The organism is Dickeya dadantii NCPPB 898, from assembly GCF_000406145.1.
GTDB classification, from domain to species: domain Bacteria; phylum Pseudomonadota; class Gammaproteobacteria; order Enterobacterales; family Enterobacteriaceae; genus Dickeya; species Dickeya dadantii.
This window is the reverse complement of sequence record NZ_CM001976.1, coordinates 503618-561288: the sequence shown is the minus strand read 5'-3', so window position 1 is coordinate 561288 and position 57671 is coordinate 503618. Positions and strand designations below refer to the sequence as shown.

At 56.5% G+C, this 57671-nt stretch carries 53 protein-coding genes, 1 other RNA gene and 2 pseudogenes (2 of these 56 running past the window's edge); 24 read left to right on the top strand and 32 right to left on the bottom strand.

Features of this window, described 5'->3' with window-relative positions; all coding sequences use genetic code 11:
- The 10 genes from DDA898_RS03040 to DDA898_RS02995 form a co-directional block, all read right to left on the bottom strand.
- Positions 1-908: the 5' portion of a glycosyltransferase family 4 protein gene (locus DDA898_RS03040; RefSeq protein ID WP_038900220.1), read on the bottom strand. It extends 208 nt beyond the left edge of the window; only the first 908 of its 1116 coding nucleotides appear in the window; its start codon is at positions 906-908; its stop codon lies off the left edge, out of view.
- A gap of 1 nt (position 909) precedes the next feature.
- On the bottom strand, positions 910-2121 hold the full coding sequence (locus DDA898_RS03035) for a glycosyltransferase family 4 protein (RefSeq protein WP_038912410.1): 1212 nt from the start codon (positions 2119-2121) through the stop codon (positions 910-912).
- A gap of 9 nt (positions 2122-2130) precedes the next feature.
- Positions 2131-3120, bottom strand: coding sequence for a glycosyltransferase family 2 protein (locus tag DDA898_RS03030; RefSeq protein WP_038900219.1), 990 nt, complete (start codon positions 3118-3120; stop codon positions 2131-2133).
- Positions 3113-4495, bottom strand: coding sequence for a hypothetical protein (locus tag DDA898_RS03025; protein WP_038910175.1), 1383 nt, complete (start codon positions 4493-4495; stop codon positions 3113-3115). Before DDA898_RS03025 ends, DDA898_RS03030 begins: the two co-directional genes overlap by 8 nt.
- Complete coding sequence (locus DDA898_RS03020) at positions 4492-5703, bottom strand: lipopolysaccharide biosynthesis protein (RefSeq protein ID WP_038910174.1); 1212 nt, start codon at positions 5701-5703, stop codon at positions 4492-4494. The genes DDA898_RS03025 and DDA898_RS03020 overlap by 4 nt, the downstream gene beginning before the upstream one ends.
- Positions 5704-5716: 13 nt before the next feature.
- Positions 5717-7849, bottom strand: a complete 2133-nt coding sequence (locus tag DDA898_RS03015; protein ID WP_038910173.1) for a GumC family protein — start codon at positions 7847-7849, stop codon at positions 5717-5719.
- 2 nt (positions 7850-7851) lie between these two features.
- Positions 7852-8409 carry a polysaccharide biosynthesis/export family protein gene (locus tag DDA898_RS03010; protein WP_013316227.1) on the bottom strand — a complete coding sequence of 186 codons (558 nt, stop codon included), beginning with the start codon at positions 8407-8409 and terminating at the stop codon, positions 7852-7854.
- A 1-nt stretch (position 8410) separates the two neighbouring features.
- Positions 8411-9697 carry an outer membrane beta-barrel protein gene (locus DDA898_RS03005; protein WP_038910171.1) on the bottom strand — a complete coding sequence of 429 codons (1287 nt, stop codon included), beginning with the start codon at positions 9695-9697 and terminating at the stop codon, positions 8411-8413.
- Positions 9687-11093 (bottom strand): undecaprenyl-phosphate glucose phosphotransferase, encoded by a 1407-nt coding sequence (locus DDA898_RS03000; protein WP_081639208.1) that lies wholly within the window; start codon positions 11091-11093, stop codon positions 9687-9689. The genes DDA898_RS03005 and DDA898_RS03000 overlap by 11 nt, the downstream gene beginning before the upstream one ends.
- A 401-nt stretch (positions 11094-11494) precedes the next feature.
- Complete coding sequence (locus DDA898_RS02995; RefSeq protein ID WP_038900212.1) at positions 11495-12694, bottom strand: L-talarate/galactarate dehydratase; 1200 nt, start codon at positions 12692-12694, stop codon at positions 11495-11497.
- A gap of 280 nt (positions 12695-12974) precedes the next feature.
- On the opposite strand from DDA898_RS02995, the gene DDA898_RS02990 reads away from it, so the two are divergent.
- Complete coding sequence (locus tag DDA898_RS02990) at positions 12975-13997, top strand: LacI family DNA-binding transcriptional regulator (protein WP_038910169.1); 1023 nt, start codon at positions 12975-12977, stop codon at positions 13995-13997.
- A gap of 16 nt (positions 13998-14013) precedes the next feature.
- Here DDA898_RS02990 and cadR read toward each other — a convergent pair whose 3' ends face one another.
- Positions 14014-14445 carry a Cd(II)/Pb(II)-responsive transcriptional regulator gene (gene cadR, locus DDA898_RS02985; protein WP_038910168.1) on the bottom strand — a complete coding sequence of 144 codons (432 nt, stop codon included), beginning with the start codon at positions 14443-14445 and terminating at the stop codon, positions 14014-14016.
- A gap of 69 nt (positions 14446-14514) precedes the next feature.
- Here cadR and DDA898_RS02980 point away from each other — a divergent pair, with 69 nt between their 5' ends.
- The 3 genes from DDA898_RS02980 (at position 14515) to uraH (ending at position 18243) form a co-directional block, all read left to right on the top strand.
- The gene (locus tag DDA898_RS02980) at positions 14515-16884 is read left to right on the top strand and encodes a heavy metal translocating P-type ATPase (protein WP_236616701.1); all 2370 of its coding nucleotides are present in this window, start codon (positions 14515-14517) and stop codon (positions 16882-16884) included.
- 529 nt (positions 16885-17413) lie between these two features.
- The gene (gene uraD, locus DDA898_RS02975) at positions 17414-17914 is read left to right on the top strand and encodes a 2-oxo-4-hydroxy-4-carboxy-5-ureidoimidazoline decarboxylase (protein ID WP_038900208.1); all 501 of its coding nucleotides are present in this window, start codon (positions 17414-17416) and stop codon (positions 17912-17914) included.
- Positions 17911-18243 carry a hydroxyisourate hydrolase gene (gene uraH, locus DDA898_RS02970; RefSeq protein WP_038900207.1) on the top strand — a complete coding sequence of 111 codons (333 nt, stop codon included), beginning with the start codon at positions 17911-17913 and terminating at the stop codon, positions 18241-18243. The genes uraD and uraH overlap by 4 nt, the downstream gene beginning before the upstream one ends.
- Here uraH and DDA898_RS02965 read toward each other — a convergent pair.
- On the bottom strand, positions 18228-18908 hold the full coding sequence (locus DDA898_RS02965) for a DapH/DapD/GlmU-related protein (protein WP_013316217.1): 681 nt from the start codon (positions 18906-18908) through the stop codon (positions 18228-18230). The two genes, uraH and DDA898_RS02965, sit on opposite strands and share 16 nt — an antisense overlap.
- A 234-nt stretch (positions 18909-19142) precedes the next feature.
- Here DDA898_RS02965 and DDA898_RS02960 point away from each other — a divergent pair, with 234 nt between their 5' ends.
- On the top strand, positions 19143-19973 hold the full coding sequence (locus DDA898_RS02960) for a DUF1868 domain-containing protein (protein ID WP_038910165.1): 831 nt from the start codon (positions 19143-19145) through the stop codon (positions 19971-19973).
- A 139-nt stretch (positions 19974-20112) separates the two neighbouring features.
- Here DDA898_RS02960 and ahpF read toward each other — a convergent pair whose 3' ends face one another.
- The 5 genes from ahpF to DDA898_RS02935 form a co-directional block, all read right to left on the bottom strand.
- On the bottom strand, positions 20113-21675 hold the full coding sequence (ahpF, locus tag DDA898_RS02955) for an alkyl hydroperoxide reductase subunit F (protein ID WP_013316215.1): 1563 nt from the start codon (positions 21673-21675) through the stop codon (positions 20113-20115).
- A gap of 73 nt (positions 21676-21748) precedes the next feature.
- Complete coding sequence (gene ahpC, locus DDA898_RS02950) at positions 21749-22312, bottom strand: alkyl hydroperoxide reductase subunit C (RefSeq protein ID WP_013316214.1); 564 nt, start codon at positions 22310-22312, stop codon at positions 21749-21751.
- A gap of 104 nt (positions 22313-22416) precedes the next feature.
- Positions 22417-23415, bottom strand: a complete 999-nt coding sequence (locus DDA898_RS02945; protein ID WP_038910164.1) for a FecCD family ABC transporter permease — start codon at positions 23413-23415, stop codon at positions 22417-22419.
- The gene (locus tag DDA898_RS02940) at positions 23412-24353 is read right to left on the bottom strand and encodes an ABC transporter substrate-binding protein (protein WP_038912408.1); all 942 of its coding nucleotides are present in this window, start codon (positions 24351-24353) and stop codon (positions 23412-23414) included. Before DDA898_RS02940 ends, DDA898_RS02945 begins: the two co-directional genes overlap by 4 nt.
- Before the next feature lie 47 nt (positions 24354-24400).
- Positions 24401-25216 carry an ABC transporter ATP-binding protein gene (locus DDA898_RS02935; protein ID WP_038910163.1) on the bottom strand — a complete coding sequence of 272 codons (816 nt, stop codon included), beginning with the start codon at positions 25214-25216 and terminating at the stop codon, positions 24401-24403.
- A 233-nt stretch (positions 25217-25449) separates the two neighbouring features.
- On the opposite strand from DDA898_RS02935, the gene DDA898_RS02930 reads away from it, so the two are divergent.
- The gene (locus DDA898_RS02930) at positions 25450-25692 is read left to right on the top strand and encodes a hypothetical protein (protein ID WP_038910162.1); all 243 of its coding nucleotides are present in this window, start codon (positions 25450-25452) and stop codon (positions 25690-25692) included.
- Between the two features lie 27 nt (positions 25693-25719).
- Here DDA898_RS02930 and DDA898_RS02925 read toward each other — a convergent pair whose 3' ends face one another.
- Both DDA898_RS02925 and DDA898_RS02920 read right to left on the bottom strand, forming a co-directional pair.
- Entirely contained in the window at positions 25720-26889 is a 1170-nt protein-coding gene (locus DDA898_RS02925) for a M20 aminoacylase family protein (protein WP_038910161.1), read from the bottom strand.
- A 468-nt stretch (positions 26890-27357) separates the two neighbouring features.
- Positions 27358-27981, bottom strand: a complete 624-nt coding sequence (locus DDA898_RS02920) for an HD domain-containing protein (RefSeq protein WP_038900202.1) — start codon at positions 27979-27981, stop codon at positions 27358-27360.
- Positions 27982-28698: 717 nt separating this feature from the next.
- On the opposite strand from DDA898_RS02920, the gene DDA898_RS02915 reads away from it, so the two are divergent.
- Positions 28699-29121: a flagellar protein FlhE gene (locus tag DDA898_RS02915; RefSeq protein WP_050570170.1), complete on the top strand. Its 423-nt coding sequence runs from the start codon at positions 28699-28701 to the stop codon at positions 29119-29121.
- Between the two features lie 367 nt (positions 29122-29488).
- Positions 29489-29593 (top strand): annotated as a pseudogene (locus tag DDA898_RS21965) (cupin); the annotation flags it as partial.
- A gap of 105 nt (positions 29594-29698) precedes the next feature.
- Here DDA898_RS21965 and DDA898_RS02910 read toward each other — a convergent pair.
- From DDA898_RS02910 to prfC, 8 genes are all read right to left on the bottom strand, one after another.
- The gene (locus DDA898_RS02910) at positions 29699-31417 is read right to left on the bottom strand and encodes a methyl-accepting chemotaxis protein (protein ID WP_050570168.1); all 1719 of its coding nucleotides are present in this window, start codon (positions 31415-31417) and stop codon (positions 29699-29701) included.
- 358 nt (positions 31418-31775) lie between these two features.
- A complete protein-coding gene (locus DDA898_RS02905; RefSeq protein ID WP_013316202.1) occupies positions 31776-32540 on the bottom strand; it encodes an SDR family oxidoreductase in 765 nt (254 codons plus the stop codon).
- A gap of 41 nt (positions 32541-32581) precedes the next feature.
- On the bottom strand, positions 32582-33301 hold the full coding sequence (locus tag DDA898_RS02900) for a 4'-phosphopantetheinyl transferase family protein (protein WP_038910160.1): 720 nt from the start codon (positions 33299-33301) through the stop codon (positions 32582-32584).
- Between the two features lie 284 nt (positions 33302-33585).
- Entirely contained in the window at positions 33586-34428 is an 843-nt protein-coding gene (locus DDA898_RS02890; RefSeq protein WP_042318723.1) for a TatD family hydrolase, read from the bottom strand.
- A 70-nt stretch (positions 34429-34498) separates the two neighbouring features.
- Positions 34499-34687: a CsbD family protein gene (locus DDA898_RS02885; RefSeq protein WP_038902526.1), complete on the bottom strand. Its 189-nt coding sequence runs from the start codon at positions 34685-34687 to the stop codon at positions 34499-34501.
- A gap of 98 nt (positions 34688-34785) precedes the next feature.
- Positions 34786-34947 carry a DUF1328 domain-containing protein gene (locus tag DDA898_RS21960; RefSeq protein WP_013316198.1) on the bottom strand — a complete coding sequence of 54 codons (162 nt, stop codon included), beginning with the start codon at positions 34945-34947 and terminating at the stop codon, positions 34786-34788.
- Between the two features lie 160 nt (positions 34948-35107).
- Complete coding sequence (gene osmY / locus DDA898_RS02880) at positions 35108-35764, bottom strand: molecular chaperone OsmY (protein ID WP_050570167.1); 657 nt, start codon at positions 35762-35764, stop codon at positions 35108-35110.
- 339 nt (positions 35765-36103) lie between these two features.
- Positions 36104-37693 (bottom strand): peptide chain release factor 3, encoded by a 1590-nt coding sequence (prfC, locus tag DDA898_RS02875; protein WP_013316196.1) that lies wholly within the window; start codon positions 37691-37693, stop codon positions 36104-36106.
- Between the two features lie 451 nt (positions 37694-38144).
- On the opposite strand from prfC, the gene DDA898_RS02870 reads away from it, so the two are divergent.
- The 4 genes from DDA898_RS02870 to tam all read left to right on the top strand — a co-directional run bounded on the left by DDA898_RS02870 (position 38145) and on the right by tam (position 41053).
- Entirely contained in the window at positions 38145-39017 is an 873-nt protein-coding gene (locus tag DDA898_RS02870; protein WP_038910157.1) for a hypothetical protein, read from the top strand.
- 118 nt (positions 39018-39135) lie between these two features.
- Positions 39136-39744, top strand: coding sequence for a hypothetical protein (locus tag DDA898_RS22720; RefSeq protein ID WP_050570166.1), 609 nt, complete (start codon positions 39136-39138; stop codon positions 39742-39744).
- Positions 39745-39789: 45 nt separating this feature from the next.
- The gene (locus tag DDA898_RS22715; protein WP_050570165.1) at positions 39790-40086 is read left to right on the top strand and encodes a hypothetical protein; all 297 of its coding nucleotides are present in this window, start codon (positions 39790-39792) and stop codon (positions 40084-40086) included.
- 190 nt (positions 40087-40276) lie between these two features.
- Positions 40277-41053 (top strand): trans-aconitate 2-methyltransferase, encoded by a 777-nt coding sequence (gene tam, locus DDA898_RS02860; protein ID WP_038910156.1) that lies wholly within the window; start codon positions 40277-40279, stop codon positions 41051-41053.
- A 14-nt stretch (positions 41054-41067) separates the two neighbouring features.
- On the opposite strand, the gene DDA898_RS02855 is transcribed toward tam, so the two are convergent.
- Entirely contained in the window at positions 41068-41748 is a 681-nt protein-coding gene (locus DDA898_RS02855) for a YtjB family periplasmic protein (protein WP_038910155.1), read from the bottom strand.
- Positions 41749-41877: 129 nt separating this feature from the next.
- On the opposite strand from DDA898_RS02855, the gene serB reads away from it, so the two are divergent.
- From serB to nadR, 3 genes are all read left to right on the top strand, one after another.
- A complete protein-coding gene (serB, locus tag DDA898_RS02850) occupies positions 41878-42855 on the top strand; it encodes a phosphoserine phosphatase (protein WP_038910154.1) in 978 nt (325 codons plus the stop codon).
- A 97-nt stretch (positions 42856-42952) separates the two neighbouring features.
- On the top strand, positions 42953-44338 hold the full coding sequence (gene radA, locus DDA898_RS02845; protein WP_013316191.1) for a DNA repair protein RadA: 1386 nt from the start codon (positions 42953-42955) through the stop codon (positions 44336-44338).
- 69 nt (positions 44339-44407) lie between these two features.
- Positions 44408-45664 (top strand): multifunctional transcriptional regulator/nicotinamide-nucleotide adenylyltransferase/ribosylnicotinamide kinase NadR, encoded by a 1257-nt coding sequence (nadR, locus tag DDA898_RS02840; RefSeq protein WP_038910153.1) that lies wholly within the window; start codon positions 44408-44410, stop codon positions 45662-45664.
- A 13-nt stretch (positions 45665-45677) separates the two neighbouring features.
- Here nadR and DDA898_RS02835 read toward each other — a convergent pair whose 3' ends face one another.
- The 3 genes from DDA898_RS02835 to zapA all read right to left on the bottom strand — a co-directional run bounded on the left by DDA898_RS02835 (position 45678) and on the right by zapA (position 46941).
- Positions 45678-46292 carry a 5-formyltetrahydrofolate cyclo-ligase gene (locus DDA898_RS02835; RefSeq protein WP_038910151.1) on the bottom strand — a complete coding sequence of 205 codons (615 nt, stop codon included), beginning with the start codon at positions 46290-46292 and terminating at the stop codon, positions 45678-45680.
- A gap of 54 nt (positions 46293-46346) precedes the next feature.
- A non-coding RNA gene (gene ssrS, locus DDA898_RS21950) (6S RNA) lies at positions 46347-46529 on the bottom strand.
- A gap of 82 nt (positions 46530-46611) precedes the next feature.
- Positions 46612-46941: a cell division protein ZapA gene (zapA, locus tag DDA898_RS02830; protein ID WP_012883229.1), complete on the bottom strand. Its 330-nt coding sequence runs from the start codon at positions 46939-46941 to the stop codon at positions 46612-46614.
- A 332-nt stretch (positions 46942-47273) separates the two neighbouring features.
- Between zapA and DDA898_RS02825 the strand changes: the two genes are divergently transcribed.
- The 4 genes from DDA898_RS02825 to ubiI are packed head-to-tail and all read left to right on the top strand — an operon-like array spanning position 47274 to position 51634.
- The gene (locus DDA898_RS02825) at positions 47274-47858 is read left to right on the top strand and encodes a YecA/YgfB family protein (RefSeq protein WP_013316188.1); all 585 of its coding nucleotides are present in this window, start codon (positions 47274-47276) and stop codon (positions 47856-47858) included.
- Between the two features lie 38 nt (positions 47859-47896).
- Positions 47897-49225, top strand: a complete 1329-nt coding sequence (pepP, locus tag DDA898_RS02820) for a Xaa-Pro aminopeptidase (RefSeq protein ID WP_038910150.1) — start codon at positions 47897-47899, stop codon at positions 49223-49225.
- A complete protein-coding gene (gene ubiH / locus DDA898_RS02815; protein ID WP_038910148.1) occupies positions 49222-50400 on the top strand; it encodes a 2-octaprenyl-6-methoxyphenyl hydroxylase in 1179 nt (392 codons plus the stop codon). The genes pepP and ubiH overlap by 4 nt, the downstream gene beginning before the upstream one ends.
- Before the next feature lie 22 nt (positions 50401-50422).
- Positions 50423-51634, top strand: a complete 1212-nt coding sequence (gene ubiI, locus DDA898_RS02810) for an FAD-dependent 2-octaprenylphenol hydroxylase (protein WP_038910146.1) — start codon at positions 50423-50425, stop codon at positions 51632-51634.
- A 52-nt stretch (positions 51635-51686) separates the two neighbouring features.
- On the opposite strand, the gene DDA898_RS02805 is transcribed toward ubiI, so the two are convergent.
- Positions 51687-52721: a hypothetical protein gene (locus DDA898_RS02805; protein WP_152490663.1), complete on the bottom strand. Its 1035-nt coding sequence runs from the start codon at positions 52719-52721 to the stop codon at positions 51687-51689.
- A gap of 404 nt (positions 52722-53125) precedes the next feature.
- Between DDA898_RS02805 and DDA898_RS02800 the strand changes: the two genes are divergently transcribed.
- The 5 genes and pseudogenes from DDA898_RS02800 to DDA898_RS02780 form a co-directional block, all read left to right on the top strand.
- Positions 53126-53668 (top strand): YagU family protein, encoded by a 543-nt coding sequence (locus tag DDA898_RS02800; protein ID WP_038910143.1) that lies wholly within the window; start codon positions 53126-53128, stop codon positions 53666-53668.
- A gap of 190 nt (positions 53669-53858) precedes the next feature.
- A complete protein-coding gene (locus DDA898_RS02795; RefSeq protein WP_038910142.1) occupies positions 53859-55487 on the top strand; it encodes an ABC transporter substrate-binding protein in 1629 nt (542 codons plus the stop codon).
- Positions 55465-56430, top strand: a complete 966-nt coding sequence (locus DDA898_RS02790; RefSeq protein WP_038900179.1) for an ABC transporter permease — start codon at positions 55465-55467, stop codon at positions 56428-56430. Before DDA898_RS02795 ends, DDA898_RS02790 begins: the two co-directional genes overlap by 23 nt.
- Positions 56431-56509: 79 nt before the next feature.
- Positions 56510-57355, top strand: a complete 846-nt coding sequence (locus DDA898_RS02785; RefSeq protein WP_038910141.1) for an ABC transporter permease — start codon at positions 56510-56512, stop codon at positions 57353-57355.
- Positions 57352-57671 (top strand): annotated as a pseudogene (locus tag DDA898_RS02780) (dipeptide ABC transporter ATP-binding protein); it runs 1376 nt beyond the window's last position. The gene DDA898_RS02785 and the pseudogene DDA898_RS02780 overlap by 4 nt, the downstream one beginning before the upstream one ends.

Below are 57671 nucleotides of genomic sequence, written 5' to 3'. Positions count from 1 at the left end.
CTGACCACGACAGGCAATGAGAATGACATGGCCTCCAGCAACGCAATGGGTAACCCTTCATGATACGAAGACATCACAAAGAGTTTAGCCTGTGAGAAAACAGTTTGTAGTTCCTGGCCGGTTAAAAATCCGGTCAGTATCACATTCGGGGTTTCATGGGCTAACTGTTTTAATCGCATGCTATACGCGGTGGGGTGATCGGCATCGCCAACCAAAACCAGTGGCATCGTGACGCCCGATTGCCGATAGGCCGCGATAAGATCGTGCAGGCCTTTTTCTTCCACGAAGCGGCCAACCGCAACCAAATAGTTTTGTGGCTGAAGAGAAAAACGCGCCAATGTTTGATTGATAACGTCCGCGGTTAGTTGCTGGGATAGATTCACACCGTTATAGATAAGATGGGCATCATCGCGGCCATATTTCTGCTTGATCATATTATTAATAACTTCGGAGATCACAATCACTTCATTGGCATATTTCACTGCGACTTTTTCACCCAGCAATAAAACTCTCTTTGCCAAAAATCCCCATTTCTGGCGGTCATAGTCCGGGCCATGATGGGTAAAAACCACTTTTTTACCCAGCAAACGCAGCAGCGGCACCACCAGACCCGGACCAATAGCGTGAACATGCACCACCGTGGACTGATCAAAGCAGGTGGTGAATGCCGCCAGCACCGAATGAACTATCGCCTCTAATGAACGTTTTTTCGGCGCCAGTAAAGCGCGAGTCATCACGCCTCGATATTGTGATTCTTTATAATTAACATAAGGTGAACGTGCGATAACGCAAATATCCACGTCGAATTGCTGTTTAATAGTCGGATATAAATTTTGGCAATGTGTTTCCACACCGCCCAACACGTTTGGAATACCACGTGTTCCCAAAACGGTAATTTTCGTAGTCATATTATTTTTCGGTTAATATTTCCTGATAAAGCGCCAATAGCGATTCTGTGTGTTTACGTAATGAATATTTTTCTCGAAGACGTTGACGCGCATTTAATCCCATTTCTCTGGCTTTTTGCGGATTCAACGCCAGATCGTCCAACACATCGGCTAATGCCTGCACATTACCGGGTTCGAATAAAATGCCGTCTACCTTATCGCGAATTTGTTCAGGTATGCCGCCAATACGCCCGCCCACCACCGGTTTAGCGAATGCCATCGACTCCAGTACCGACATTGAACAGTTTTCATAGTATTCGGAGGGAACCACCACCGCGCGCGCGTATTTAATCAGCCGATTAAGTTCTTCGCCCTGCTGCTTATAACCCAGGAATTCCGCATGCGGAAATTGCGCGACCAAATCGTTATACAGCGGCCCGCTGCCCGCAATTTTTAACGGAATTTTATTCCGCATTTGCTGATGCGCCCTGGCCAGCGTAGCAACGCCTTTCTCCCGACTCAGGCGACCAATAAACAGCAAATAACCGTCGTCTTTAACCTCCTCCACCGGCAGGCTGTCATTAATGCCGTTCACAATCACATCAATACGAACATTCGGCAACTTGCGCATTAATTGGTTACGCAGAAATTCGCTGGGCGAAACGATCACATCCAGCGCCTGATAGTTTTTGGCAATATTCTGCCAGGCGCCTTCTAACGAAAGCAGCAGGCTTTTCGATGCAGAACCTTGCTGGCACCGATATTTAAAAGCGTTAAATACCGAACCGGTTAAACAGGCGTCACAGACTTTACCATCGCGCAGCATGGTGTACGAAGGGCAGATAATCTTGTAGTCATGGGCCGTTAACACGGTTTTGCACCCAAACTGACGGGCAATTTTAATCAACGACGGCGTGAGCTGGTGGTAGATATTGTGAAAATGAACAATATCCGGCTTTTCTTTACGTAATAACGCCAGCAATTTCTTACATGCCTCAGCATTATGAATAAAGTTAACCGCGGTTTTAATTGCCCCCATCGCGCTGCTGTTTTGATGATAATCCACATTACCGACAAAATAGGGTGCGTAGTCTGACGGGAAGTTATTTTCATGCTGCATAGAGAAAGCGATAACGTCAACGCCAGCCTTTTTCAGCATATCAATCTCTTGAAAATAAACCGTTTCTGCGCCGCCCTTGATATAGAAAAATTTATTGACCAATAAGACTTTCATCATACCTGCCTATTCATGAATAACCTTGCTATCTGGTGGTGTCATCGGGTCGCGCACGGGTCTGGTTAACCCTTTTATCAATCCCGCAGAAAATACGGCCAGGTTCATCACACTCTGTAACCCGTTCAGCAATGAACGGTTCTTAATGGTTTTTAATGCCACAAAAGCGAGTAACGGCAGCAACGCGGCGCCAATAACGACGGCATTAAACGTCAATAAACTCATCACCAGCGCCAGCAGATAAACCGCAAACACCGCCTCGTTTTTAACAATGTGCAATGCCTCGCGGAAATAAGGCATCCCCCATGCACTGCGTAAAAGTTCGCCCGGCGCCCAGAGAAAACCGTTCCGCCAACGATATTGCAGCATTTTATATGTTGGCATGGTGTATGACGTGTGGCGGAAATAAGGCACGTTAAGGCGATGTAATTTATATTGGGCATGACGCAGGCGAATGCCTAATTCAGCCTCTTCATAACCATGCAAGCTGCGGTTGGTGAGATAACCTATTTTTTCAATTGCCGAGCGGCGGTATAAGCCCCCACCGCCTAAATGACCACAGTCGCCCAACGGATAGATTTTATGAAGGCGCTGTTTACGCGATGTAAACTCATAGTTCGCCGCGCCATCCATCTCTACCGTTCCAGCCACGCCGGCGTAATCAGGGTGTGCGGTTAAAAATGCGATGCCCTGCTCAATAAAGCCATCTTCCAGCTCCATATCGCCGTCCATCAGCAGCAGATAATCCCCCTGGCTGTACAGATAGCCAAGCTGATGCCCCACGCCGCAGCAGCGTTCGGACGGTTCAGTCAGCGACACCACGGTAACGCCTTTGGCGCTGGCGAGCTGCTGAGTGTTGTCGGTTGATAAGCTATCGGCAACAATGATTTTATGGGGGTAATCGGCAATATGGCGACGAATACTGTCGATGGTTTTCTCGATGCACTCCGCCTCATTGAATGTCTTAATACTCACTGAAATAAAAGGTTTATCACTCATACGGTTTTCCGATATAACGGCGGACAGAATGGCGAATCACCAGACTTGAGCCCAGAGATAAATAAAACAGGAATTGCAGCATGGGAATAATCATCAGGATCTGGCTATAAGGCAGACTCAACAGGCACCCAACCGCAAAAACGTTAAAAGCCGGAGAAAAACTCAGCAGCTGCAGGTCCTGTTGGTCTATTTTATTACGCTCCAGCACCGGCTTTGGCTGCGTAATGATTAAGATATAAATAATTAATCCGATAAAAAATAGCGATCCAACCACACCGACTTCCCATAGCAGCACACTTAATGAGGTTGAATCGATGATCAGGTTATAGATGATATTCAAAAAGCCGGGAGAGACAGCGCTACCGCTATTTGTCGCATTTAATCCATAGCCAAACAACGTGCCGGACATCCCCCACATATCGTGATTTTTCAGCCAGAAAAATATCGTAGTAAGGCGCCCAAGCTCACCGGAATCCATAATATAGTTGGTATCGAAAATATAGTTTAATGAATCCAGAAATACGCTCATCGCACTTTTCGTCGGGTCGCTGCCAAACGCCGAGGAGTAACCCGAGGCCAAAATAGTAATCGCCACGGTAATCAGCAACGCCATGCCGATGAAAATCAGCAAAATTGCTTTCAGGTTTACGTTATTCATACCTTTGATGTAGCTCGGCATTAACCAAACCCAGGCCAGTAATAACGGTGAAACCAGGATAACAAATTTCACTTCACCCAGGATACACAGGCCAAACCCCAAAACGATATGCAACGCCGTGGATTTAAACGACGTCAAACCATGTTTAAATTCCGAGACTTTCAGCAGCATAATCAGCAGGCAGAACAACCCCATCGCCGCGGTATTTCCCCCACCCATCGGGTCGCCGCCGAACGTGCCGACCACCGAGTCCCATTTTTCGTCTTCTCCCCGCAATGCCACCCGCCGCGGCAAAACGAACAACACCTGATAAATCACCACCGGGAACTGCGCGTAGAACACCCAATACAAACTGCGGGTCACGCGGTAAATTTGTGATTCGCGACAAAAACCCAGCAACAGGCACAGCATCATCAACGACAAGGCAATTTCGTTTTTAAACCCAACGATAGTGACGGTTATTCCGCCCTGTAACAGCGTAGATACTCCCGCCATCGCCAGAAAAGAGAGATAAAGCGTGAGAACCATCAACTCCTGCGTATCCAAATGCAACGTATCGTAGCGAGTCTGCATAATCAGCAACCCCACCATGATCAGCGCTAAAATAAATGGCAACCACAGCACCGCCAGCAAGCCGGTGAAATATTGCGTCAGTCCGCAGAATACCAGCGTGATAACAACATAAACCTGCAGGTAAAATCCGGTATTCAAGATCATGATTCTGTCATCATGTTTTTTAGCCCGTTAGCACGCTTGTTTACTTTGAGATAAATAAACGCGTAGCGTACGAACGTCAGTACAGAAAAAAGAATCATCGATGTGGCATAGTGATTATAAAAATAAGGCACGATCACAAATGCAATTAATACCACGCTCAACTGCTCTAACTGAATACGCAGAAAATAACGATGGGAGCCAAATATTAGCTCAATCACCGTCAGCGGACACACCGCCAGCGCCGGGAATAAATAAGGCAGCATATAGCGAGAAGTTGGAATGGAGTTAATCCACTCTTCACTAAAAAACAGATGCATCACTAACGGATAGAAAATAAATACCCCTAGCGTGCAGACCACCCCCGCCATCAACAATACCAGGCGAACTTTTTTAAATTCTTCGTAGTTGAAGCGTTTATTTCTGAAATCGGCGGACCAGGTTGAAAAAATAGAGTTACGCACTGCATTACCGATGATCACCACCGGAGACAAACAAAAGCGGCTCACCACCGAGAAATACCCCGCCGTCAATGCGGAAAACCAAAAATTAATCAGCATAACCGGCAAATTACTATTAACCATCGCCAGCACTTCGGCGCTGCCAACACGGGTGAGATGATGAGCATGCTGATGAAAGAAAGCCATATTACGTTGCAGACTAAAATGTCCAAACGTCATGGTGCGAATATTGAACGAGTGCAGAATACAGCCGCTAATCAGCACCATCATGGCGCAGGCCCAGGACCAATAAAACGCGGTGGTCTGTGAAGTGAACACCAGCGAAAGCACGACCACCACCGAGACGGCGAGCCGCTGAAAGGCCAAAAAACGGTAGTTACCCTCGCGCAGCGACAAATTCTCCGAGATCAACACCAGCGCATAGGACAGCGTGAGCAGATAGAGAAAGAACACATTTCGCTGGAACAGCCATGCGGTCAACATCGCATAGGGCACCGCGGTAAGCAGACTTTGCAGTGTGCTGAACACCACACTCTGCGCCAGTTCACTGTCTTGCTGTTTCGGAATCAGCAGTTGCGATGCAAAGGTACAGACCTGCGCCCCCACCAACACGATGCTGTAACTCAGCGCGTAGATCCCCACCTCGGCCATGTTGTATTTGTGCGAAATCAGCCAGATAGACAGTGCGCCAATCAGTTGTGAAACCACCGATGAACCCGCAATGGTAGAAACGCTTTTTAGTAAACTCATCTTTTCAATAAACTCACAGGTGACCGGTACTGTTGATTAGCGCATTCATGCGATGGTTCAGGGAACGTATCCCCTCTTTGGTTTCGAGGTTTTTATCCACAACCTGATTCATTACCGCGCCAATCAGCACCGCGCGGTGGTGTTTTACTTTCTCAATGGCATTAAGCACATCGCCCGCACGCCACTCGCCGGCTTTCAGCACAAAAACCACCCCGTCTATTACCCGGCTAATGAGTTGACTATCCTGCGTTTGATTCACCGCGGCCACGTCAACGATAATTCGCTGATAGCGTGTTCTCAGCTCGGCCATCAACGTCACGACATGTTCGGATGACAACATCAGTAAAGAAGACATCAAGGCATTGCCACGCGGCAGGAAGCTTAAATTGTCACTGATAGTCACCAGTGCGGCATCCAGCGATGATTGCCCTTGCAGCAGTTCCGCCACACCAATAGCGGAAGGGTACGCCAGGTCTTGCGTCAGCCCGTCGTCGTTAAAGAAATCCAGGTCGATAAGCAGCGTTTTTTGGTCAGCGCTGAAGGATGTCGCCAGCAAATGCGCCAGCAACGATCGCCCTTCGCCATGCTCTGCCGAGCTGATGGCAATGGCCTGGCAGGATGGATGCGATAACAAAATGTGGGTTCGCATGCTGTGGACAATGTCGACATCCAGCGGCGTTTTGGTTATCAAACGCACAACCTGCGAGCGCTTCGCGCCGCTGGCGAAGGTGCGAATTTCTCCTACCGGCGCCACATTCAGGCGCTTTTTCATCTGGCTAAGACTGTTGATTGAATTATCCAGCGCGGCTTTCACGATGAAGTAAACCACGGAGAAAATCAGGGTTAGCATGACAACCATCACCAGCAGCATCGCTTTATTGGGTTTCGACGGGTGGTCAGCCGGCACGGCGGGGTCGTAAAGTATCGCGTCCGGCTCTAAATAGTTACCCGCCAGCGTCTGCTCTTTGGTGCGCTGATAGAGCGCCTTATACAGCTCTTTTGTTTTATCCAGCGCGGTGGTCAGGTTGTTGTATTCATCACGTTTAGACGCCAGCGTTTGGAAATCCGCTTTCTGCTGTTCCAGCAGTTGCTGATAATATTTTTCATCCCTCAACGCCGCCTGATACTGCTTATTCAGCCCCGCTTCCAGTTCGAGTAGCACGGTGTGGGTCTGCTCCTCAATTGCCTGAACCTGGGCTTCGGCCTCTAAAATTTTGGTATGTTTCAGCCCGTAGCGTTTCCGTAAATCGTATAAAGAACGCCGGGCCTGAATCAGCGCGATGCGCAAATCCTGAATTTGGGCATGATTAGAAATATCAGGCAGAGAAATGATGTTTTCCAGCGACGTACCCGCGTTCAAACGCACGCTGTTGTAGTTCGTTTCCGCCCTGATGCGACGCTGGGTAGCATCCGCTAACTTGGTGGTGACGATCCCCAACTGTTCCGTTTCAAAGCCACCCACGCCGCGGAAAGTCAGCAGCCCTTCTTTCTTCAGAAACTGGTCGATGGCGGCCTGTTGCTCGACGACTTGCTGCCACACCTCTTCCATCTGTTTTTGGTTCAACGCTTTGGCTTTCAGCGTCTTGAGGTGCTTTTGCCTGGCCGTATAGTCAATAAACGCCTGCGCCGCGCCGTTAGCGATGTCGGCCGCCAGCTCAGGCGACGCCGATTCGTATGAGATAGTGGCGAGGTGCGTGGTGCGAACGCCGGTGATAGTGAGGTTTTTCACTATCGTATCCAGCGCGCGATCGACCCGCTGTTGCTCATCGCCACGGTTATCCGCGTTTTTATCCGTATCGCCGTTAAACGCCGGGTTTTGGTCCAGTTTGATGTCCCGCACGGCTTGTTCCAGCACAATACGCGACTGCATCAACGCATACTGAGTTTCGTAATAGCCGCTGCGGGTGGAATCATAACCATCGACCTGCGGCAAAGGCGAAACGTTATCCTGTTGCGCTTTAAGCAGTACCGTTGCGGTCGACACATATTTGGGCGTGATCATGCTAATCAGCGGGTAAGCCACCACCGCCACAATCAGGCCGGCCAGCATGATCTTCCAGCCGTTCTGTTTGATCTCTTGGGCAAATCTGGAGAAATCGATGGTGCTTTCCAGTTTTCTGCCATTTTCCACAATAGATAGACTCATGGTCAGAAAAAGCTCATACCGACAATCACGGTGTCGCCAGGATGAACGACGCGTCTTACATCAACATTTTCAATCAGTTGATTGCTATTCGACAGACGAATACCCACATCCTTGCGGTCTGCGCGATCGGTAAATCCGCCGGCCAGCGCCAGCGCTTTTTCAACGGTTAAGCCCGGCTCGTAGGCATACCCGTTCGGTTTCTCGACTTCACCAGTAATATAGAATTTCCGGAACTCGGCGATGCTGACCGTCACCATCGGATTTTGCAGATAGTCGCCGCGCAGGCGATTAGCCAACTCCTCGCCCACCTGCCCTGGCGTTTTTCCTTTCAGCACCAGTTGACCAATATAGGGGAAGGTAATCGCGCCGCTTTTATCCAGCATGAACTTCATCGTCATCTCCGGCTCGCCGTATACCAGAATATTTACGGCATCGCCTTCATCTAACTGATAACCGGTGGTTTCGCTTTCAGGTTTGTCCATTTGCCGCGGGCTCGACAGGGTGCATCCCGCCAGCCAGACGCTGAGGCACAGAAAAATGCACAGTTTTATTATTTTCACGTTAGATCTGTACCTTAGCCGTAAACATAATCAGAGAGTTATCACGGCCCAGCATTCTGACGACCTGGCGATCGACGTTAGGGCCAATAAAGAAAGAATCGCTATCTTGATTGGAACGTAGCGTGTTCAGTTGATACTTTAATTCAACGTTAATAGAAGGCCTGAAGTTATAACTCATGGCAAAGGTGAACGCCCTGTTTCTGTCTTTACGATCTCGCGGGTAATTCTTGTAAACGTCCGTCAGGTATGAATAGTCAAACGTGGTGGAGAAACGATCGACGAGCCAAAAATGCTGATAAGAAATACCGTATTTAGAAACCAGGATATAGCCGCCGATTTCTGACGGGTCTTTGATATTCTGCGACGTGTGCACGGTAAAAACGGATTGTGTAAGCGGTTTCCACTCAGCCTGAATATCCCAGTTTACCCCGCTAAAATTCCTGGAGTTCGGGTTATTATCGAATGTCTTGTATAGCCAGGACACATTGGCATCAATACCGGTTTTTCCCGTAAGCTGCGATTTAATGCCGTATTCCAGATAATATTCATCATTATCTTTTTGCGAATCGATTTCATAACGTCGCTGATTACCAATAAACCGGTAGCGAAAGCGCGTTGCCGGCGAGTATTGGTCAGATAATTCGGTGATCAAACCGTTCTCGTGCCATTCCTGCCCAAGAACATAGTTATAAAAATCAATATCGGTATTTTTAATATCCTCCGTGCGGCCTAACCGCAGTTTTCTAAACAGCAGCGCGACGTCGGCTTTACCGCGCCCTTTCAGCGCGCCATAGCTATAACGTAATTCACTGTTGAAAAGCGCGGTACTCAGCGGCGAATGAATACCGAAATCGCTGAACTGTTGTGGTCGAAAGCCTTCGGTAATACCGCGCCCGCGCACTTCGTGCCCAAGCGTCTCCTCAAGACTGAGCGTTAACCCATGCCTCAGCCCGTAGCGCCATGCGCCATTAAAGCGAAAGAAATGGTCGGTGTAATTATCCGCCGAATCGCTGTCGTAACGACGATAATCACCGGAATACATCAACAGATATTGGTCCTGGTAACGCGCGCCAATAGCCTTAATCATTGGCCTGACGCTCTGAAAATCAGAACTCACCGCGTCCTTATCATCAGCCTGATAGGTCACGTTATTCTCATGCCCATAGTCCAGACCAACCTGGCTTTGAAAATCAATACCGGCGATGCCGATATGCGATTTCGGCATCAGGTCGGCCCAGGAGGGATGGGGTATTATCATTCCAGCTGCGATGATTAATTTAGTACGCATTTTCACCGATGAAGCCTTTGAAAATGGTCCTAAAGATAATCTTGATATCCAACCACAGCGACCAGCCCTGAATATAGGCAATATCGTAGTGAACCCGCTTTTCCATTTTATCGAGGGTATCCACTTCGCCGCGATAACCATTAACCTGCGCCAGGCCTGAAATTCCGGGCTTCACTTTATGGCGAATCATGTAGTTTTCGACTAGCTGGCGATACTGCTCGTTATGCACGACGGCATGGGGACGCGGGCCAATAATCGACATCGTCCCTTGCAATACATTGAAAAATTGCGGCAGTTCATCCAGCGAAGTGCGGCGTAAAAATGCGCCAAAACGCGTAACGCGCGGATCGTTTTTAGTCGCCTGCGTCACGACGCCGGCGTTTTCCATCACGTGCATCGAGCGGAATTTCCACACTTTGATTTTGTTGCCGCTCAGGCCGTAGCGATCCTGCTTGAATAACACCGGCCCCCGTGACGTCAGTTTGATACCAATAGCAATCACCAGCAGCAACGGCGAAATCATCAGCGTAATCACACCGCCAATCACTAAATCTTCCACGCGCTTAATCACCGAACCAATCCCATCAAACGGCGATCTGAAAATACTGATGGTCTGAATGTTATTGATGGAACGGAACTGCGATACGTATGAACTGTAGGAATAAAGATCGGGAATGATGTAAGTATCCACCGTCGTATCGGACATCATCGACAGAAAATAACGAATGCGTTTTAGCGCAACCATCGGCAGCGCAATATAAATCTCATCCACTCTGCCCGCTTTGGCTTCCTCGATCAGCTCGCTCACCTTACCTTTAAATTGGCTCTTAAACAGATAGCCACAACGGGATGGACTACGATCGTCGTAGAAAGCCAATTCTAACTGCATGTTGGCATGCTCTTTAAGCAATGCTTTTTCCGCCGCTAACCCACCGGGCGTTAATCCCACAATAGCAATTCGCATCCGCTTTTTAGTCGTAAACTTAAACGTAATTAAACGCGTGATATAGAGGCTGCATAGCGAAAGAATATACCAGTACAGCGTTGCGGAAAAATAGATATTATCGAGTTGATGCAATAGACCCAGCGAGTACAGCGTACCGGCATAATTCCTGACCACCTCCACAAAGATGACCGACAATAATGCGGAACCCCACAGTCTTCTCTTCCCACCAGGTTGCATATTTTTAAGACTGTGGTGATATAAGCCGGTATATTCTCCAATAAGTAGAAAAGAGGTTGAGAATAGCAGGCTAATCATAATGACATCATCGAAAGCGCCCATCAGAAATAGCCTGGCGCTGACTATTAATGTTAAATTGATTGATAAAAAGTCCATCAATTTAATAACAAAAAAATCATTCCCATAGGAAATCTTTATCTGATTAGTAGACACTTTTTAATCATAATCCATTAAGTTTTTATTATTGACGCTTCTCCGTGCCGGATAATATATCACATAAACAAAATTTAAAATAACAATCGGAGAAATCTTAAAATTTTTTTTAGCAAAGCGCACAAACTGCTCGTGTCCACAACCATAATCATTAACTTATAAAATATAAATTTTCACGTCAGTAATTTGTTCGTTAATATTTATTTTATTATTATTTAATTTTAAATATTTATATATAGAAATTATTTCAACGTAGTGGATAAAGAATAAAATTTCGCCATTCAGGCAAGTCTGCCGCCCCGGTTGCTATGTGCCATGACCGGCGGCGGCGGCATATCAAACGTCACGGATAACACAAACGTCACTGACTGCGGCAAACGTCATGACAACAGCGTCAGACGCTACCCGGCGTATTTGCCAAACTCACAGCTCAGTTGCGTCCACTTACGGGCCTGCTCGCTCAGGGTAAAACCCAGGCCATGACGATCCGACACCCACATGCGCCCGTCGCGCAGTTCGAGCTGCTCGTTAAACAGCGGGTTGAGCCATTCAAAATGCTCCAGCCACGGCTCCAGCGGGTAGGCGGCGGCCAGATGCAAATGCACCTCCATGGCAAAATGCGGGGCCAGTTTGCGGCCGTGTTTGGCGGCCAAATCCATAATTTTCAGGAACGGGGAAATCCCACCCACGCGCGGCGCATCCGGCTGAACAAAATCACTGGCGTTGCCCAGAATCAACTGTTCATGCTCCCGGAAACTGGTGAGCATTTCACCGGTGGCAATCGGCGTGTCGAGGGCGGCGGCTAATTGCGCATGACCTTCCACGTCGTAGGCATCCAGCGGCTCTTCGATCCAGATCAGATTGAAGGCCTCCATTTTGCGCCCCATGCGGATCGCGGTTTCCCGATCCCACTGCTGGTTGGCGTCCACCATTAACGGGAAATCTTCGCCCAGCGCCTCGCGGACCGCGGTCAAGCGGCGAATATCCTCCGCGGTGTTGGGCTGCCCAACTTTCAGTTTGATGCCGCCAATGCCGCTTTCCCGCGAGAGAGCGACGTTCTTCAGCACCTGATCCAGCGGGGTATGCAGAAAGCCGCCGGAGGTGTTGTAGCATTGAACCGAATCCCGGTGCGCGCCCAGTAATTTCGCCAGCGGCAATCCTGCGCGCCTGGCTTTCATATCCCAGAGCGCGATGTCGATAGGAGAGATGGCCTGCACGGCCATGCCGCTGCGCCCCACCGAGGCACCGGCCCACAGCAGCTTGCTGTAGATTTTATCGATATCGTTCGGGTCTTCCCCCAGCAGATTATCGGCGATCTCTTTCGCATGTGCATAAATCCCCTGGCCGCCGGCACGCTTGGAATAGCTGAACCCTACCCCTTCAAACCCGTCACGGGAGCGAATCTCCGCAATAATAATCGCCACTTCGGTCAGCGGTTTCTGGCGCCCGGTCAGCACCTTGGCGTCGCTCACCGGCGTTGCCAGCGGCAGAAACGCCAGCGACAATTTAACCCACTCAATACGGTCACCGGTTTCCGCCGCAGTTTTGACGCCGGTAACGCTGGCATAGGAAACGGCATCTGAATTTGCACTTAACGACATGGCATGGCCCTCATCTGATAAAATGTTTGCGCTAACATAAATAACCAAGATGCAGATGAAGCACCACTGCGTTGAATCTATTTTGTACAAATGATCACAATCCGGATGTTTCTGGCGAATTGCACAATGAAATGATAGCGCCAACATGATCCCTTCCCGCGTAATATCAGGCACGGGGTTCACTATGCGCGGGCCGCAGCGCCGCGCTGGCAAAAAGACCCGGCTTCACCAATAATCCACGAAACGGACGCCACCAGATGACACAAGGGCCAGTCTCACTGTGAGTACCAAAAAAACAACGCGACATGCCGCCGCAGTACGCGCGCCAACGCTGGATGACGTCGCCCGGGCGGCGGGCCTCTCTTCCATGACGGTCAGCCGCGCGCTTAACACCCCCGCGCTGGTGCGCGCCAAAACCATTGAAAAGGTGCAGGAAGCGGTGCGCGCCACCGGGTATATTCCGAACGCGCTGGCGGGCGGGCTGGCCTCCCGACGCAGCAAGCTGATTGCCGTTGTGGTGCCGCAAATCAATAACAACATGTTTGTCGATACCATTCAGGCCCTCAGCGATGAACTGGCGCGACGCGGGTATCACATGCTGCTTTGTGTGGCGGGATACACGCAGCAGGCCGAGGAGGAACTGGTGGCGACGCTGCTGTCGCGCCGCCCAGACGGCGTGGTGCTCACCGGCATCCATCACTCGCCCGCGCTTAAAAAAATCATTCTCAACGCCGCGGTTCCCGTGGTGGAAATCTGGGATCTCACGCCAACGCCGCTGGATATGCTGGTGGGGTTCTCGCATGAAAAGGTCGGGATGACGATCGCAGAGTATATCCGCCGTAAAGGATATCAGCGCCCGGGCCTGATCTGGACGGCGGACCCGCGCGCCGCGAGGCGCAAAACCGGTTTGTGCAACGCGCTGTCCGGCCACGGCGTTCCCCTGCCGGCCTGCATCGACGCGCCTCTGCCGGCCACGCTGGCATTTGGCCGTCACGGGCTAAGTCAGTTGCTTGAGCAGAACCAACCCGATGTTGTCGTCTGCAGTTCGGACACACTGGCGCAGGGCGCGATCATGGAAGCGGAAAGTCGTGGCCTGCGTGTTCCGCAGGATCTGGCGGTGATGGGGTTCGGCGATCTGGATTTTGCCGCCAGCAACCGGCCCGCCCTCACCACGGTCGGTATCGACAGGCAGGAGATGGGGCGCCGGGCGGCCACTTTACTGGCAGACAGCATCGCCGGCGATACGCACAGCGACGCCATTGTCGACATCGGCTTTCAGCTTATCGAGCGGGAATCGGCATAATCAGGCGAGTACGCGCTCACCCCAAATGCGTATGACCGGTGCCGCTTTCTTCGGGTTCCAGCGCAGACAAACCGTGCAGGATGCCGCAACCGTCCACCGTCTGCGTCACCTGACAGCGCTGGCTGATGTGCATCAGTTGCGCTTTCAGTTGCTGCAGCTCGGCGATGCGCGCTTCCACGTGCCCCAGATGTTCATTCAGCAACACGTTCACCCCCTCGCAGCTGGCGGCCGGCTGCTCGCTCAGCGTAATCAGAGCGCGGATTTCATCATGGTTCATGTCCAGCGAACGGCAGTTACGGATAAACCGCAGCCGATCAACATGAAACTGATAATAGTGACGGTAGTTCCCTTCGGTGCGTTCCGGTTCGGGCAATAGCCCTTTCTTCTCATAAAAACGAATGGTTTCCGGTGTGGTGTTGGTCGCTTTCGCCAGATCGCCGATTTTCATGTGATTCCCCTTGACCCTGTAGTTGCTACAGGGTTTTTACTACAGCAAAATCCCGAACAGGAATCAACCATGTCAGAGAAACATTCACCCACTTCTCGCCGTCAGTTCCAGCCCGTTGCGCTGGAAAAACCGGGCAAGGCCCTGTTCCGGCCGCACCAGCAGGCACATGTCGGGGTGGTCCAGGCGGCACCCAGCTCCGCTCACGCTCAGCACAGCGAGCAATCGTGCGCCAGTCATTGCTGCGACCATTCGGCGCCGCCCCAGCCGACCTCAGAGCTGACGAGTGCGGAACGCACCGGCGACCAGCAGCGCACGCCGATCCGCATCATGCAGATGGACTGCCCGACCGAAGAGGTGATGCTGCGCAAAAAACTCGACGCCCTGCCGGAAGTGAGCGAACTGGAGTTTAACCTGATGCAACGGGTGATGACCGTCACCCACCGCTACGACGCGCTGGACAAGGTGCTGACCGCGATCCGTTCGTTAGGTTTTGAACCCGAAGTCCGCACCGAAAACGACCGTACGCCTCTGCCGCCGGAGCAGAAAAAAGCCTGGTGGCCGCTGGGGCTGGCGGTAGTGGCCGCCGCCGCCGCGGAAGCGGTTGAGTGGACCGGTCTGCCCGAGTGGTGGGCCGCGGTGCTGGCGATTCTCGCCGTGGCGGCCAGCGGGCTGACCACCTACCGCAAAGGCTGGATTGCCCTTCGTACCGGCAACCTGAACATCAACGCGCTGATGAGCATCGCGGTAACCGGCGCGCTTTTCCTGCAACAGTGGCCGGAAGCGGCAATGGTGATGGTGCTGTTTACCCTCGCCGAGCACATTGAGGCGCGTTCGCTGGACAGAGCCCGCAACGCCATCGCCGGGCTGATGAATCTGGCGCCGGACACCGCCACCGTACAACAGCCGGATGGCGACTGGCGCGAAGTAGAAGCCAAAACCGTCACGCCGGGCAGCATCGTGCGGGTGCGCCCCGGCGAACGTATCGCGCTGGATGGTGAAATCACCAGCGGCCACTCCGCCGTCAATCAGGCGCCGATTACCGGGGAAAGCCTGCCGGTGGATAAACGTGTCGGCGACAGCGTGTTTGCCGGCACCATCAATGAAAGCGGCTCGTTTGAATATCGGGTGACGGCGGCGGCGGCCAACACTACGCTGGCGCGCATTATTCACGCGGTGGAACAGGCGCAGGGAACCAAAGCGCCGACGCAGCGGTTTGTCGACCAGTTTGCCCGCGTCTACACCCCACTGGTATTTCTGGGGGCGCTGCTGGTGGCAGTGCTGCCGCCGCTGTTTGCCGATGGCGACTGGCTGGACTGGACCTACAAAGCGTTGGTGCTGTTGGTGATCGCCTGTCCGTGCGCGCTGGTGATTTCCACCCCGGTGACCATCGTCAGCGGGCTGGCGGCGGCGGCGCGGCGCGGCATTCTGATCAAAGGCGGGGTCTTTCTGGAAAAAGGCCATGCCCTCGCCTGGCTGGCGCTGGACAAAACCGGCACCCTGACCCACGGCAAACCGGTACAGACCGGCTTTGAGTCAGTCGCCGGCGTTGACGACGCCCGCTGCCGACAACTGGCCGCCAGCCTGGCCAGCCGTTCCGACCACCCGGTATCGCAGGCGGTGGCGAGAGCGGCGCAACAAGCCGGCACGCCGTTGATCGACGTCGACGATTTCAGCGCCGTCGCCGGACAGGGCGTCATCGGCACCTTACAGGGACAGCGCTATTTCCTCGGCAACCAGCGGCTGGCCAGACTGTGGCTGGGCGACGCGGCCGACGGCATTACCGAGCGGCTGAGCGCACTGGAGCAGGCGGGCAACACTGCGATCATTCTGGGCGACGGGCGACAGATTCTGGCGCTGATGGCGGTGGCAGACACGGTGAAACCCTCCAGTCAGGAAGCGATCAACGAGCTGCATCAGGCCGGCATTAAAACCCTGATGCTCACCGGCGACAATCAGCACGTGGCGCAGGCCATCGCCCGTGATGTGGGGATTGATGAAGCGCGCGGCAACCTGTTGCCGGAAGACAAGCTGTCGCAGATTGAACGGCTGTCGGCGCAGGGCGTGACCGGCATGGTGGGCGACGGCATCAACGATACCCCGGCGCTGGCGCGCGCGGATATCGGTTTCGCCATGGGAACGATGGGCACCGACAGCGCGATTGAAACCGCCGATGTGGCGCTGATGAACGACGACTTGCGCAAAATCCCGGAATTTGTGCTCATTTCCAAAGCCACCCGCGCCATCCTGATCCAGAACATCGTGCTGGCGCTCGGCATCAAGGCGCTGTTCCTGACGCTCACGCTGCTGGGTATGGGCACCATGTGGATGGCGGTGTTCGCCGATGTCGGCGCCAGCCTGCTGGTGGTGGGCAACGGCCTGCGGCTGCTGCGTCAGGCGCCGGTTAGCACACGCCAACATCAGCAGCCTCAACCGGCGTAACCACGCAGTGGGCAGGCAGGAGACACATCGCCGGGGCCTCTGTTAGCGGGCTATTTGCCAGCGCAGTGTCTGCAACAGGCTATTTACCACAAAGTAAATAAGCACTCACCAACTTTCAGTGTCTCATTCCATCAGGCGGGCTGCTGATAGCCCGCCGCTCAGTCAGCAGTGCCGCTAGCTATAAAGCGCCCCATCAAATTAGTGATTACTCACTTCAAAAACAGAGCAACAACCGGCGGCCGACAACGCCGACAGAAGCCTTCAGCCCCCACAACCGAGTCATACGGTAACGAATGACACCAGACACACTGCACCATGATTGCACCATGCCCCCGACCGCACCACTACAGTGCAGTGCGTTGCGCTACCGTGAGCCGATTGTATGCAGCGGGCTACAACGGTTTCCAACCTGCCGGTCAGGTTATAGCTGGCACGCTAGTTGCAATGACAAAATCCTATCCTACGAAACCGGCGTGACAACAGGGAATTCACGTCGTATTGCGTCAAGACAACCGAACAAGGAGCGACGATGATCACGTTAGAACAGTTTAATCTGCTCAATGTCAGCGAAGCGGTGGCGCTGCTAACACCGTGCGTGGCCCTGCCCGGCTGGGCCAAACAGGTCACCGCCGGCCGGCCCTACGGCAACCGTGCGGCGTTGCTGGCGGCCGGATTACAGGCGACTAAAGGCTGGCAGGAAGAAGAACTGGCTCAGGCGTTGCGCACGCACCCGCGCATCGGCGAGCCGGCGCACAGTGCGACGCCGGAAGCCGGTTTGTCCCGTCAGGAACAGGCGGTGGTGCGCACCAACGATAACACGCTGACCAACGCATTACGGACGGGCAACGCCCGTTACGAATCTCAGTTTGGCCGGGTGTTTCTGATTCGCGCCAAAGGCCGCAGCGGCGAAGAAATCCTGCAAATTCTGCATCGCCGGCTGCAAAACACGCCTCAGCAGGAAACGGCGGAAGCGCTGGAACAGTTGCGCCAGATTACCCTGCTCAGACTGGAAGGAACGATCGGCGAATGAGTACGCTTAGCACCCACATTCTGGATACGGCGCTGGGCCAGCCGGCGGCGGGCGTCCTTGTGCTGCTGGAGCGGCGAGTGCACGACAGCTGGCAACCGGTGGCGCGGCATCATACCGACGATGACGGCCGCATCGCCAGCTTCACGCCCGACCCGCTGCCCGCCGGTCACTACCGCCTGACGGCAGATATCGGCCGCTGGTTTGCCGCCGGCAACCGGGAAGCGTTGTACGTGAGCGCGCAGATTGACGTGCGCCTCGGCGACGCCGGGCATTACCACCTGCCGTTTCTGATTTCGCCCTGGTCGTGGTCTACCTACCGCGGCAGTTGATCAGATTGAATCGGGAGCGACGGGTCGCGATAGAAATAGTCGACAAACGCGGTCACATCCTGCTGGAACAGGTGGAGATGATCGCGGATCTTCTCGTCCGGCCAGTCCCACCAGCTCAGTTGCTCCAGCTTTTCCGCTACCGCCGGGTCTTCAAAGCGCGGACGCAGCACCCGCGCCGGGTTGCCGACCACCACCGTCCAGGCCGGTACCGATTTGGTCACGATGCTGCCCGCTCCGACAATGGCGCCGTTGCCGATGGTCACGCCCGGCAGCACGATCGCGCCATGACCGATCCAGACATCATGGCCGATCACCACGTTATCCTGCTGGCGCCAGGTGAAAATTTCCTCGTCCACCGTCGCCGGGTTATCGCTCAGGCGGTATTTACCGGGGCGATAGGTGAAATGATGCAGCGTCGGCCGCCACCACGGGTGGTTGCTGGGATTGATGCGCACATGCGAGGCGATCGAGGTAAATTTGCCGATGCGGGTAAACATCAGGTCGCAATCGTTCATGATGTAGCTGTAATCACCCAGCGAAACATGGTTGAGTACGGTACGTTCAGCCACTTCGGTCCAACGTCCCAATTCGATATGGTGAGCTTTTACATCACTGGCAAGGCGGGGTTCCGGGCTGAGCACCGGCGATGGCGGTTGAGGGCACATAATCGGTTTTCCTGGTGCGGTGAAGTCAATGGAAAAACTGGCGTCAACAAGCGTGACGAAGCCAAAATGTCACTCTGTCACTGGTCGATGACAGCAACATGTCAGGTCCGGCGCGATTAAGATCCGCTTACAACTTCATGGTTGCGTGAAATTTACCCGTCACCAAAGTGCGCCTAACCTAGGCGGACAGCACATCTATCCATATCTATCCATCGTCAACCACAGGGAGGAGCTATGAACCCGTTACGCCGCCGCTTCGTCTTACAATTGCCGTTGCTGGCTTACGGTATGTCGTTGTTCGCCAACGCCAGAGCCGACGACACGTTCAGAACCATGCGCCCATCCGGTTCTCTGGTGCCCACGCCGCGCGACATCGGCGGCAAATTCAATCCCGACGGCAGCGTCAGGCGCTTCCCCGGCAACACCATTATTTCCCACATCCCACTGGGTTCTAGCGCGTCGAATGCCTTTACCGCGGTGCGCGATACGCTCAGACAGCAGGATTTCAGCCCCAGCCTGGCCTTCACCCCGCCCTCCAGTTACCACATGACGGTGTTTGAAGGCGTGACCGAATCCAAACGCAAATTACCGTTCTGGCCGGCCGACCTGCCGACCGACGCGCCCATGCAAAGCTGTACCGACCATCTGGCGCGTAAGCTGGTGGGATTCGATCTGCAAGCCACGCTGCCGTTTAAACTGCGTATCACCGACTTCAACGCCCGGCAGGACTCCGGCGCCACGCTGCGCCTGACGCCGGCGGATGACAATGAAGAACGCAAGTTGCGCACCCTGCGGGATCGGCTGTCCGAACGGCTGGCGATCCGCGCGCCGGACCACGATACCTATCGCTTTCACGTTACGTTGGGATATCTGGTGCGCTGGATGACGGAAGAGGAATCGGAAGCGTATCTGAAAGTTCAGCAGGCGTGCCTGCGCTATCTGCAACAGCAGGTGCCGGTGCTGGAAGTGGGCGTGCCGGAGTTCTGCGTCTTCAACGATATGTTCGCGTTCGATACCCAGTTTAACGTCGGCCAGCCGGTCATCACTGTGCCGCTGACCGCCTGATGGGCTATCCGTAAAAAAAACCCTTCAGACCAGCTGAAGGGGGTCGGGTCGCCTGAAAGATCAGGTTAACGCATGAGGGTAACAGCCCGAAAGTGGCCGGTCAGGCCACAGGATGGAACAGGGTTCGGACCCGCGCAAATCACGCCTGGGTTCTGATCAGATAATCAAACGCGCTCAGGGAAGCCTTGGCGCCTTCGCCGGTGGCGATAATGATCTGCTTGTAAGGCACGGTGGTGCAGTCGCCCGCCGCAAATACGCCTTTCACGCTGGTTTCGCAGCGGGCATCGATCTCGATTTCACCAATACGGTTGCGGTCAACCGCGCCTTCCAGCCAGCCGGTGTTTGGCAGCAGGCCGATCTGCACGAAAATCCCTTCCAGCGCCAGCTTGTGAACGCTGTCAGTAACGCGATCCTTGTACTGCAGGCCGGTGACTTTCTGGCCGTCGCCCAGCACTTCGCTGGTCTGGGCGTTCACGATAACGTCCACGTTCGGCAGGCTGCGCAGTTTGTTCTGCAACACCGAATCCGCTTTCAGCTCCGGCGCGAACTCCAGCAGGGTCACATGTTTCACCACACCCGCCAGGTCGATGGCCGCTTCCACGCCAGAGTTGCCGCCGCCGATCACCGCCACGTGCTTACCTTTAAACAGCGGGCCGTCGCAGTGCGGGCAATAGGTCACGCCGCGGGTGCGGTACTGATCTTCGCCCGGCACGTTCATGTTGCGCCAGCGCGCGCCGGTGGCAATGATGATGCTGCGGGATTTCAGCACCGCGCCGGAGACGGTTTCAATCTGGTGCGGCTGACCCGGTTCGGAAGCCGGAATCAGTTTCTGCGCGCTCTGCAGATCGATAACATCGACATCGTAGTCGTCCACGTGGGTTTTCAGCGCGGTCGCCAGTTTGGCGCCTTCGGTCTTCGGCACCGAAATGTAGTTTTCGATATCGACGGTATCCAGAATCTGGCCGCCGAAACGCTCGCCCATCAGACCGGTGCGGATCCCCTTACGGGCCGCGTATACGGCCGCTGCCGCGCCCGCCGGGCCACTGCCGACGATCAGCACGTCATACACCGGGCGGCTGTTCAGCTTGTCGACCACGCGGGCGTTGGCGCCGGTGTCGATCTTACCGACGATTTCCCCCAGGCTCATGCGGCCCTGGCTGAAATGTTCGCCGTTGAGGAATACCGTGGGCACCCCCATGATATTGCGGTCTTTGATCTCATCCTGAAACACGCCGCCGTCAATCGCGGTGTGGGTGACGTTCGGGTTCAGAACGGACATTAAATTCAGCGCCTGCACCACATCCGGGCAGTTGTGGCAGGTCAGCGAGTAATAGGTTTCAAAGTGGAACTTACCGTCCAGATCGCGGATTTGATCGAGTAATTCTTTCGCTTCTTTCGACGGGTGACCACCGGTTTGCAGCAACGCCAGCACCAGCGAGGTAAATTCATGTCCCATCGGCGCACCGGCAAAACGCGGCCCGTTGGCCGACCCCGGATTGGTTATCAGGAACGAAGGCTTACGCACCGGCAGATCGTTATTTTCAAAGAAACTGACTTTATCGGACAACCCGGCGATTTCGGTCAGCAGTTCCCGAACTTCAGCGGATTTGGCTGAGTCGTCCAGCGTCGCCACTAACTCAACAGGTTTGGTTAATTTTTCCAGATAGGCTTTCAACTGGAGCTGCATATTATTGTCGAGCATAGATTATCCTTGGCGTTGGCGTAAAAAATCGGGTGCAACGCACCCGATAAAAGCATCAGAGAGAGAGTCGGACTTAGATTTTGCCAACCAGGTCCAGAGACGGCGCCAGCGTAGCATCGCCTTCTTTCCATTTAGCCGGGCACACTTCACCTGGGTGAGACGCCACGTACTGAGCGGCTTTCACTTTGCGCAGCAGGTCGGACGCGTCGCGGCCGATGCCTTCCGCCGTGATTTCCACCGCCTGGATGATGCCTTCCGGGTCAACGATGAAGGTGCCGCGGTCAGCCAGACCCTGGTCTTCACGCAGGTTTTCGAAGTTGCGGGTCAGCTGGCAGGTCGGGTCGCCGATCATCGCGTATTTGATTTTGGCGATGGTGTCGGAGCTGCCGTGCCAGGCTTTGTGAGTAAAGTGGGTGTCGGTGGACACAGAGTAGATATCTACGCCGATTTTCTGGAACTCGTCGTAATAATCCGCTACGTCGCCCAATTCGGTCGGGCAGACAAACGTAAAGTCAGCCGGATAGAAGAAGAACACGCTCCATTTGCCTTCGATGCTTTTCTCGGTCACTTCGATGAACTGACCATCTTTAAAGGCCTGGTTTTTAAACGGTTTAACTTTAGTATTGATAACGGACATCTCAGTTTCCTCATGTGTTCGAATGTGTTTGGCTTGAGATGTAAGATACAAAAATGTGACGTATGTCGCTAATGCGTTGTCTTTATCAAATCGATAAGCAATACCTAACGTTTTGCCAGCAGAACAATCACGAAAACGCCTCCCAACCCGGCGGTAACAATCCCCACCGGCAGTTCCTGCGACGGCAGCAACACCCGGCTGAGGGTATCGCCGCCGCACAGCAGCGCCGCCCCCAGCAAGCCACACAGCGGGATCAGCCGCCGATGGCGCGCCCCGGCCAGCGGGCGGCACAGATGCGGCACCATCAGCCCGACAAACCCGATCACGCCGGTCAGCGACACCAGCAATGCCGTCGCCAGCGCGCAACACAGAAACACGTCGATCCGCAACCGGTTGACGTGAACCCCCAGCGACGCCGCCGTCTGCTCCCCGGCCAGCAGGCTATCCAGCGCCCGCCAGCGCGCCAGCACTAACCCAACCAGCAACGCCAGGCTACTTAACGCCACTGGCAGATTTTCCCAGCGCGCCAGCCCCAGCCCGCCCAGCGACCAGAACAGCACCGAACTGGCGGCACGCTGGTCGCCGGAGAACGCCAGATAACTGGTGAGCGCGCCAAACAAAAACGAAATAGCCAGCCCGCAGATCACCAGATGCTCGGCCTGCCGTCCCTGTCGTAGGAAAAACAGCAGCATCACCGCCAGCGCCGAGCAAATGCCGCCGCCAAACGCCGCGACCGGCAGCGTGAACGCGCCGAACCATTCGCCAAAACGGGTGATCACCAGCACCGCGCCCGCCGACGCGCCGGAGGACAAGCCGAACAGAAACGGATCCGCCAGATCGTTGCGGGTGGTGGTTTGCAGCAGTGCGCCGACCATCGCCAGCCCGGCGCCGGTGATCGCCGCCAGCAGGGTGCGCGGCAGGCGCAGTTCCAGCACGATGCGGCGCACGCTGTCCGGCGCGTCGCCGTGATCCGGCGTCAGCGCCGCCAGCACCTGCGCCAGCGGAATACGGATAGCGCCCACCGCGGTGCTGAACAGCATCATCGCCAGAAGCAGGGTTACTATCAGCAGGCAGATCAGCGTGTAATGACGGCGCGCCCTCATCGGGCCGCAGCCGGATAGAGCGCGTGAGCGAGCTTTTCAATCGCGTCGATATTGGCCGGCCCCGGCGTCAGCTCGGCGTATTGCAGCTTCAGATAGCGCTGATGCGCCACCGCCGGGGTGTGTTTCATCAGCGGGTGAGCCTCCAGAAAATGCTGCAACGCCGCCGCGCCGCCGCCGTTCTGGTAATCCAGCAGAATGATCAGATCCGGCTCCGCCGCTGCCACCGTTTCCCAGGAGGTGGTGGCCCAGCTTGCCGCCATACCGTCCATTACATTGCGGCCGCCCGCGGCGTCGATAATGGCGGTCGGCATGGCGTAAACGCCGCTGGTAAAGGGTTTATCCTCGCCGGAGTCATAGACGAATACCTTGAGCGGCGCCTGACCCGACGGCGGTGTAGGCAAGGCCGCCAGCCGTGCCTTCCACTGTTCCACCAGCGCCTGCGCCTGTTCCTCGCGGCCGAAAATTTTCCCCAGCGTCAGTTCGTCGCCGTACAGCAAATCCATGCTGGCGCGCGGACGATGCTGGTCTTCAAAAATACAGCTTTCACTCAGCACCAGCGTTTTGACGCCGTATTTCGCCAGCGTGTCCGGCGTGACGTCGCCGCCCACTTTCATGCCGTAGTTCCAGCCGGCGAAGAAGAAATCCGGACTGGCAGCCAGCAAGGTTTCCAGCGACGGGTATTTCGGCGACAACTCCGGAATCGTCCCCATTTGCCGGCGGAATTCCGGCGTCATCTTGTACCAGCCGCTGATGCCGGTCAGGCCGACAATCTGCGGTTGCAGATGCAGCGCAAACGCCATTTCGGACATGTTGAGATCGTTGATGATGGCGCGCTGCGGCGCCTGGGTGAAGGTCAGCGGCTTACCGCAACTCTGTACCGTCACCGGGAACCCCGACGCCTGCGCCGTGACGGCGCTCAATCCCAACAACAGCCCCATCAACGCGGCCGAACCGTTAACTAGCGACGCACCGCCGCATGATATTTTCATAGACTTCCTCTGGTAATGAATCCACACGCGCCTGCGGGCGCGTCAAACAAGCGAAACGGCAGGCCGGTTTCCGGATGCGGAACCGTGAAGCTGCGAATGCCGAACACCGGGTAGATACAATCGCTGGCGAGCGCCCGCGACGGCACATCCCAACATGCCTGTCGGCCCTGACACAGCACCAGCACCCGATCGGCGAACGGCTCCACCAGCGACAAATCGTGTAATACCGCCACCACGGCGATGCCGCGCTGCCGCACCAGCGCCAGCAGCGCCGCTCGACCAGGCGGGTCGAGATGGTTGGTCGGTTCGTCCAGCAGCAGCAGATCCGGGCGCTGCGCCAGCGCGCGCGCCAGAAACGCCCGCTGACGCTCCCCGCCGGACAGCGCCGCCAGGCTGCGCTGCCGTAGTGGCGACAAGCCGGTTTCATCCAGCACCTGCGCCACCGTGGCTTGTTGCGCCGACAGCGACAGCGCATTCGCATGCGGCAAACAGCCAAGCGACACGTACTCCTCCACCGTTAACGCGAGACTGGGGGAGTCATGCTGGCTCATCAGCGCGATACGTCGCGCCCGTTGCGCCCGGGACAGCTGCGCCAGCGGTTTATCGCCCAGCCAGACACAGCCGCTTGCCGGCGGCGGGTCGTGCAGCAACGCACGCAACAGCGTGGATTTGCCGCTGCCGTTAGGGCCGACAATCGCCAGGCACTCCCCGCTCCCGACCGTAAAATGAATATCGGTAAGCAAAGGCTGGCCGGCGTAATGCGCCACGTTCAAATGTTCTACCCGCAGTAAAGGCGGCATGGCCTGCCACATTCGAGAACGCCTCCTGACACTTTATTTTGTTATGTTATAACATAACAAAATAAAGACCACAAAACGCGGTCAACCCTGTCGGCGGATACGGCCGCGTGGCCGTCATGAACGCTTACAAACTGTACGATTGGGGGATGAAGACGAGGGATGCGCAGCAGAAAAGGTTATGTTATAACAAACCGTCATTATTCCTTCGCACCATGATTTACTTTGCAACCCACAGGCGGTCTGTCATGAAACTCAGGATGTCGCTGGTTTTTCTCTCATTTGCGGCGGCCAACGCTTCGGCGTTTCAGGCCAAACTGGCGCCGATCAACCCGAATGACGCCATGAAGCTGGCGCAGGTGGAAACGGCATTCAGCAACGGTCATGTCGCTACCGGCCAGCAAGCCGGTCAATTGGGTATCTGCGATGCCACATCGGTCAGCGGCTGCACCTGCCCGTTTTGCGCCCAGTTGAGAAGTATCGGTCGTTAAGCATCAGAGCCGGTTGTATCGTCGTTATCAACCGGCCTCGCTTGCACGCAACGACCGCTCCACCAGCGCCACCCACACCCGAACACCGCTGGCGATAATCTCATCGTTAAAATCGTATTCCGCATTGTGCAGCGAAGCCGATGGCGATGCGCCGTCCGCGCCCAGCCAGAAATAAGCGCCGGGGCAGGCCTGTAGCAGGTAAGAGAAATCTTCCGCCGCCATTGAAGGGGGCTGATTCCAGTGCACCCGCGTTGTGCCCAACGCCGCGATCGCCGCCTCGCGCACCGTCTCGGCCGCATCGGGCTGGTTCTGCGTTACCGGATAACCATTCCGCCAGCGCAACTCGCTTTGTACCCCCATCGGCTGCGGCACCGCCTGCACATACTCGCCAATCAGTTGCCGCGCCCGCTCGCGCGTGTGCGGCGTCAGACAACGCAGCGTGCCCGCCAGCGTGACCTGGCCCGGAATGGCGTTGACGGCCTCTCCGCCTTCGATGCGGGTGATGCTGATCACCGCCTGTTCCAGCGGCGACAACCGACGGGCGGTAATAGTCTGTAACGCCAGAATCAGCTGGGCGGCGGCCACGATCGGATCGGCGCCGCGCTCCGGCATCGCCGCATGGCATCCCACGCCGCTCAGAACAATGCGAAAACTGTCCTGCGAGGCCATCATCGGACCGGGGTTGACCGCCACCTCGCCCGCCGCCAGGCCCGGCCAGTTGTGCAGCGCATAGATCGCCTGCATCGGGAAACGCTCGAACAACCCTTCCTGCATCATCATTTTTCCGCCGCCGGCGTTCTCCTCTGCCGGCTGAAACACAAAATGCACCGTACCGCGAAAACCACGGGTCGCGCTCAGATGGCGCGCCGCCGCCAGCAGCATCGCGGTATGGCCATCGTGTCCGCAGGCGTGCATACAGCCTTCGGCACGGGAACGGTGGGGGAAGTGGTTCAGTTCATGAATCGGCAGCGCGTCCATGTCCGCCCGCAGGCCGATGGCCGGTCCGTCGCCACAGCGCAGCGTCCCGACGACGCCGGTCTGCGCCATTCCCTGATGCACCTCCAGCCCGAAGGACGCCAGCAGTTCGGCCACCCGCGCCGAAGTGCGGTGCTCGTGCAGGCCGATTTCCGGATGGGCATGAAAGTCACGCCGCCATTCGACAGCCTGCTCAATAATGTGCCGCGGGATCTCCGTCATCAGGCGTTCCTCACCTCATGTCCGTATCACAACGGCAACCGCACATCGCCCCGCCGTCAGGCGCGACAGCCCCGACAGTCAACCGTTCTGCCCCATGACATAACCCCATATTTCCTCCCGGCCGTCGACAATAAATGGAACAGATTGCGTCCATTCATCATAGGAGGCGGGAAAGGCGACAGCGAATCACATTTCATCATGAGTTATAGTGAAATTAATATAAGGCGGCGGACAATTAATTCTTTCAAAGAATAAAAATGACGCCTTGAAAAATGACCTCTGGCGTTATTTCCACCCGCTTTCGGGTATATTCCGACAAATGTTAATCGGTAAAAAGCAGGAATAGTCTGCTGATCAATGAGGTCATGGCAACGCAACAGGCCGTGATTTCTGAATGGCTGCCAGAGTTTGACTATGACGGGTATGGGAATGAGTCAGCGGTAAATACCCCAGACGCTATCCGCACGTTCACGCCAGCGCCTGCGCTCGCGCCAGCACTACGCTCAGCGGCAGGTGGGCTTCATATTGCTGCCATAGCTGCTGATACCAGCCTTCGTCGCCCAGCGTACGATGAATAGCAAGAATATTATGCTCGCACTGACGGGTAGCAACGGCATACAACCCTGGATCTCCCTGCGTCAGCACCGCTAACAAGCGGCGCATCTCCACCATGTACGGGCGGGCAAACACCGGGTCGTGCTCCAGTATATTGCGGCTGTTATCAATCAGGTCGCACAGCTTGATGCTCTGCGCCTCCGGGCAGGCGACGGCGCTGTGAAGCAAATTGGCGTTTTTGCGGTGAATGCGCTCGCCGCCGGTTTGCCGGGTGCGCACATCGGTCAGCATTTCCACATAACGCGCGACCTGAGTGCCAAACAATTCGGTCACCAGTTCCAGCGTCACGCCGGTATCTTCCACCGTATCGTGCAGCCAGGCGGCGGCAATCATTTCCGGCGATGGGTCAATCTGCATTAACAGGGCGACCACCGCCGCCGGATGAACAATATAGGGCTCGCCGGTATATTTCCGTTTCTGCTCACAGGCGGCATGCGCCGCGGTGGCGAATATCCTGGCTCGTTCAGTAAGTGTCATTTTCTGCTCCTTAAATGGAGTCAATGGCTATGCATTCGCGACGTCATCACAACACCGTGTCGCCGCCCCTGATACACAGGGCACAGCGATCATGATGCTGGAAAACGCCATCAGGCTATGGTTGGCTTATTATTTAAGAATAAACTATTTTTTATCGAAGAATAAACTCCGTGTGCAAGCACGGCGAATAGGCGACGCCGCATTCCCTGCTCGTTACGCTAAAGCACGATTGATAACCAGGCATTCATCTCCAGACGGCGCCTCCGCGACAATACGAGCGGTGGCTCAGACGCCACCGACATGTCGCCATTTATTCCCGTATTCCCGCGTTTCTCGCTTTCCACCCCAGCGGTCAGGTTTGCTGCGGCTTTATTCACCGGCATCGCTCAGATGATTTTTTCATCTTATTTACCCATCATCGAAAATAAATATCAGCAAAACTATTTCGCCTTTTTTATCCCCATATATAAAACAGGATTAGTAAATATAAAATTGACATCAACAGCTAATTATTAGAACGTAGCGGCTGCCATTCCTGTTCTCACCTCTGGGGAGTGGTTTTCGTCGACAGAAAATAACCATCTATTATCAGCAGGTATTATTTACACTGCCGAAAAAACGCTCGGCCATGGTCTGGTTGAGCCATAAAATAACCAGCATGGACAGGCACTACCTATTTTCTGTCGGTCAATTCATCTCATATTGAGAGTTATTTATATGAAACGGAAATCAGTTTTCACACGCCTCGCTCTGGGCGGCGCACTTTTGGCAGCCTCACTTTCTCAGGCGGCCATCGCGGCAGGCAGCTACACATCCAGCGTGGTACTGCCCAGCGTGTACGCCCGTAATTTCCTCGAAACCGCTGATGTCCCGGTTAAGGGCAATCCGCCGGCCACCGGTGCGATTACTTACGTCAGCTGGACATGGAATGTAGTGGGATATCCGCAAGGCCTGAGTGTTTATCTGTGTCAGGGCAGCACCAGCAATTGTGTTGATGTCTCCCGCACAAGAAGAATGTCAACCGAAGTATTTAAAGGCAAAAGCCCGGCACAGCCGTTCTTCTTTGCCATGCGCGTAGCCAGTGGCGGAACGGTACCGGTTTCCGGCCAGCAGGCGCAAGTCATCGTAAACTGGCAATAAATATTCAAACCGCAGGGAAGTATTTTGCTTCCCTGCTTTATTCTTAATCAAATCAAAGTAAATAATAAAATAGAAAATAAATAACAGCCTATATTAATGACATTTCAAAAAAATAAATTATTCGGCGGGAGCCGCCAGAGAACACCCCCCAAATATCTTCAACCGACATGAACGCAGAAACCCGCCCCACAAAACCTGATATCAACAATCTCTTCCACGCGGTTAAGCAAAGGTAAATACTGTTTTACGCGCTCGTATCAAAAAAAGGTCTGGTAATAAGTTATAAATAAAGCATCTTGTTTTTTAACCCTGCAAAGTGAAAGGTTAACGCCATACCCCCTTTTGTTGAGAGTAACGACCATGACCGCACTGGTTCGATAGCGGCGAGTTTCCCGATTTCACCGCCATTCGCATTTTTACCAATCCGTCCGGCTGGGTCGGGCATTTCACCGGCCGCCCGACGTTTTACTAACCGCCAGGCATAAAAAACGGGCTGCCGACAGGCTACCCGTTTGCTTTACCCGTTCACGTATTCCCCGTTCACTGACGAGCGTTATTTATTAGTCAGTTGCCAGACTCAAAAGGTTTCCCAGCCGTCGTTGCTGCTTTTGGCCTTTTTTGCGCCGGGGAGCGCCTTGGGCAACGCCGCCTGCGCAGAAGCCGGACGGGCCGCGATGTTGATAGCCGGGCGGCGTTCCGCGCCGTCGATACGAAACGCCGACACCGCTTCATTCAGCCCGGCGGCCTGTTCGGCCAGCGACGCGGCGGCGGCGGTAGCCTGCTCCACCAGCGCGGCGTTCTGCTGGGTAACATTATCGATAGAGTTAATCGCCTGCCCGACCTGATCGATGCCTTTGCTCTGTTCCTGCGACGCCACCGAAATTTCCGCCATAATATCCGTCACGCTGGTCACGGCGTTGACGATATCCTGCATGGTTTCCCCGGCGCGGCTGACCTGACCGGAGCCGGTTTCCACCAGCGACACGGATTCGGTAATCAACCCTTCGATCTCTTTGGCCGCCTGAGCGCTGCGCTGCGCCAGCGAGCGCACCTCACCCGCCACTACCGCAAAACCACGCCCCTGTTCGCCGGCGCGCGCGGCTTCTACCGCGGCGTTGAGCGCCAGGATGTTGGTCTGGAAGGCGATACCGTTGATGATGTTGGTGATTTCGGAAATCTTCTTCGAACTCTGATGGATATTGCCCATGGTTTTCACCACGCTGTCCACCAGTTCGCCGCCCTGCCGCGCTTTACCGGAGGCATTGCCGGCCAGTTGGCTGGCATGGTTGGCGTTGTCGGCGTTATGGCGCACGGTGGAAGTCAGCTCTTCCATGCTGGAGGCGGTCTGTTCCAGCGCGGATGCCTGTTCCTCCGTGCGGGAAGAAAGGTCGCTGTTGCCGGCGGAAATTTCGGTAATGCCCTGATAAATGGCTTCCACCCCGTGGCGCACGTTGCTGACGGTGCGCGCCAGCGACTGCTGCATGTTCTGCAAATACTGCCCCAGTTGACCGACTTCGCCGCGCCCCCACTGTGCCAGCGGCATGGTGAGATCGCCGGAGGCGATGTGTTCGATACGTTCAACCAGCGAGCGCATCGGTTTGATAATCACCCGGCGCAGGCACAGGTAGGTAAACAACGACACCAGCACCGCCACCACAAAGCTGGCGGCCATCACGCTGTAACCCAACACTGACTCTTGCTGCGCCTCGCTGTTGAGCGCTTCCGCCCGCTGGGTGCGGATCGCCACCACTTTCAGCAACACCTCGTTGTAGGCCAGGTCAAGCTTACGGGTCTGTTTCCATTCGGTGGTGACCACATCGTCGTAGCGGCCGGTTTTCACCGCATCCAGCATTGGCCTGACGCCATTGTTGACGTAGTCGTTGTAGCGCTGCTGTAGCGCGTCATCCAGCGCCAGATCGGCCGGGGTTTTTACTTCACGACTCTGGTAGGTGGCAAAGCTGTCAGCCGACTGTTTCAGACGGCCTTCCGCCTGCTGGATACTGCTGCTGGCGGTGTCTTTATCGCCATCCTTGGCGGCGGCGGCGGCCTGAATCAACATCAGCCGGGCGGTACGTAAGTGGTTGGAACTGTTGGAAACCCCCAGACGGACCTGAATTTCCGCCGTCACGTCATTGAGAGAACTGTTGCTGCGCATCAAAAAATGGACCGAGAACCCTATCGCCAACGCGAACAGGATCAGAATGACGCCGATGATCGAACTGAACATCGGCATCAGCCGCCAGTGGTGCCAGAAACTCACACCGGGCGACGAAGGAGACTGAGCGGTTGTATTCATCATTTTTTCCTTTAAGAGGGTACGTTTATGCTGATTTTATACAAAACATTACATTAGTTATCGGCATGTTAACGCGGGGGATTAATGAATACAGCGGGAACGGCGTCGAAAAAAACGCATTTCAACAAAAAACCAAGAGGAAAGCACCGAACTTAATCAATTGATTTAAAATGATAAAATAAAATCCATTATAAAAACATGGGGAAATAACCCGCACCGGCAGGTTAAAATTGAGGCGGTTGCACAAACCAAAACACATCAGCCAACATGAAATATTACATCCGGATACAGTTTTGCATCCGGATAACAAGCCAGAAAATACGTCGCCAGGACGGAGAAACCAAAACCGGGTACGTTTTTAGTTACCGATTTCCGTTTCCGGGTCAACGTTGAACGCCCGAAAACGCTCGGCGTAAGCCCCTTCTCGCTCGGCAAATCGCAACGCGCGGGCGCGCTCCACCACAATCTCGTCGGCCACCGGCTGTTGCGACAGCAAAGCCAGCGTTTCATCAATAAAGTCCGGCAACGGCATGGCGCGCGGGTCATAACCCCAGTCGCCCTGCAATCCGGTCTGCACCCAGGGCGGAATAATCTCGATGACCTGCACCGTCGTCTGGCGCAACTGGCAGCGCAGCGCGTCGGTGTAGGCATGCAGCGCCGCTTTGCTGGCGCAATAGGTTGGGGTAATCGCCTGCGGCAGAAACGCCAGCTCCGACGTCACGTTCAGCACCGCCGCGTGCGGCTGCCGCAGCAAATGCGGAATCAGTGCACCGGTTAGCCACAGCGGCCCCAGCAGGTTGGTCGACACCGTGTCGTCGATCAGCTGCGGGTCCGGCCGGGTCAGGTCTTCGCGTCGCTGAATACCGGCGTTATTGATCAGCACATTGAGCGCCGGATAATCCTGCGTCAGTTGCCCGACAAAAGCGCTGATGGCCGCGGGATCGCGCTGATCCAGCACCCGCCAGGCCATGCCGGGAAAATCGGCCGCCGCCTGTCGCAACGCCGCCTCGCGCCGTCCGGCGATGATCACCTGGTTGCCCCGCTGGTGAAACGCCGCCGCCAGCCCCAGCCCGATACCCGAGCCGCCGCCGGTAATCAGTATCGTGTTGCCGGTCATCTTCATGTTCGTCGCTCCCTGTTGTCGTGACGTCAATGGCATCCTGTTCAACCAAACAGAAACGTGGTGATATCGTTTTCCCGCAATTGGTAGGTTCCCGAGAAACGACGCCCCGCCAGATAAGCCGGCGACAGGTCGGTCAGCAATTGCAGCGTGAAGGTCTGCTGTGCGGTATCCAGCCCGACCATGCGGACATCCAGAAAATCGAAATAACGTTTTACCTGTGGATACAATGCCTTGTACAGGCTCTCTTTGGCGGAAAAACTCAGCGTCAGCATACTGGCGAAACTGATGGGGTTGTGGGAATGCAGCCAGTCATACTCAATCTCATCGGCGATGCCGGGCCACAGATTATTGGCGCGTTCGACATCCATCCGGGTTTCAATATCCAGCCCAACGCAGGACCCGTCATGGCGGCATTGATGCGCGGCGCACAGCACGCTATCGACGTTGTGGCTGAGCGAACCGGCGATACGCTCCGGCCATTGCGGCGAGCGATCGGCCGCGCTGGTCAGCACATAGTCATTCACCCCCAGCCGGGATAACACCGCCTTTGCCAGATAACGCCCCGCCAGATACTCCGCCCGGCGTTTCGGCACCGAGCGCGCGATTTCCGTCGGGATGGGAATACCGGCCCGAAAAAACAGCTCATCGCGGTACGCCGACAGGTCGAAATGACAGCGTGCGCAATGCCCAGGGTAAGTGGTTTCATTGCCGGCCTGGCGAACGGTCAACCACTCGATATTATTGATAAATGAAGAAAGCATGTCACTGCACTCTGCAACCGGGTGTGAGCCGTCCACTATCAGGCTCTCCGGTAAATAAGACGATGTATCGCCGACTGAACGTAAGCGCATCCGGCGAAACACCGACCGCCGTTACGCCAGCGCCGACGAAAAGAAACCGGCGATGCTGGCGCTCATCAGGTTGGACAACGTCTGCGCCGATGCCGTCAAGGATACCGTAAAGTAAAGCAATTGATGCAATAAACGCCAGTATTATGGCGTCGGCGTTCAGCGTCAACGGCGAGCCTAAGACCACGACGGCGGCATCAGGCGGGTTGGTGAGGCTCCAGCGACTGCAACCCCGGAAATAACCGCAGGGTGTTGGCGAGAATAGCGCCTGCAATGACCTGCGGCCACTCCGGACGTAATTCGCACAGCGTTTCGAACACCGAAGTAATACGCTCCGGGCGATTCGGTTGCCCCTGAAACCCGCACACCGGCATATCCGGCGCATCCGTCTCCAACAGCAGCCGGTCGAGCGGCAGGCGCGCAATCGCCTGACGGGTCTTGTTGGCGCGCGGATACGTGATGGTGCCGCCCACGCCGATGTAGTAACCAAGGCGGATAAAGGTCATCGCCTGATCGTAGCTGCCGGCAAAACCGTGTACCACGCCGGTACAGGGAACCGGGTAGCGGCGCAGTATTTGCGCCAGTTGATCGTGACTGCGGCGGGAATGGAGGATAACCGGCAGATCGCGCTGGGCCGCCAGCTTAAGTTGCGCGCCCAAAAACGCTTTCTGCCGTTCGAATTGCGGTTCCGGCATGTAAAGATCCAGGCCGATCTCCCCCACCGCTACCAAACGGGGATGCGGCTGCGCCAGCAGGGACGCCAGTTCGGCCAGATGGGCTTCCTGATGCCCGGCGATATACAGCGGATGCAGCCCCAGCGCGGCATACAGTGCAGGCCAACGCTGACTGAGTTCCAGCACCCGCTCAAAATGTTCGGCGGCCACGGCCGGCACAATCAGGCGGTGGACGCCCGCCTGCGCCGCCTGCGCCAGACTACCGGCGTCATTTTCAGCGAACAGGGGAAAATCAAAGTGGCAATGGGTATCGATAAACCCGACGTTGTTCGCCGCCTGCGCGCGGTCGGGTTCCCCGGCCGTCATCGCGTCACCGGATAACGCGTCATCGGATAATGCGTCATCGGATAAATAGTAGGTGGGCAACGGTTATCCCTCAGTGCAGACTGTCATGCTCCGAGGATACCTCGTCCTGCTCTTTTCCGTAATATTCCTGCATCACACCGGCCAGAAAACCGTGATTTCCCGACACCCAGGCGCCGTCGCTGTCAAAGCACTCGGCCCACAGCTCCCACAAACACCCTTTCCATTGCTTCCATCTGCCGATGGCGACATCCAGATTCATCATGATGACCCCCAGAACAGGACAAAAATCGGACAAAAAACGGCATGGAAAGTGTGGCGGAAAAATATGACAACCGTATGGCTTCGTCTTCAGACAAGCTATGGCCGGCGTCGGCCCATCAACAAACTGAGCAGAAACAGGATAATCCCCACCACAAACACGATTTTGGCCGCCATCGCAGCCGTACCGGCCAGGCTGCCAAACCCGAGCGCAGCGGCGATCACTGCGATAATGAGAAAAATAATGCCCCAGCGAAACATCAGACCTCCTTGCGTGCGAAAAGGCGAGGGTTGCCGTCGCCAGTACGCCCCGAATTTGGGCAGCATACGTCGGGCGACGGTCCGCGGTCAGTCAGAAAGGGATAACGGCGGCGCACATTACGCCGCCGCGCTGTCGCCGGTGCTCCGGCGGCGAGACGCGTCAGGATTTCACCGTCAGCTCATTCTTAACGCTTTTGACGCCGCTGACGGCTTTGGCGATGGCTTCCGCCCGATCGGCCTGCGCCCGGCTCGTCACCTGACCGGTCAACAACACGATACCGTCGTGGGTTTCTACCTTAACGTGGCGGGAAGGGACAATGTCATCCGCCAGCAGTTTGGCCTTGATGGTGCTGGTGGTGAGGGTATCGTCTGCATAGCTGCCGACCGACTGTACGCCGCTGTCATCCTTCACCTGTAATTTGTCACTGACCGACTTGACGCCTTCGGTCTGGGCGGCGATTTTCACCGCGCCGGTCGCCATCTGCTGGCTGCTGATAAAGCCGCTAAGCGTCACCACGCCATCGCGGGTGGAAACGGAAATGTCATTGCCGTCGAGCGTTTCATCTTTCAGCAACGCGCTTTTCACTCTGGCGGTGAGAGTGCTGTCATCCACATAGCCTACGGCCTGCTGTACGGAACTATCGATTTTTTTACCGGCGGTATCCGCGATACGCTGCGCCTGCTGCGCCAACGTTTCCTGTTCAGCCAATGCCTGACCGCCCGCCAGTACCGTACCCAGAACCACCGTCGCCAGCGAAAATGCAAATTTGGTTGGAAATGCAAATTTGGTCGAAAGTGCAATCTTGGTCTTTTTCATCGATACCTTCCTTATCGTTATTGCCTGTTTCACAACAGGTTTACCCATCAACCCGGAGCGATCTGTCATGATCAGTCAGATTATCGCGTTAATTAAACGAATAAAAACAACATAACAAACCGACGCATAAGCCAATGGTAGTTAAATGAACCAAAAACGTAACACAGCGTTAACTATAGCTAATGCGAGTGAAAAGCCCAGCGCGGAGCGGCCGACAAGCGGTGATTTCAGATTTGTCCGTGGCGGAAAAACCGACCGGAAAGCAACGGCAAGATATTGATCGTTAAGGAATGATAGAAAATTTGCCCACTCCGGACGGAGTGGGCGGTAAACCGGCGATTAATGCTCGCGGGTTTTATGGAACTTCACGTCAGGATAACGTTCCTGCGCCAGGTTGAGGTTAACCATGGTCGGCGCCACATATGCCAGATTGTCGCCGCCATCAAGCGCCAGATACTGTTCATTCTTGCGCTTGAACTCTTCGAATTTCTTCACGTCGCCGCACTCGACCCAACGGGCCGTGGAGACGTTCACCGACTCGTATATCGCTTCCACGTTGTATTCGGTTTTCAGGCGCGCCACCACCACGTCAAACTGCAGCACCCCAACCGCACCCACGATCAGATCGTTGTTGATCAGCGGACGGAACACCTGCACCGCGCCCTCTTCGGACAGCTGCACCAACCCTTTCAGCAGCTGTTTCTGCTTGAGCGGGTCACGCAGGCGGATACGACGAAACAGTTCCGGTGCAAAGTTGGGAATACCGGTGAATTTCAGATCTTCACCCTGGGTAAAGGTATCGCCGATCTGAATGGTGCCGTGGTTGTGCAAACCGATGATATCGCCCGGATAGGCTTCTTCCACGTGGGAACGGTCGCCCGCCATGAAGGTCAGCGCGTCGGAGATCACCACGTCTTTGCCGGTGCGCACCTGACGCAGTTTCATGCCTTTCTCGTACCGGCCGGACACCACACGCATGAACGCTACGCGGTCGCGGTGTTTCGGGTCCATATTGGCCTGAATCTTGAACACAAAGCCGCTGAACTTCTCTTCGTCGGCGCTGACCACGCGCGCGTCGGTCTTACGCGGCATCGGCGTGGGCGCCCATGCCACCAGCCCATCCAGCATATGGTCTACGCCAAAGTTGCCCAGCGCGGTGCCGAAGAACACCGGCGTCAATTCGCCGTTCAGGAACGCGTCCTGCTCAAATTCGTGGGACGCGCCTTTTACCAGTTCCAGCTCATCGCGCAACTGCGCGGCCAGATCCTCGCCCACCGCCTGATCCAGTTCCGGATTATCCAGCCCTTTAACGATGCGCACGGCCTGAATGGTGTGGCCCATACCGCTCTGATAAAGATAGGTTTCATCCTTATAGAGGTGGTAAACGCCCTTGAACAGCTTACCGCAGCCGATCGGCCAGGTAATCGGCGCACAGGCGATGTTCAGCTCGCTTTCCACTTCGTCCAACACTTCCATCGGGTCGCGGATATCGCGGTCGAGCTTGTTCATAAAGGTCAGGATCGGCGTGTCGCGCAGACGGGTGACTTCCATCAGTTTGCGGGTCCGATCCTCAACGCCCTTGGCGGCGTCGATCACCATCAGGCAGCAGTCGACGGCGGTCAGCGTACGGTAGGTATCTTCGGAAAAGTCTTCGTGCCCCGGCGTATCCAGCAGGTTGACCAGGCATTCGCGGTAAGGGAACTGCATCACCGAGGTGGTGATCGAGATACCGCGCTGCTTTTCCATCTCCATCCAGTCGGATTTGGCGTGCTGGCTGGAGCCGCGTCCTTTCACCGTACCGGCGACCTGAATCGCCTGTCCGAACAGCAACACCTTTTCCGTAATGGTGGTTTTACCGGCGTCGGGGTGAGAGATAATGGCGAATGTCCGACGTTTCGAGACTTCGCGTGCGTATTCACTTGGAGACATGTTATTCAGGCTTCTTTAATAGTTAGCCGCCCGACACGCGCATCGCACGCCGTATCAGGCAAGGCGGAAAATACAGACACAAGCTGTCTAATGCCAATCAGTTAAGCCATCAGCGCACGCAGTAAGCGCAGCCGCATGACCGAAGGATTCCATTAAGCACTTTTACACGCGTTTTCCCCCACACAGGCTTAAGTGACAGGCATAAGTAGCGACAGACATAAATAAGTCGTCCATTTTCCCCGATTTGCCAGCCCGGCACAATCAATCATAACGTAAACACCATCGACCATAACGCCAACGTAATCGACCATAACGTAAACACAATCGGTGATAACGCAAACAGCGCATTAGGCACGCCGTCTGATAATAACATTCAGAAACATTTGTAAAGATCTCTTTTACACTTACCGATAACAAACGGGCTAACGCTTACCATCGTTAAGGAGAGAGCATGAGTCTGTCTGTTACCAATGCGGGTTATAGCAGTTCTCAAACCCAAAACGCCACGTCATCCGCCGCCGCGCAAAGCGCCGACACGGCGAAAGTCGATCCCCTGACCGGAAAAACCATTCAATTACCCACCAGCATCAAGGTGTCTGAAGAAACGCTGGCGCGCTGGCGCAGCGCCACGCCGCTGAACGGCTCGCTGAGCAAGGAAGAACAGGAAAAACTGGCGCTCAGCATTCGCGATCTGCGCAACGATGTGATTACGCGCACCTCCTCCGGCGTCAGTCTGAACAACCCGCTGTTTAACGACCCCGTCACGTCCAGCGACGGTCTGACGTTCAGCAGTTGGGCCAATAATCTTAAAACCGATAGCGGCATCAGCAAGGAAGACCTCCTGACGCTGGTCCACGATGTGCTGGCCTACGGCTTCGCCGAGCAACAGAGCAATATCACCAGCGCCATGCAGTTGAGCGTGAAAAAAGCCGAACTGACCGCGATCAAAGACAAGTATCTGAGCAGCAGCTACCAGCAGCAGGCGGAAACGGCCATCAACAGCTACATCAATCAGAAAATCACCGATGAAGACACCATCGGCAAGGCGCTGATGGAAGGGGAATACCGCATTGGCATCGAAGTAGGCGATACCGCTCGCGCGGTGTGGGCGCAAAGCCAGCTACAAAAATACAGCACCGGCGCCAGCGATTTGCAGGTCAAACGCCAGCAAATCTTCGCGCTAGCGAGCGGCGGCAACGTTGACGACTGGTTCGATAGTTTCAGTCATTACCTGCAGGCCTCGTCCTACGGCAGCGACTGGGAACAACAGAACATTGATGGGTTGCAAAACCAGTGGCAACAGTTCCGCCAGCGTCTGGGCTAATGCACACCACGCTATTATGATCCACACCGATAATAACATTTAGAAACATATGTAAAGATCTAATTTACACTTACCGATAACAGACAGGCTAACGCTTAATTGCTTTTAAGGAGAGAGTATGAGCTTGTCTGTTATCAATACGGGTTATAGCAATTCTCAAACCCAGAGCCCCACTACGTCAGCCGCTAACACGTCAATCGGCAATCCGGTCAAGATTGTCGATCGGAATGGAACAACGGTTGACTCCGCCACCACCGAATTATCCGCAGAAGCACAGGCTCGCCTGGATAACTTCATTAACATGTTAAAAAGCAAGAGTACGCAGCAAGGCGGCACGCTTGAAGAGGAACTGGCAAAACAGCTGCGCGATCTCAGAGAGGCCCGCGCGATCCCTACCGGCAACACCGGTGATCCGGCCCAGGCGATCGACATAGTCGGGACGCCCATCGTGATGATCCCGGGCGTCAATATGAACCACCCGCTGTTCACCGACCGTTTTCTGACCGATGAATCGGCGGTATTCGGCGTCTGGGCCAATAATCTCAAGCCCGACAGCGGCATTAGCAAAGATGACTTTCTCGATCTCGTTCACAGCGCCTTGTCTAATACCCCACTGCCCACCTGGAGCAGCGTCACCGACAACCTGGAGTTGCCGATCAAACAGGCCAAGCTGGAAGCGCTGAAAAACCGCTACATCGACGGCAATTACCAGCAGCAGGCCAGCTAGGATATTGCGCAGTACGTCAGTGACCGGGTCGCCGCTTTCGACAGGATGGAGAAAGGCACGCTGGAGAGTGTATATCAATACAGTACCTCCACCGGCGATACCCAACGGGCAGAGGCGGCACAGCGCGAGCTGCAGAAAAACAGTGAGGGTATCTCGACCAGTCAACTGGAACGCAAGACGGTGTTTGCGCTGACCGAATCCGGCAGCGTCGATAGCTGGTTCGATCAATTCCGCGGTTATGTGTCGAAAACCTTCGCCGATCCTTACACCAAAAGCGACTATCTATCGGCCATCGGCCAGTTCCAGGCGCAATGGCAACAGTTTCAGCAACGGCTGGGGTAACCGGCGTCTCGCGGCACGGTCAGGGACCGATTGTGCTGCCTTTCCCGATATTGTGCTGTTTTTACCGATATTGTGCTGTTTTTCCCAATAATTGTGCTGCTTTTCCCGATGACGGGTGGCAAAAACCGCCCCAACTTCTTATGCTGCTTATCCCCGGTTTGACTCACCATAACCCTCAAAGGATACGGCTATGCAAGACTGGAACCCCGAGCTTTACCTGCGCTTTGCCGGCGAACGTACCCGCCCCGCCCTTGAACTGTTATCCCGCATTTCCCACCCGGCTCCCCTTGCCATCACCGATCTGGGCTGCGGCCCCGGCAACAGCACCGAGCTGCTGCATCAGGCCTGGCCGCAGGCGCGGGTCACCGGCGTGGACAACTCAAGCGCCATGCTGCAACAGGCGCGGCAACGCCTGCCGGGCTGCACGTTTCAGGAGGCGGACATCGCCAGCTGGCGGCCGGATACGCCGCAGGACATCATCTACGCCAACGCGTCGCTGCAATGGCTGGCGGATCATGACCAACTGCTGCCTACGCTGATCGACAACCTGGCGCCGGGCGGCGTGCTGGCGGTGCAAATGCCGGATACCCTCAGCCAGCCCACCCATCAGCTGATGCGCAAGATCGCCGCCGAAGGGCCGTGGTGGGAACGATTCGGTGATGTGGATCAGGTCAGGCAGGCGCTGCCCAGTGCCGGGCAATACTACGATCTGCTGGTCAGTCACGGTTGCGACGTGGATATCTGGCACACCACCTACCATCACGTGATGGGCGGGCCGCAGGCGATCATCGAATGGTTGAAAGGCACCGGTCTGCGTCCGTTTCTGGCGGAGCTGAACGCGCAGGAACAGCAAGATTTTCTGCAACAGTACCAGTTGTGCCTGCAAACAGCTTACCCGGCTCAGGCGGACGGCAACAGCCTGTTGACCTATCCGCGCCTGTTCATGGTAGCGACCAAACGCCAGTGATGCGGCAACCCGGTTCAGTGCTTGCGGGTCTGATCGTCATCCTGCGCGGAGGGTTCATCGTCGTTGGCCGGTTCATCATCCTGTACCGGCGCGTTGGCGGTAAGCAAATAAGGAGATTGCTGCCAGCGGGAACGGCGATGCTGCAGCAGGGTGCGGGCCAGAATAATGCCGATAGCCAGCGCCATCAGCACCATCAGCCGCAGGATGTTGGTGGTGTTGTCCACCTGGCGGGCTTCGGTCGCCAGCACGTGGGTATCCAGCGTAATGCGCAGAAAACCGATCGGCCCGTCCTTACTGTTGACCGGCTCCACCAGTTGGTGGTTGAAGTAGCTACCGGCGCGGCTGCCGTCCAACGCCAGCCGGTCGCGCACCTCAATCTGTTCGCCGGAGCGCGCCACCAGCGTGCCATCCTGCTGGTATAAGGCGGCATCCAAAATACGGCTATGATCGGTAAGCTGCCGCAGCGTTTCCTCGATTCTGCCGCTGTTATCGCTGTTGCTTTCCATCAGCGGCGTCAGGCCAAACGCCACCTGCCGCACCAGCGTACGCGCCAGCTCTTCCACCTGCTCGGAACGGGCCATTTGATGGCTGAGGCTGAAATAGGACGCGCCCTGCAGCAACACCACCAGCAGAGCCAGGCAGATCAGCACAATGGCCGTACGATGTAAGCGAAATTTTATCCGGGCCCGAACCATGGGAATACCTGCGCGATTTGGATACTTTCATGTTGCCAGAAGCGTTGGCGATAGGATAGCTTGTTGCGTTGATTTGTGACCGTCCACCCCGTCAATTCATCACTACCCGCAGGAAAGGATATTTAACCCATGTCGAACCGTTTGACCTATAGCGATCTGCCCGATGAGATCAACTGCTGGCCAAATTTGCCGCTGTCGCTGAGTGACGACGAAGTTATGCCGCTCGACTACCGCGCCGGCAATACCGGTTGGCTGATGTACGGCGACGTGCTCGACAAATATCTGTTATCCCGCATTCAGCGCCGTCTGGATGAACCGCTGGTGATCGTCAGCGCCTGGAGCGTGGACGACTATCAGGTAGTTAGACTGGCCGGTATCCTGACGCCGCGTATCACCAAGGTCGCCCACGAACTGGGGCTGGACGTGACGCCGATGTACAATACCCCGAGCCTGCGTTCGCCCGGCCTGCTGGTGATGGACATGGATTCCACCGCGATCCAGATCGAATGTATCGATGAAATCGCCAAACTGGCGGGCACCGGCGAACAGGTAGCGGAAGTCACTGAGCGCGCCATGCGCGGCGAGCTGGATTTCTCCGCCAGCCTGCGTCAGCGCGTCGGCACCCTGAAAGGCGCGGACGCCAACATTCTGCGTCAGGTGCGGGACGCCCTGCCGCTGATGCCGGGCCTGAAAAACATGGTCAAACAGTTGCAGGACACGGGCTGGCATCTGGCCATAGCCTCCGGCGGCTTCACCTATTTCGCCGATTACCTGCGTGATGAACTCGGGTTGGTGGCGGCGGTCGCCAACGAAATGGGCATGCGCGACGGCAAACTGACCGGCGACGTGGTTGGCCCGATCGTCGATGCGAAATATAAAGCGGATACGCTGCGTCAGTTGGCGGAAAAGCTGGAAATCCCGCCGCACCAGACGGTCGCCATCGGCGACGGCGCCAACGACCTGCTGATGATCAAGGCGGCCGGGCTGGGCATCGCCTATCACGCCAAACCTAAAGTCAACGAGAAGAGCGCGGTCAGCATCCGCCATGCCGATCTGACCGGCGTGCTGTGCATTCTCAGCGGCAGCCTGAGGCATGAAAAAAGCTGAGCCTCGCCGTACAGAGATGCAGTAAAGAACAGACGTAGTAAAAAGCAGATGCAGTAAAGAGCAGATGCGGTAAAGAGCAGTAAAAAGGAGGTAATTCATGGCCAAAGCCGTCAAACGCGCCTTTGTCTGTAATGAATGCGGGGCCGACTATCCGCGCTGGCAGGGGCAGTGCAGCGCCTGTCACGCCTGGAACACCATCACCGAGGTGCGTCTGGCCGCCGCGTCCTCCTCGTCACGCAGCGACCGTTTCTCCGGCTACGCCGGGGACGGCGGCAACGTCAGCCGGGTACAGAAACTATCGGAAATCAGTCTGGAAGCGCTGCCGCGTTTCTCCACCGGTTTTCAGGAATTCGACCGGGTGCTGGGCGGCGGCGTGGTGCCCGGCAGCGCCATTCTGATCGGCGGCAACCCCGGCGCCGGTAAAAGTACCCTGTTGCTGCAAACCCTGTGCAAACTGGCCGAACAGATGAAAACCCTGTATGTCACCGGCGAGGAATCCCTGCAACAGGTGGCGATGCGCGCCCACCGTCTCGGTTTGCCCGCTCAGCACATCAACATGCTGTCGGAAACCAGCATTGAGCAGATTTGCCTGATTGCCGAGCAGGAACAGCCGAAACTGATGGTGATCGACTCCATTCAGGTGATGCATCTGGCGGACATTCAGTCGTCTCCCGGCAGCGTGGCGCAGGTGCGGGAAACCGCCGCCTACCTGACACGCTTCGCCAAAACCCGCGGCGTCGCCATCATCATGGTCGGCCACGTCACCAAAGACGGCTCGCTGGCCGGCCCGAAAGTGCTGGAGCACTGTATCGACTGTTCGGTGCTGCTGGACGGCGACGCCGACTCCCGTTTTCGTACCCTGCGTAGCCACAAGAACCGCTTCGGCGCCGTCAATGAGCTGGGCGTATTCGCCATGACCGAACAGGGACTGCGGGAAATCAGCAATCCGTCCGCCATCTTCCTGAGCCGGGGCGATGAAATCACCTCCGGCAGTTCGGTGATGGTAGTGTGGGAAGGCACCCGGCCGTTGCTGGTGGAAATTCAGGCGTTGGTGGACCAGTCGATGATGGCGAATCCACGTCGGGTTGCGGTCGGGTTGGAACAGAACCGGCTGGCGATCTTGCTGGCGGTGCTGCACCGTCACGGCGGGCTGCAAATGTCGGATCAGGACGTGTTCGTCAACGTGGTGGGCGGCGTCAAGGTAACCGAAACCAGCGCCGATCTGGCGCTGCTGCTGTCGCTGGTGTCCAGCTTCCGCGATCGACCGCTGCCGCAGGATCTGGTGGTATTCGGCGAAGTCGGGCTGGCCGGGGAAATCCGCCCGGTGCCGAGCGGTCAGGAACGTATTACCGAAGCCGCCAAACACGGCTTTAAGCGCGCCATCGTGCCGTTTGCCAATATGCCGAAAAAACCGCCCGCCAACATGCAGGTAATGGGCGTGAAAAAATTGTCGGACGCGCTGGCGATCCTTGATGATCTGTAATTTTCATTAGGTTTTGCCGGCCAGCGCTTTACCATAAGCACATCATCCGCCACACCGGAGTGTCAGACCATGTCTCCCTACGATTACCTGAAAACAGCCATCAGACAAAAAGGCTGTACCCTGCAACAGGTCGCCGATGCCGCGGGTATGACCAAAGGCTACCTGAGCCAGTTGCTCAACGCCAAAATCAAAAGCCCCAGCGCCCAGAAGCTGGAGTCGCTGCACCGCTTTCTGGGGCTGGAATTTCCTTATCAGCAAAAAAGCATCGGCGTGGTATTCGGCAAGTTTTATCCGCTGCACACCGGCCACATTTATCTGATTCAGCGCGCCTGTAGCCAGATAGACGAACTACACGTGATTCTGGGCTACGACGAACCGCGCGACCGCCTGCTGTTCGAGCACAGCTCCATGTCGCAACAGCCAACCGTCAGCGACCGCCTGCGCTGGCTGCTGCAAACTTTCAAGTATCAGAAAAATATCCACATTCACGCCTTCAACGAACAGGGGATGGAACCCTACCCGCACGGCTGGGACGTGTGGAGCCGCGGCATTAAACAGTTCATGTCGGAAAAAGGCATCGACCCCCGCTACGTCTACACCAGCGAAGAGCAGGACGCGTCGCAGTACAAAGAACATCTCGGCATCGAAACCGTGCTGATCGACCCCAAACGCTCCTTCATGAGCATCAGCGGCGCGCAGATCCGTCAGGATCCGTTCCGCTACTGGGAATATATCCCCACCGAGGTGAAACCGTTCTTCGTGCGCACCGTGGCGATTCTGGGCGGCGAATCCAGCGGCAAGTCCACGCTGGTCAACAAGCTGGCCAACATTTTCAATACCACTAGCGCCTGGGAATACGGCCGCGACTACGTGTTTTCCCACCTGGGCGGCGACGAAATGGCGCTACAGTATTCGGATTACGACAAAATCGCGCTCGGCCAGGCCCAGTACATTGATTTCGCGGTGAAATACGCCAATAAAGTGGCGTTTATCGACACCGACTTCATCACCACGCAGGCGTTTTGCAAAAAATACGAAGGCCGCGAACACCCGTTCGTGCAAGCGCTGGTTGAAGAGTACCGCTTTGATCTGGTGATTCTGCTGGAGAACAACACCCCCTGGGTGGCGGACGGCCTGCGCAGTCTGGGCAGCGCGGCGGATCGCCAGGCGTTTCAGGATGTGCTCAAGAGTATGCTGGCGGAAAATAACGTGCCGTACGTTCACGTCACCGAATCAGACTACGACAGCCGCTTTCTGCGCTGCGTGGAGCTGGTGCAGCAAATGCTCGGGCACGACCGGCAAACGCCGATGCCGGCGGCGAGTTAAGCCCGCTGCGTTCTCACCAGCGCCAATGGCGGGACGGGGTGATAATTTCCGGCAACGGCACGTCCCAGCTTTCTACCGGCAACGCATCCACCTGCTGGCAGTCGTGCGCCAGCCCGATGGGATACGGACCGCGCGATTGCCAGTGCTGCAACGTGCGGTCATAAAATCCGCCGCCCATGCCAAGCCGCTGTCCGGCGGCGTCGAACGCCACCAACGGCGTCAACAGCACGTCCAGTCGCTCCACCGGCAGCACCTGGCGCACATCCAGCCGCGGCTCCTGAATCTTCAGCCGGTTCCACACCAGTTCGCTGTCCGGCGCATAACGCAAAAACAGCAGATGCCCGTTGCAGAACGGGTGCAACACCGGCAGGTAAACCTGTTTTTGCCGCTGCCATAGCGCTTCGATCAGCGGTTGGGTATCCAGCTCGCCGTCAAACGACAGAAACAGCGCCACCCGTCTGGCGTCGCCAAGACGCGGGTGCGCCATTGCCCGTTCAGCGGCCTGACCGGCAAAAATAGCTTGCTGCTCGCGGCTTAACGCACGACGACGCTGACGAACCTGCTGACGGATTTGCTGGCGTAATGCCGTAATGGAAGAAAGGTCGGAAGCAGCACTGGCTGGATTCATGCGCAGTCACTTTCATGTAATGAACATGCAATCAAAGGGGAATAAATACGAGAGGGAATCTCCGAGATGCCGCCGCAGGCTGTAACCCTTGAACCCTTGGTTCAAGGTGAACGCAACGTCGCAATCTTAAGGCTTCTCGGCCGAACCGAGCGTGCTCACCAACTACGGATCGTTACATTCTGTTGGTTGAAATATCGGCTCAGGGGACTTGCCCGCTGACGAACATCTCAGAGAAATTTTGTTCTTTCACCGCTACCTTATCATGTCTGGCAGCGATGTGTTACCCCAAAAAACCGTACTTTTGTCAAAACGAGACGCGCTACTCAAATTGCGCGCCCTGACGCTCGGTAATACGGCCTTGCTCCAGCAACGCTTGTTCAATCGTCTGCTGCAGCATACGAATACGCTGTTCCATATTGGCGGCATAATCGCGGGTTTTCAACCGCTCCTGCGCCAGCTCGTGGCACACGTTGAGCGCCGCGATGAACACCAACTGCTCCGTGTTCGTCACCCGGGTACGAACCTTAAGGTCCTGCAACCGCTGGTTAAGATCCTCCGCAGCCTGATTCAGCGCATCCTGCTGTTCTGGCGGGCAATTGACTCTTAACGAACGGCCAAAAATCTGAATATCTACCGGTTGTGCAGACATGTCACCTTCCTGCCTTATTTCGTTTCACGCCCGCATGAGGGACATCCGCTGCGCGGCCCGTGACGGAGCCGGGAAAAAGCGGGCGCTACTATATATATCCACAATAGAAGATACAAGCCCTTTATACCCGCCATATTTCAAGTTGCAGGTGCGTTGGCTGCCCTCGCTCACCCCAGTCACTTACTGATGTAAGCTCCTGGGGATTCGCACGGTTGCCGCCTTTCTGCCGCTTGAAATCTATTGGGTATGGTCTGGCGACGGAGCTTGCTGGTATAGCAACGGAGCTTGGTGGTAGCATAACACGAACGACCCGCCAACGACGATGAATGCTCATGTCCATACAGAATACACTCCCCGGTTACGACGCTATCGATCAGCTACTGCGACAGCATCAGGTAGCGCTAACCGCCGCCGAAATGCACGGCCTGATAAGCGGCATGCTGTGCGGCGGCAACCACGACGACAGTTGGAAAACGCTGACGTTCGAACTGACCAACGACGGCATGGCCTTCCCGCAGACGCTGGCCCAGCCGTTGCAGCACCTGTATCAGGCTACCCGCGACGCGCTGGAAGATGACGGCTTCCTGTTCCAGCTGTTCCTGCCGGACGACACGCAGGAGCACGTCAGCGTATTCGACCGCGCCGACGCGCTGGCCGGCTGGGTCAACCATTTCCTGCTCGGTCTCGGCGTCGTCCAGCCCCGCCTTGGCAAAACGCAGGGCGAGCTGAAAGAGGCGATCGACGATCTGCGCAACATCGCTCAGCTTGGTTACGACGAAGATGAAGACAAAGATGAACTGGAACAGTCGCTGGAAGAAGTGATCGAATATGTACGGGTGGCGGCCATCATGTGCCATAACGAATTTACCCGCCCGGTGATAACCGCACCGGAGAAGAAAAAACCGACACTGCATTAACACGCATTCTGCATTGATGCCCTTTTCAGGAGCAGGTAATGAATCAACAAGAGTACCTCCGCCGCCGTCTGGCCCTTCTGGACAAGATGGCGCCCGGCAGCGCGGCGATCCTGTTCGCCGCGCCGGAAGCGCAACGTAACGCGGACAGCGACTATCCTTACCGCCAGAGCAGCGATTTCTGGTATTTCACTGGTTTCAATGAGCCGGAAGCGGCATTGCTGCTGATCAAAAGCGACGAGAATCACCATCACAGCGTGCTGTTTAACCGGGTGCGCGACGTCACCGCCGAAATCTGGTTCGGCCGTCGTCTCGGTCAGGAAGCAGCGCCATCCAGACTGGGCGTGGACCGCGCGCTGCCGTTCAGTGAGATCGGCGAGCAGTTGCATTTGCTGCTCAACGGCCTGGATGTGGTCTACCACGCGCAGGGCGAATACGCCTACGCCGATAAGCTGGTGTTCGCCGCGCTGGAAACCCTGCGCACCGGCGGCACGCGCAAAGGCTTCCACGCACCGGCGACGCTGACCGACTGGCGGCCGTGGGTACACGATATGCGCCTGTTTAAATCGCCGGCGGAAATCGACATCCTGCGCCGCGCCGGTGAAATCAGCGCGCTGGCCCACACCCGCGCCATGGAGAAATGCCGCCCCGGCATGTTCGAATATCAGTTGGAAGGGGAAATCCACCACGAATTCACCCGCCACGGCGCACGCTACCCATCCTATAACACCATTGTCGGCAGCGGCGAAAACGCCTGCATTCTGCACTACACCGAAAACGAATGTCAGATGCGCGACGGCGATCTGGTGCTGATCGACGCTGGTTGCGAGTATCAGGGCTACGCCGGCGACATCACCCGCACCTTCCCGGTCAACGGCAAATTCACCCCGGCGCAGCGCGCCATTTACGACATCGTGCTGGAATCGGAAGTACGCGCTATCGAGATGTTCGCGCCGGGCCGCAGCATCCGCGAAGTGAATGAAGAAGTGGTGCGCATTATGCTGCGCGGCCTGATCAAACTCGGCATCCTGCAAGGCGATGTCGACACCCTGTTCGCCGAGCAGGCGCACCGTCAGTTCTTCATGCACGGCCTGAGCCACTGGCTGGGCATGGATGTGCATGACGTCGGCGATTACGGCACCGCCGATCGCGGTCGTACGCTGGAGCCGGGCATGGTGCTGACGGTCGAGCCGGGTCTGTATATCGCGCCGGACGCCGATGTGCCGCCGGAATACCGCGGCATCGGTATTCGTATCGAAGACGATATCGTCATCACCGAGAGCGGCAATGACGTGCTGACCGGCGACGTGGTGAAAGATCCGGAAGAGATTGAAGCACTGATGGCAAGGGCGGCAGGACAAGCCTCATGACCGTCATGATTGTCGGCGGCGGAATGGCGGGCGCAACGCTGGCGCTGGCGATCTCCCGCCTGTCTGGCGGCCGGATCCCGGTGGATCTGATCGAAGCCCGCTCGCCGCAGGAAAACCAGCACCCCGGCTTTGACGCTCGCGCCATCGCGCTGGCGCAGGGCACCTGTATGCAGTTGGACGCCATCGGCGTCTGGCAGGCGCTCGCGCCCGTCGCTACCCCCATCGCCAGCGTGCACGTCAGCGACCAGGGCCATGCGGGCCGGGTGCGGTTGCAGGCCAGCGATTACCGGGTGCCGGCGCTGGGCCACGTGGTTGAACTGCACGACGCCGGCAAGCGGCTGTTTTCACTGCTGCAAAACGCGCCCGGCGTGCGGCTGCACTGCCCGGCAACGGTGGTGGAGGTCAACCGGGAGGTTGACGGCGCATCGCTGTTGCTGGACAACGGCACCCTTCTGAGCGGCCAACTACTGGTGGCGGCCGACGGTTCCCGCTCCCGGCTGGCACAGCTCGCCGGCATTCAGTGGCAGCAAACGCCTTATGAACAGGTGGCGAGCATCGCCAACGTTACCACAGCCGTTGCGCATCAGGGCCGTGCCTATGAGCGCTTCACCGAACACGGCCCACTGGCGCTGCTGCCGATGAGTAAAGGCCGCAGTTCGCTGGTGTGGTGCCACCCGCTATCACAACAAGCCGAAGTGGATAGCTGGAGCGATGCACAATTTCTTCAGCAGTTGCAGCGCGCCTTCGGCTGGCGGCTGGGGGCGATCACGCAGGTCGGCGAGCGCCACAGTTATCCGCTGGCGCTGGTGACCGCCGGCCAGCATATCAGCCACCGGCTGGCGCTGGTGGGCAACGCGGCGCAAACCCTGCATCCCATCGCCGGGCAAGGTTTCAACCTCGGCCTGCGCGATGTGATGACGCTGGCGGAAACGCTGACGGCCGCAATCGGGCAGGGTGAAGACCTGGGCAGTCAGGCGGTGTTGCAACGCTATCAGCGCCGCCGCCAGCCGGATCAGCACACTACGGTCGCCTTGACCGACGGGCTGGTGCGTGTCTTCTCCAATCACCTGTTGCCGATGGAAGTCGGGCGGAATCTGGGGCTGATGGCGATGAACAGTCTGCCGCTGCTGCGGGATGTACTGGCGCGGCGCACGCTGGGTTGGGTGGAACGTTAACACAGACAGGAATTCATGCTCTATGCAATCATTTGACGTGGTCATCGCGGGTGGGGGAATGGTGGGGCTGGCGCTGGCCTGTGGTCTGCAAGGCAGCGGCCTGAGCGTCGCGGTGCTGGAAAAACAGACCGCGACCGAACCGCTGGCGAACGGCCCGCACGCGCTGCGCGTATCCGCCATCAATGCCGCCAGCGAGGCGCTGCTGCGCAAGCTCAACGTCTGGCCGGGCATTGCCGCACAGCGGTTAAGCCCTTACAACGAAATGTATGTCTGGGACAAAGACAGTTTCGGCAATATCCGTTTTTGCGGTGAAGAGTTCGGCTTCTCCCGTCTCGGCCACATTATTGAAAACGACGTCATCCAGTGGGCGCTGTGGCAGCAGGCAAGCCAGTCGCGGGATATCACCCTGCTGGCGCCCGCCACGTTGCGTCAGGTCGCCTGGGGCGAGAACGAAGCCTTCATTACGCTGGAAGACGGCAGCATGCTCACCGCCCGGCTGGTGGTGGGAGCCGACGGCGCGCACTCCTGGTTGCGCCAGCACGCCGACATTCCGCTGACTTTCTGGGATTACGGCCATCATGCGCTGGTCGCCAATATCCGCACTGAGCAGCCGCACGGCGCCATCGCCAGCCAGGTGTTCCACGGCGACGGCATTCTGGCGTTTCTGCCGCTCAGCGACCCGCATCTCTGTTCGATCGTCTGGTCGCTGCCGCCGGAGCGCGCCCAATACATGCGCGAGCTGCCCGCCGACGACTTCGTCAAACAGCTGGCGATGACCTTCGATATGCGGCTGGGGCTGTGCCAGTTGGAGAGCGATCGTCAAACCTTCCCGCTCACCGCGCGCTATGCCCGCAGCTTTGCCGCTCACCGGCTGGTGCTGACGGGCGATGCGGCGCACACCATTCATCCGCTGGCCGGTCAGGGCGTCAACCTCGGTTTTATGGACGTGGCGGAACTGATTGCCGAACTCAAGCGGTTGCAGACGCAGGGCAAGGACATCGGCCAGCACCTGTATCTGCGGCGCTACGAACGGCGCCGCAAGCACAGCGCCGCGCTGATGCTGGCGAGTATGCAGGGCTTTCGCACCCTGTTCGCCGCTTCCCATCCGGTCGGCGGCCTGCTGCGCGACATCGGCCTGAAACTGGCGGACACGCTGCCGGGCATCAAGCCGACGCTGGTGCGTCAGGCGATGGGGCTGAACGATCTACCCGACTGGCTGGACCATGCCGACTGATCCACACCGAATACCTTGAACCGAATACCCTAAAAATATCGGGCCGTGTGCGTTATGGCGCGGCCCGTAAATCCCGCAATACTACCCGCTCCCCGGCAAAGAAATAGGTATATTCAAACAGCTGCTGTTTTCCATCGCCGTTCTTCCAGTCGGTATATTCCACAATGCCTCGCAATACCTTGTGACCGTTAACTTGATCCAGTAGCGAAAAAGCAAAATAAGGCCGGGTTCCCAATTTTTCCTGAATACGTTCGCGGATAACCGAATCGCCCAGATAAAAGCCAAGCGGCGAAATATAAACGCCATAGGTGCGATAAAAATAGTTTTCGCTAATCTGCCGGGTAATAACCTGATAGCAACGATCATGCAGAGGCGTCTTTTTTTCTTCGACAATCCCCGGCGCGGGAGAGACGGTATTATCGATACCATAAGCAACAGCGCCGCCATCCGCCAGGCTGACGCGATAGGTATAACGCTCGTCGCCGATAAGCTCATTAACGCCGTGATAGTGTTTTTTCAATACACCGGCGTAGTTGTCTTTCAGGCTGGCGTCATAAATCCGGATCGTCGGCTTGGGATCGCGGTGCTGCGCCAGCGCGGCCGCCAGCGCATTCAGGCTGGCGTCTGACATAAAAAACCGATCTTGGCCGAGCTGTGAAAGATCGGCGAAATAAGCCACCAGCCACTCATCCTTATCCTGTAAATCCTTGCCTGCCAGCGAGAAAAAATCGCCCGTCAGGTTCAGGTTAAGCAACCGACCAAGGTACGCCTGCTGCCGTTTGACGAACGCCGTCTTCTCTGTTCGTTCCGCCTGCACCCGCGCCAGAAACTGCGCCGGTGAGTCGGTTTCGGCAACGCGAACCATAAAGGTCTGGTCGTCGTTGCGGTCGAGCAGATAAAGCGCATACGCGCCCTGCCAGGATTTAAACGGTTCCGAAGGGGAAAGTCGCGTCATATCAAGGTACTGCAACTGCTCGCCAAACTGGGCGCGCAGCATCTTTTTATACGGAGCGGGATTGGAAAAACGGATACAAGACGCCAGCAACGGCACGGCCAGCAACACCGCCAGCCACATCACTTTTCTCATTCATCATCCTTGTCAGGCGCAGATGTTATTTGCGTCTGAATAATATCCAGTTAGTCACAGCAGTATTCAAATTTCATCATAACAGTAAACCAAGCAACGCCAATTATTTTTGCCATATCCGATAACGCCTTAATATTTACCAATGAAATTATCCGATTGGCAGATAAATCATCGTACATTTTCGTCACAATAAACCACCAACATTAATATCTCCTTCAATAAAAGCACATTCGTCATGGTTGGAAAAAACAATTAACACATCAAATAGATACCACTAATGAGTAATACTCGAATATCGTGGTTTAAAGGCGTATGCTGTCGGCAAAGACGATCGTAATTATTTAAAGGAGAGTGAATTATTCACTGTTCGTCTTTTCTTTTTTGTTCCCCCAAGGAGAAATACCATGCAGGCTCGTACCGTTAAGGAAAAAATCATATTGGCGGTGATGATTGGCATTATTGCCGGCATCATTTGCGCGATCGCCAAATTCGGCTGGGAAATTCCCTTCCCGCCTCGTACCCCGGAAAGGGATCTGACTAACCCGCCTCAGCAATTATTGCAACAGCTTGGCATGTCGTTTGATCTCTCGCATATAACCTATCTGTTCAATGGCAATCCGCGGCCGATCATGAGTTTCATCATGCATTTCGGCTTTTCGATTACCTTTACCGTACTTTATTGCGTAGCAGCGGAATTCTGGCCGCGCATCAAGCTCTGGCAAGGCGCTTTTTACGGTCTGGTGCTGTGGGCCGTGTTCCATGTGGTGCTGCTGCCGCTGTTCGGTACCGTACCTGCGCCGTGGGACCAGCCGTTCGCCGAGCACTTCTCAGAAATATTCGGCCACATGTTCTGCTTCTGGGTTGCCGAACTGGCGCGACGCGATCTGCGCAGCCGCATTACCCATCAGTCAGAAGACAACGCGCTGACTGCACAACACGCGCACTGAGTTTCCTGCCTCAACAGGCCATCTTCCCAGGGTGGCCTTTGTCTTAACGCCTTATAAAAACAGCCGTCTTTTATATCCTTTTAGGAATTAAAAATAATTTTTTATACTTTTACACCGTTTTGACAACCCCCTAGAGTACGTAGTCATGACTATGCTTCTTCTAAATAAGCTGATTTTGAGGACTCAGGGAATGGCGACATTATCTCCGGCAAGCAAAGCATCACGGATTTCCTTACTCACCGCAGGGTTGCTGTCTCTGGCGGTGGGCGCATCGCCCTTCGCTCACGCGGCGGACGCTACCGTCACCCCCGTGCAGGGCGGCACGTTGAATATCGGGCTGGGCAGCGACACCCCGGTCATCGACCCGTCCATCACCGCTTACTCCGTGGCGGCGCTGGTGGCCCGCAACGTGGTGGATTCGCTGGTGGGTCAGGCGGAAGACAACCGTTTTACGCCCTGGCTGGCCGAACGCTGGGAAATCAGCGACAACAACACCCGCTATACCTTCCACCTGCGCAAGGACGTGACGTTCAGCGACGGCACCAAACTGGACGCGGCGGCGGTAAAATACAATCTGGAGCGTATTCTCGACCCGAAAACCACCTCCAGCTACGCCAAATCCCTGCTGGGGCCGATCGACAGCATTGCCACGCCGGACGACTACACGGTGGTGATCAACTATAAAAGCCCGTTCGCCGCGCTGTTGCAGGGGCTGAGTTTGCCGTATTTGGGCATTCAGTCGCCGACGTACCTGAAAAACACCCCGAACACCAGCAACACCATCGTCGGATCCGGTCCGTTTATTCTGGAATCCTTCGTAAAAGGCAGCGGCAGCCGCCTGAAAAAACGTCCGGATTACCACTGGGGGCCGGGCTATGCCGCGCACACCGGTCCGGCCTATCTGGATAAAATCGAATTCAAATACCTGCCGGAATCCTCGGTGCGTCTTGGCGCGTTGAGCAGCGGCCAGGTCCAGGCGATTGACGCCGTGCCGCCCGCCAATGCCGCCGCGCTGAAAAAAGACACCCGTCTGGAATTGATCACCCGCGAGAACCCTGGCGTTAACCGCGTGCTTTACCTGAATACCTCCAAAGGCCCGTTCCAGGATGTCAACGTGCGCCGCGCCTTCCTGCACGCGGTGGATGCCGCGTCAGCGACAAAAGTGGCGTTCTTCGGCACCCTGAAAGCGGCGGAAAACATTCTTGGTCCTTCCACGCTGTATTACGACAAGTCGGCCACTGCGCTGGGCGGTTTCGATCTGAAGAAAGCCAACCAATTGCTGGACGAAGCAGGCTGGAAAACCAAAGACGGCCAAGGCTACCGCACCAAAGACGGCAAACGCCTGACCGTGAATTTCGTCTACAGCACCGGCTCGTCGGAAGCGGCGGAAATCACCCTGTTCCAGGCGGTGCAGTATCAGGTGAAACAGGCCGGTATCGACGTCCAGCTTAATCCGGTCGACAGCGGGGGCTTCATCAGTCGTACCAACGATAACGACTACGACATCGCTTCCAACTACTTTGTGCGCGCCGAGCCGGATATCCTGCGTACCGTATTTGACTCCAACTATATTCCGCCCAACGGCAACAACTTCAGCCGCACCCACTCGCTGGATGGCAAGCTGAGAAAAGCCATCGGCGCCAGCGATGCCGAACGCCAGCAGCTCTACAGCCAGATCCAGCACGAACTGCTCGACCAGGCTTACGCCGTGCCGCTGTTCGTCCCGGCCTACCAACTGGGCCTGTCGAAGAAAGTACAGGGCATCAGCTGGGCCACCAACGCCAAACCGAACTTCTATGATGTCTGGATTAAACCGTAACCTGGCCGTCACGGCTCTCCAGCGACTCTTCACCATCGTGGCTGTGCTCTGGGGCGCAGCCACACTGACGTTTATTGCCGTCAAACTGATCCCCGGCGATCCGGTGGCGATCCTGAGCGGCGGCGATAACGTGGTGGATGGCGCGTACCGGGCAGCACTGATCAAGCAATTCGGGCTCGATCAGCCGCTGTGGATGCAATACCTGCGCTACTGCGGACAAGCGCTGCAAGGCGATTTCGGCGTCAGCTATCAGTACCGGCAGCCGGTGGTGGCGTTGATTGGCGACGCCATGCGTGAAACCGTCCAGCTGGCGCTCAGCGCACTGGCGCTGGCCTTATTGCTGTCAATCCTCAACGCTTTGTTGACCGCCGGACGTCACGCCCGGCTGCGCGCGCTGATGTCCTGGCTGGAACTGACGCTGCTCAGCACGCCGGTCTACTGGGTCGGCATCGTGCTGCTCAGCGTTTTCAGCTTCCGCCTGCAATGGTTTCCGGTGATGGGTAATGACGGATTGATATCGCTGGTGCTGCCGGTCATCACCCTGAGTCTGCCGCTGGCGGCCCTGCTGAGCCAGGTGCTGCGCGACGGACTGGAAGAGGCGCTGTCGCAGCCGTTCGCGCTGACGGTGCGCACCCGCGGCGTCAGCGAAACCTGGCTGCGCGTTCGGCACGGCCTGCGCCACGGCGCGCTGGCCGCCTCAACGCTGACCGGCACCCTGCTGGCGGGCGTGCTAAGCGGTTCGGTGCTGACCGAAACCGTGTTCGGCCGCGCCGGCATCGGCCAGATTACCCTGCATGCCATCGAAAGCCGCGACATGCCGCTGGTACTGGGGCTGGTGATGCTGTCTGCCCTGCTGTTTGTGGTCATCAACCTGCTGGTGGATGCGTTGTACCTGATTATCGACCCCCGTTTGAGAAAAAAGGCGAACGCCCATGAGCAGTGAACCTTTAACATGCCGTGAACCGTTAACATGCAGCGAACCGTTAAAATATCGTGACCCCCTGACACGTAGTGAACCTCCGATGCTGATACGCACGCCCCATCGCAGCGCTTATCGCAGCCCCTGGCTGGCGCCGGCAACCCTGCTTCCCGCCGCCGCCGTACTGCTTTTACTGCTGGCGGTGTTTTTCCCTGCGCTGTTCACCCATCGCCTGCCGGATGAGATGGACATGGGGGCGGTGCTCCAGCCGCCCGGCGCGGACCACTGGTTCGGCACCGACACGCTCGGGCGCGATGTCTTCACCCGCGTGGTGTACGGCACCTCGCTGTCGCTGAGCATCGGCGTCGGCGCGATGCTGATCGCCTGCCTAGGCGGCGTGCTGCTGGGCACCTTGTCGGCGCTGGCGCCGCTGCCGGTACGCCGCGTACTGGTGCGGCTGCTGGATATCATGCTGGCGTTCCCGGAAATGCTGCTGGCGCTGCTGGTGATCGCGGTGCTGGGGCGCGGCCCGGAAAATACGCTGCTGGCGGTCGGGCTGGCCGGCGTCGCCGGTTATGCGCGGCTGGTGCGCTCGCAGGTGCTGCAGGTAAAACTGTCCGGCTACGTAGAACACGCCATCGCGCTGGGCGAACCTCCGCTGTACATCGTGGTGCGCCATATCATTCCCAACACCTTACGGCCGTTGCTGATTCTGGCGACCATCGGCGTCGGCAACGCGGTGCTGTCCGCCTCGGCGCTGAGTTTCCTCGGACTTGGCGTGGTGCCGCCCACGGCGGAATGGGGCGCACTGCTGGCCGACGGCCGCAACTTCCTGGATATCGCGCCCTGGGTCAGCCTGTTTCCCGCCAGTGTCGTGGCGCTGTCGGTGATCGTCATCACCCTGCTGGGCCGGCGTTTGCAGGCTATTTTGGCCAGGGGGACAGCATGAGTCAGTCTGCTTTGCAGCCGTTGCTGCGCGTCGATGGGTTAAACGTCACCTTCCCCAGCCCGCACGGGCCGGTGGAATCGGTGCGCGACCTGTCGTTTCAGGTCAATCCAGGTGAAATTCTGGCGCTGGTGGGCGAATCCGGTTCCGGTAAATCGGTCACCGCCCGCACGCTGGTCGGGCTGGCGGGTGAGCGGGCGCAGATTCAGGCCAACGCCATCGAACTGGTGCGCCACGACGGCAACCGGTGCGACCTGCAAACACTCAGCGATCGGCAGTGGCAACAGGTGCGCGGCCGGGAGATCGGCTTCGTATTGCA

Excerpts from the sequence above, each read along its gene's own strand:
- DDA898_RS03035 (WP_038912410.1), bottom strand. The coding sequence starts at position 2,121 with ATGAAAGTCTTATTGGTCAATAAATTTTTCTATATCAAGGGCGGCGCA.
- DDA898_RS03030 (WP_038900219.1), bottom strand. The coding sequence starts at position 3,120 with ATGAGTGATAAACCTTTTATTTCAGTGAGTATTAAGACATTCAATGAG.
- DDA898_RS03025 (WP_038910175.1), bottom strand. The coding sequence starts at position 4,495 with ATGATCTTGAATACCGGATTTTACCTGCAGGTTTATGTTGTTATCACG.
- DDA898_RS03020 (WP_038910174.1), bottom strand. The coding sequence starts at position 5,703 with ATGAGTTTACTAAAAAGCGTTTCTACCATTGCGGGTTCATCGGTGGTT.
- DDA898_RS03015 (WP_038910173.1), bottom strand. The coding sequence starts at position 7,849 with ATGAGTCTATCTATTGTGGAAAATGGCAGAAAACTGGAAAGCACCATC.
- DDA898_RS03005 (WP_038910171.1), bottom strand. The coding sequence starts at position 9,697 with ATGCGTACTAAATTAATCATCGCAGCTGGAATGATAATACCCCATCCC.
- DDA898_RS02995 (WP_038900212.1), bottom strand. The coding sequence starts at position 12,694 with ATGTCGTTAAGTGCAAATTCAGATGCCGTTTCCTATGCCAGCGTTACC.
- cadR (WP_038910168.1), bottom strand. The coding sequence starts at position 14,445 with ATGAAAATCGGCGATCTGGCGAAAGCGACCAACACCACACCGGAAACC.
- DDA898_RS02980 (WP_236616701.1), top strand. The coding sequence starts at position 14,515 with ATGTCAGAGAAACATTCACCCACTTCTCGCCGTCAGTTCCAGCCCGTT.
- uraD (WP_038900208.1), top strand. The coding sequence starts at position 17,414 with ATGATCACGTTAGAACAGTTTAATCTGCTCAATGTCAGCGAAGCGGTG.
- uraH (WP_038900207.1), top strand. The coding sequence starts at position 17,911 with ATGAGTACGCTTAGCACCCACATTCTGGATACGGCGCTGGGCCAGCCG.
- DDA898_RS02965 (WP_013316217.1), bottom strand. The coding sequence starts at position 18,908 with ATGTGCCCTCAACCGCCATCGCCGGTGCTCAGCCCGGAACCCCGCCTT.
- DDA898_RS02960 (WP_038910165.1), top strand. The coding sequence starts at position 19,143 with ATGAACCCGTTACGCCGCCGCTTCGTCTTACAATTGCCGTTGCTGGCT.
- ahpF (WP_013316215.1), bottom strand. The coding sequence starts at position 21,675 with ATGCTCGACAATAATATGCAGCTCCAGTTGAAAGCCTATCTGGAAAAA.
- ahpC (WP_013316214.1), bottom strand. The coding sequence starts at position 22,312 with ATGTCCGTTATCAATACTAAAGTTAAACCGTTTAAAAACCAGGCCTTT.
- DDA898_RS02945 (WP_038910164.1), bottom strand. The coding sequence starts at position 23,415 with ATGAGGGCGCGCCGTCATTACACGCTGATCTGCCTGCTGATAGTAACC.
- DDA898_RS02940 (WP_038912408.1), bottom strand. The coding sequence starts at position 24,353 with ATGGGGCTGTTGTTGGGATTGAGCGCCGTCACGGCGCAGGCGTCGGGG.
- DDA898_RS02935 (WP_038910163.1), bottom strand. The coding sequence starts at position 25,216 with ATGTGGCAGGCCATGCCGCCTTTACTGCGGGTAGAACATTTGAACGTG.
- DDA898_RS02930 (WP_038910162.1), top strand. The coding sequence starts at position 25,450 with ATGAAACTCAGGATGTCGCTGGTTTTTCTCTCATTTGCGGCGGCCAAC.
- DDA898_RS02925 (WP_038910161.1), bottom strand. The coding sequence starts at position 26,889 with ATGACGGAGATCCCGCGGCACATTATTGAGCAGGCTGTCGAATGGCGG.
- DDA898_RS02920 (WP_038900202.1), bottom strand. The coding sequence starts at position 27,981 with ATGACACTTACTGAACGAGCCAGGATATTCGCCACCGCGGCGCATGCC.
- DDA898_RS02915 (WP_050570170.1), top strand. The coding sequence starts at position 28,699 with ATGAAACGGAAATCAGTTTTCACACGCCTCGCTCTGGGCGGCGCACTT.
- DDA898_RS02910 (WP_050570168.1), bottom strand. The coding sequence starts at position 31,417 with ATGAATACAACCGCTCAGTCTCCTTCGTCGCCCGGTGTGAGTTTCTGG.
- DDA898_RS02905 (WP_013316202.1), bottom strand. The coding sequence starts at position 32,540 with ATGAAGATGACCGGCAACACGATACTGATTACCGGCGGCGGCTCGGGT.
- DDA898_RS02900 (WP_038910160.1), bottom strand. The coding sequence starts at position 33,301 with ATGCTTTCTTCATTTATCAATAATATCGAGTGGTTGACCGTTCGCCAG.
- DDA898_RS02890 (WP_042318723.1), bottom strand. The coding sequence starts at position 34,428 with ATGACGGCCGGGGAACCCGACCGCGCGCAGGCGGCGAACAACGTCGGG.
- DDA898_RS02885 (WP_038902526.1), bottom strand. The coding sequence starts at position 34,687 with ATGAATCTGGATGTCGCCATCGGCAGATGGAAGCAATGGAAAGGGTGT.
- DDA898_RS21960 (WP_013316198.1), bottom strand. The coding sequence starts at position 34,947 with ATGTTTCGCTGGGGCATTATTTTTCTCATTATCGCAGTGATCGCCGCT.
- osmY (WP_050570167.1), bottom strand. The coding sequence starts at position 35,764 with ATGAAAAAGACCAAGATTGCACTTTCGACCAAATTTGCATTTCCAACC.
- prfC (WP_013316196.1), bottom strand. The coding sequence starts at position 37,693 with ATGTCTCCAAGTGAATACGCACGCGAAGTCTCGAAACGTCGGACATTC.
- DDA898_RS02870 (WP_038910157.1), top strand. The coding sequence starts at position 38,145 with ATGAGTCTGTCTGTTACCAATGCGGGTTATAGCAGTTCTCAAACCCAA.
- DDA898_RS22720 (WP_050570166.1), top strand. The coding sequence starts at position 39,136 with ATGAGCTTGTCTGTTATCAATACGGGTTATAGCAATTCTCAAACCCAG.
- DDA898_RS22715 (WP_050570165.1), top strand. The coding sequence starts at position 39,790 with ATGGAGAAAGGCACGCTGGAGAGTGTATATCAATACAGTACCTCCACC.
- tam (WP_038910156.1), top strand. The coding sequence starts at position 40,277 with ATGCAAGACTGGAACCCCGAGCTTTACCTGCGCTTTGCCGGCGAACGT.
- DDA898_RS02855 (WP_038910155.1), bottom strand. The coding sequence starts at position 41,748 with ATGGTTCGGGCCCGGATAAAATTTCGCTTACATCGTACGGCCATTGTG.
- serB (WP_038910154.1), top strand. The coding sequence starts at position 41,878 with ATGTCGAACCGTTTGACCTATAGCGATCTGCCCGATGAGATCAACTGC.
- radA (WP_013316191.1), top strand. The coding sequence starts at position 42,953 with ATGGCCAAAGCCGTCAAACGCGCCTTTGTCTGTAATGAATGCGGGGCC.
- nadR (WP_038910153.1), top strand. The coding sequence starts at position 44,408 with ATGTCTCCCTACGATTACCTGAAAACAGCCATCAGACAAAAAGGCTGT.
- DDA898_RS02835 (WP_038910151.1), bottom strand. The coding sequence starts at position 46,292 with ATGAATCCAGCCAGTGCTGCTTCCGACCTTTCTTCCATTACGGCATTA.
- zapA (WP_012883229.1), bottom strand. The coding sequence starts at position 46,941 with ATGTCTGCACAACCGGTAGATATTCAGATTTTTGGCCGTTCGTTAAGA.
- DDA898_RS02825 (WP_013316188.1), top strand. The coding sequence starts at position 47,274 with ATGTCCATACAGAATACACTCCCCGGTTACGACGCTATCGATCAGCTA.
- pepP (WP_038910150.1), top strand. The coding sequence starts at position 47,897 with ATGAATCAACAAGAGTACCTCCGCCGCCGTCTGGCCCTTCTGGACAAG.
- ubiH (WP_038910148.1), top strand. The coding sequence starts at position 49,222 with ATGACCGTCATGATTGTCGGCGGCGGAATGGCGGGCGCAACGCTGGCG.
- ubiI (WP_038910146.1), top strand. The coding sequence starts at position 50,423 with ATGCAATCATTTGACGTGGTCATCGCGGGTGGGGGAATGGTGGGGCTG.
- DDA898_RS02805 (WP_152490663.1), bottom strand. The coding sequence starts at position 52,721 with ATGAGAAAAGTGATGTGGCTGGCGGTGTTGCTGGCCGTGCCGTTGCTG.
- DDA898_RS02800 (WP_038910143.1), top strand. The coding sequence starts at position 53,126 with ATGCAGGCTCGTACCGTTAAGGAAAAAATCATATTGGCGGTGATGATT.
- DDA898_RS02795 (WP_038910142.1), top strand. The coding sequence starts at position 53,859 with ATGGCGACATTATCTCCGGCAAGCAAAGCATCACGGATTTCCTTACTC.
- DDA898_RS02790 (WP_038900179.1), top strand. The coding sequence starts at position 55,465 with ATGATGTCTGGATTAAACCGTAACCTGGCCGTCACGGCTCTCCAGCGA.
- DDA898_RS02785 (WP_038910141.1), top strand. The coding sequence starts at position 56,510 with ATGCTGATACGCACGCCCCATCGCAGCGCTTATCGCAGCCCCTGGCTG.